The organism is Streptomyces echinoruber (genome assembly GCF_014651135.1).
Lineage (GTDB): Bacteria > Actinomycetota > Actinomycetes > Streptomycetales > Streptomycetaceae > Streptomyces > Streptomyces echinoruber.
This window is the reverse complement of record NZ_BMWH01000008.1, coordinates 55,822-111,543: the sequence shown is the minus strand read 5'-3', so window position 1 is coordinate 111,543 and position 55,722 is coordinate 55,822. Positions and strand designations below refer to the sequence as shown.

The following is a 55,722-nucleotide window of genomic DNA, read 5'->3' as shown; positions in this document are numbered from 1 at the left end:
GCGGGGCCGGCCGTACCCGTCCTCGTCGCGACGGCCGCCGAAGCGCGGGGCGCGGTCGTCGCCGGCAAAACGCCCGCCTTCGGTGTCCTGCTCGTCGCGCCGGTCGCCGTACCGCTCGTCCCGGCCCGTGCCGTACCGCCCGTCCCGGCCCGTGCCGTACCGCCCGTGGTCGTCGGCCGCCGAGTCGTCCCGGAGGCGGTCGTAGCCGTCCCCGGGCTCCCGGTAGGAGTCGTAGGACGAGATCGGCCCGGTGCCCCAGTCGTCGTCGTCCGGTGTCGTGTGCCGGGGTTCGGGGATGTCCGCGCGTGTCCGGGGCGGTGCCGACGTGCCGCCCCGCACATGGTCCAGCAGCGTGCGCAGGGTCGGCTGGACGGCCCGCTGGTCGCCGAACTCCTTGTCCAGGGCGGCCGGAAGGGTCTCCGCCCAGAACTCCCACAGCGGAGCCACCCATCCCTCGACCCGCTCGCCGCCCCGCTCCCGGCGATCGGCGAGCAGCTCCAGCTGGCGCGGGGCGATCTTCTCGACCAGGTCGGCGAAGAGCTGGTGCGGTTCGCTGCCGGTCCGGGCCAGGCCCAGCGGCTGAGCGGCCATCAGTTCACGGCAGTAGTCCTCGACGGTCCGCTCGTCGTCCAGGACCGTCCAGCGCTCGTACGACCGCAGCAGTTCCGCCCAGCTCGACACCCCGCCGGGGTAGTCGCCGAGGCGCAGCCGGACCCCGGGCACGTTCGGGCCGGTCTCGGGGAACAGCCGCAGCCGGATCCGGGCCGGGGAGGCCGGGTCGCCGTCGAGCACGTCCACCTGGCCGTTCCACATGCAGCACAGCAGCCGGTGCAGGATGGTGCGCCGGTCCTCCTCGCTGCTCACCATCCAGCTGTCCCGCCAGCCCAGCCGCTGACGCCAGCGCAGCACGTCCTGGGCCTGCTCGTTGTCCTTGGCGCGGGCCCACTGGCGCAGCACCTTGCGGGCCTCGGGAACCTGGGTGAGGCTCATCTCGCTGCGGAAGAGGACCACGGTGACGGAGTCGCTCTCCACTCCCCGGAACTCGACGGAGTTCTTCGCGTCCGAGGGCAGCCGCAGCGTCTTGCCGAGGTATTCCTGCACCTCCTCCACGGCCTGCACCCGGGGGTGGGTGACCAGGACCCGCAGCGGTCCGGTGCCCTCCGGGGTGAAGCCCACCGGCAACAGTCCCGTCAGCTTGCGGCCGAACAGGTCGAGGGCCTCCTTGCTGACCTGCTCGGTGGCCTCCGGGTCGCCCGCCGCGGCGGCCAGCAGCGTGCCCATGGACGGAAGCAGCGGCCGCTCCTCGAGATGGGTGCCGCTCTCCGCGAACAGCCGCGTGATCCGGGCCTCCAGCCGGCCCTTGACCTGGGCGACGGCGCCCTCGGGGTCGCGGCGGCTGCGCGCGTGCGCCTGGCGCCAGATGTCACCGTCGACCAGCTTCAGCAGCAGCGCGCCCTCGTAGTCGGTCTCGCGCAGTCCCTCGCGGCGGATCAGCCGGGCGACCACGTCCTCGTAGAAGTGGTTGAGGGTGCGCTGCGGCGGCAGCAGATACGAGACGCCGGTGCGGTCCTCGTACAGCTCGCGGCCCTTCTGCGCGGAGGCTTTGCGCTCCTGGTCGCAGTGTCTGCGGAAGGCCCGCACCAGGCGCTCCAGGTCGGCCCCGGCCGCGTCCGCGTGAGGCTGCCAGCGCTGCTGCTGCTCCCGCCAGGCCTCGTGCCACACGGACCGGCAGCGCCACTGGTACCAGGTGTCCTGTTCCTGGATGGCGGCCTGTACGGCGGGGTCCCCCCAGCGGGCCGGTGCCACGCCTCCCATCAGGCCCTTGATCCGTGGGATTCTGGGCGGCTGTTCGGTGATCCCGGGAGGGCGCTGCGGGGCGCGGGCGCGGCTGTCCAGCATGCCCAGGAAGCCGAGCCGGGCGATCGTCTCGTCGCTGTCCGGTATGCCGCGCACGACGCGTTCGGCGAGGAACGGGTCGACGGTCTGGAGCAGTTTGTCGATGGCGGGGCGCGGGGCGAACCGCTCGGCCATCACGGCCGCCTGGGTGTCGGCCTGCACCCGCAGGTCGGCCAGCAGCCGTTGCATGTCGGTGATCCGCTCGCCGAGCGCCTGCTCGATGTTCTTGCTGCCGCGCGGCAGCGGATCGGGCTCGGGTACCGGCAACTGCCTGCGTTCCCACAGTTGTTCGAGGTGGGAGTCGGCGAACAGCTGCCGGATCAGCGGAACCGCCCGCTCGCGCAGCACGGCCCGGGGCCGTTCCACGAGTTCCGTGACCGCCTCCCGCAGCACCCGTCCGGCCACCAGGTCGGCCAGCTGGTCCATCGGGGCGGTCATGGAGGCCACGAGGCTGGTGGAGACGCCCTGCCGGCCGATTCCGGTGGGGGACAGGGAACTGCGGGCCACGCCCCGGTTGATGAAGCTCGCGGCGAAGGTCTGGTAGTCGTCGTCGGCGGCCAGCTTCCGGCCCCGGGAGCGGCCGTCGCCGAGTTCGGTGCCGATCAGCGACATGACGAGGGAGACGATGGAACGGCGCAGGTCGTCCGCCCGGATGCCGGCGGTCGGGCTGAACAGGAACGCCGTGGGCAGGATGCCGGTGCGCAGCCGGATGGGGACGGTGCCCGGGTAGCGGATGGCGAAGGCGGCGTCGTGGTCGAGGTCGCCGATCTCGGCGCCCTCGGTCGGCGCGTTCTGCCGGTCCACGAGCCGGAACAGGTCGACCAGTGCCCGGGCCGCGTTGAGCTCCGCCTCGCGGCCGCCGCCGGTGGCGGCGGAGAACGACGAGGGCATCACGACCAGCGGATAGATCTTCACCCCGTCGAACCGCCGCAATTGGAAGGCGTGGCTGATGAGGTGCAGGTAGTCCAGGAAGATCCCGGCACCGGTACCGCCGGCCACGGAGAAGGCGACGAACACGTCGCAGCCGCTGACCTTGCCGCCGCCCAGCTCGCTCAGGTCACCCGCCGACTTGGCGATCGCGTCGATCGCCTGGAGCAGCGGCTCCAGGACCGGGGCAAGGCTGTGGCGGAGGGTGGCGAACAGGGCGGCGCGTCCGACGGTGGGCAACTGGCCCGCGCCGTTGTGCAGCGGGGTGACCTCCGGTTCGCCGATGACCGGCGGCAGCCAGTCGGCCACCTCCTCGCGCAGGCTCGCCCGGAGCATCTTGGTCACTTCCGGTGAACTGTCGAAATTCGGCAGCAGGTTGTGCGTGGCGCGGGACGTCCGGGCGTACGCGGCCCGCAGCGACGGGTCCACATTGAACTGCGGCAGCCGCCGCAGGTCGCTCTCGCTGTAGTCCGCGTAGACGAACTGGAGGCAGTCGGGCAGCTGGAAGGGCGGGTGACCGGTCCGCCGGCTGAGCGCCATGCCGTCGGGGCCGCACAGTTCGGCGCGCAGCCGGCGCTCCAGTTCGGCGCCGACCAGTCCCCCCGTGCCCCCCAGGCCGACGAAGAGCATCGGCTGGAAGATCTTCATGGTTTCCTCCCCGTTCGCGGCCGGTGCGGCCGCGGGTGTGTGCTGAGTCGAGTCCGCGGGTGCGCGGCGCGGTGGCCGCGGGTGCCGGGTACGGAGCCGGGTGGGGCGGTGCGGTGCCCGCCCGGCGGCGCGTCACACGGCGTCGGGTGGTGTCTGACAGGTCCGGCCGCGCCTCACAGGTACTCGTCGTAGCGCCCGCCGACGCGGTCGCCGGCGGGCATGGAGCCGGAGGCGGGCGCATGGGGGCGGGGATCCTCGCCCAGGGCCAGGGACAGCGTGTCGGTGAGGGCGACCTGGCCCCTGGCGGGCAGCGGGGTCCGGCCGTCCCGCTTGCGCAGCACCGCTCCGCCCTTGGGGCTGCGCTGCACGGCGTACGGCCCGTGGGGGCGCCGTTCGATACGGGGGCTGCGGTGGGGTTCGGCGATGGTGAACTCGTACCAGCCCTTGTGCCCGCGTCCCGCCCGGTGTTCGCCGAGGACGGTGCCGTCGGCCGCGAGCAGCCGCAGCATCAGACCGTTCGGGTCCGTGCGCTTGCCGCGCTGCCACACCCATGCGGCGGCCAGCGCGGCGAGCAGCGCCACCAGGGCGGCACCGCCCAGGAACCATCCCCAGTACTTCTCCCAGATGCCCGGCTCGGGTGTCACGCGCACCGAGAGCGGAAAGCGGGCGAGGATCCGGTTGTGGTCGGTGCTGTCGACGACGGCGACGGTGCCGGCGAGCCGGAGCCCGTCGTCACCGAGGCGGTCGCCGAAGACGTCCGCCGGGGCGACCTGGACGGTGATCTTCCGTGGGTCCGACTCACCGGGCTTGACGGTGATCGTGGCAGGGTCGAGCGACAGCAGTCCGGAGCGCAGGTCGGTCACGGAGAGCCGCAGGGTGTGCGGAGTCCGGCCGGTGTTGTGCACGGCCAGGGTACCGGCGATGCCCGCGCCGGGGTGGACGCTCGCCGGAGGCAGGTCGAACGCGGCGGTGACGGGCAGCTGGCCGGGGGCGACCTGGCCGCTCTGGCTGCGGGTGTCGGCGCTGAGCCCGGAGGCGGTCAGCGTGGCGCTCACCTTCAGGGCCCCGCCGGCGCTCCGCGGGACCCGCACGGTGCCGGTGAAGGAGCCGTCGCCCGCGGTGGGGTCGGGCGCCTTGCCGTCGTCGGTGAGGCTCAATTCCTGGGGGGCGAAGCCGTCACCGGTCAGTTCGCTGCGCACCCGCAGGCCGGCGTAGTCGCGCGGGTCCTTGATCTCGTAGCCCTCGCGGGTCTGGAGCCGCATGGTCACCGTGACCTTGTCGCCGGCCTGCGGCGACGGCGGGTCCATGGTGATCGCGCCGCGCAGCTCGCCCCGCCACAGCACACTGACGGCGACGGGCAGCGAGCGGTGTCCCTCGGGGGCCTCCGCCCTCACCTTCCAGGTTCCGGGCAGCGGGTCGACGACCCTGAGCGCCTCCACGGCGTCGCTGCCGCCGGCCAGTTCGAAGCGGGAGCCGTGGCGGGCGCCGTGGGTGGGGACCTTGTCGCCGTTCGGGTCGTAGTAGGTGATCCGCACCTTCGGGTCGCCCTTGTCGACCACGATGCTGCCCACGGTCGCGAGCGGCGAGATGCCGATCTCCAGGGTGGTGGGCGGGCGCTTGGGCGCGGGCCCCTGTTCGTGGCGCAGGCAGTGGGCGGCGGCGAAGATCTCCTCCAGGGCGCTGCCGATGTCCTCCGGTTTCACCTTCTTGGGTTCCGGGCGGGCGGAGGGCAGGTCGACACAGCCCTTCCGGTAGCCGCCGGCGGCCATCTTCTTCAGCTCGTCCCAGCGCGGTTCGGAGCCGAAGCCGAGCGGCCAGATCTGCACTTTCTGCTGGGCGGCCTCCTTGAGCGCCTGGTCCAGCTGCCGCTTCCCCTCGGCCTCGCGGTGCGCGGGGTCGCCGTAGCTGGGGCTGTCGGTGACGTCCATCTTCCCGTCGGTGAGCAGGAACAGCACGCGCGGCCGGGCGGGGTCGGTGCCGTCGGCGAGGTCGTGCACGCCCTGCCGTATCGCGCTCGGGAAGTCGGTGCCGGTGCCCTTGTCCCTCGGGCGGCTGCGCAGCTTGCCGACGCACTCGCCGATGTTCTCGCGGCCCGCCGCGTCCAACGCGGTCCGCGGGCACACCGGGTCCACCGCCCGCTGGTCCGCCGACTCCGCGGCGGCGAACCCGAAGACGGTGACATGGGAGTCCGAGGAGACGTCACCCAGCGCGATCCGTGCGGCAGCGGCCTTCTCGGCTTTCATGTCGGCGGGCGTGAGGCTCGCGGACTCGTCGACGGCCACCGCGTAGTCGACCGCCGGGAACGCGGACGCGGAGTCCGCCGCCGGCGCCGGATCCGGGCCGGCCGGTGCCGGCGGGGAAAGGAACAACGCGGTGCCCGCCAGAAGCAAGGCCCCGGCGCGGCGCGCTCGGCCGCGGCCCGTTGCCGTCTGCGGTCTTCCCGTGACTCTTCTCACGGCCGCCCCCTAGTTTCCTGGTTCGTGTGTGCGTGACGTGCTCGGGTTGCGGGCCGGGCCACGCGTCAGCGCGGCGTCAGGCCCCAGATCAGTGCCAGGGCGGCCGACAGGGCGAGGGCGCCCATGCCCCAGCGGATGGCCCGGTATTTGGCGGACAGGATGGCGCTGACGTCCACGGCCTGGACGAGCAGCCACTCGGCGGGGTCCCGCCCGGCCTGGGCGACCCGGGCGGCGAGCCGCTCGAGGTCGCAGGCCACGAGGTCGCCGAAGTACGTCACCCCGTCCCGGTCGCGGAGCGTGCCGGTGCGCGGCATCAGCGCACCGATCAGCGCCGCCACCGCGCCGGCCCAGAGCAGGCCGGCGAGGAGCAGGGTCACGTCGGCGGTCCCGTAGTGGGCCGGCGCGCCGTGCCACCCGATCAGGAACGCGGGCAGGGCGAGCGTCCCCGACAGCAGCACGGCGGCCTTCGAGTCGGCCCGGCCGAGGTCCTCGCGGACCGTGGCCAGCAGCCGCTCGGCGATGTGCTCCCCCGCCCGGTCGTGGCGGTGCCGACCCCCGTCCGGCACGGGCCCGACCGGGTCGGAGGAGGTCCTTCGGGCCTCGTCCTCGGCGGTCATCACTCCTCCTCCGCCCAGGACCAGCCCTCGTCCCGCGGGCGCCTGCGCCCACGCGGCGGCGCGAGACCGGACTCGTCGGCCGGGTACGGCTCCGCCGGGTACGCCGGCCCGCGCGACGGGCCGTCCCAGTCCGGGTCGTCCCGGTCCGGGCCGTCCCGGTCCGGGTCGTTCCAGTCCGGGTCGTTCCAGTCCGGGTCGTCCGCCGGGTAGGGGTCGGAGCGGTGGGGCTCCGTCCGGTACGGCCGGGCGTGGCGCGGCGGCTGTTCGCCGGCGTCGGGATCGTCCACCGGGTAGCCGTCCGGCCGGTACGTTCTGCCGCGTGCCGGCGGGGCGTCCCGGTCCGGGTCGTCCGCCGGGTAGGGGTCGGGGCGGTGGGATCCGTGGTGCGGGCGGGAGCCGGGAGCGCCGGCGCCGGCGGGGCGCCGCCGCTCCGCCGGGCCGAAGTCCCTTCGGTACGGTTCCCGCCGGGGCGGCTCGTCCGACACCCAGGCCGGGGTGAACGGCCCCTCGGCGGACGGCTCCAACTGCCGGGGTTCCTGGTGACGGTGAGGGGGCATGGTGCCGATGGGGCCCTGGAGGGGCCGGCGGCGGTCCTGGTTGAGGAGGTTCAGGAGCTGGGTCTCGACGTCGACGGAGTGGAGTTCGCCACGCAGCGCCATGTCGTAGAGCCGGTCGACCCGCTCCTTCTCGTCCTCCCTGCCCTCCTGGCGGATCTTCTCCAGGAAATCCTTGGCGCCCTCGGGGTCGGCGGCCAGCATGAAGCTGAGCTGTTCCAGTTCCCCGCCGAGCAGCATGCGCCGGAACTCCTCCTGCCGCACCCGGGTGATCTCGGCATCGGCCCGCACCTCGCGTTCCCTCTTCGCATAACCGATGGCTTCGTCGTCCACCCCCAGGCGGACGTACAACCGCACCCGCAGGCCGAGTTCGGCACCGAGGTCGTTCCACCGGCCGCCGGCGCACTCCCGGGTGATGGCGCGATTGGCCCGTTCGGCGTCGGTGACCGGGTAGGTCAGTGTGACCTCGCGCAGCCGTTCCAGCACCGGGGAGGTGAGCCGTGCCGCGACGTCGGTCACGACCTGGACGGCGGCCAGGCGGGGGTCGGTCACCTCCCACTCGATGTCCACCTCGGCCTTGAAGAAGCTGGTGCCGCCGGCGGCCGGCAACTCCAGCCGGAGTGCCGACACATGGGTTCCCTGGGCGATCTCGCAGACCGAGTACGGTCGTGACAGCCCCCGCTTGCCGACGTGCCGCGTGCCGGAGACGGTGATCACGCTGTGGCCGCCGTTGCGGTAGAACACGACCAGGGCCCGCCGGGGGCTCGGCGAGGGGAGCCCGCCGGTGGGCGGGTAGTCCCGCAGGAACGGCCCGGCGGGCATCGCGCCCGAGCCCGCCGCCTCGTCCTGTTCCTGGTTCTCAGCCATGCCTGTCCTCCTCGCGGTTCCTCTCCCGGCGCGTCCTTTGCGGGCGCGGCCCGTTCCGGCGCATGTCGTCCCGGTGCGGTCCGTCAGGGCGTTGCCGGTCCGGTGGTGTGACGGCCAGCCACCACAGGTCGCGGGCCTGGGGGTCGGGAAGGGGGTTGTCGGGGTCGTGCATCATGCGGCGCAGCAACCAGTCCAGGCGCCACCGGTCGTGTTCCTCGGTCACCAGCGCGGGCAGCAGGACGGCGAGCCCCGGCCGGGTCCACTCGGTGCCGTCCTCGCGCACCGCGGACCGCAGCAGCCGCTCCAGCGCGTCCGTCGCCACTTCCCTCGCACGTGCGGTGTTCAACGTGGTCCACATCAAGTCGGCCATCGGACGGACGAGTTCGGGCCGGGTGTCGGCGAGGGCGAGCGGCAGCGGCCAGTCCCCGCGTTCCCCCAGGGGCGATGCCGGGTGGTCCGTGAGCACCTCGTCCACCGTGGTCAGCGAGAGCCGCACGGTGGTCACCAGCCCGAGGTCCTGGTAAGCCTCGCGCTTGTGGTGGGTCCACTCGGACATCCGCTCCAGCACCCGTTCCGCGTCCGGCAGCGCCAGCAGCCGGACGACGTTGAAAGAGGCGACCGCGGTCTGGTCCCCGTCGTCGTGCACCCCGATCCGTGCCAGGGCGTCCAGGGCGTCGTCGGTGCTGGGCGCGGCGTTGCCGTAGCCGAGCGTCATCGCCGCGGTCCAGCGCAGCGTCTTGGTGCCGTTCCGGCTCCAGTCGTCCACCAGCCGGTGCACCGCGCGGCGGTGCGAGTCGTGCCCGGCAGCCTGGTCCAGCGTGGTGGCCGCGAAGATCCTCCGGCGGGGTGTCGTCGCTTCGGCGAGCGGCCGGACCAGCTCGGCGTAGCCGTGGTCGAAGTCCCGTACGCACAGCTCTCCGGCGGCCACCGCGGCGCGCATCCACACCTGGGTGCGCGGGTCGTCCGCCAACTGCCGCAGCCAGCGCACCACGGGTGCCCGGACCGGGAAGTGACGGTCCCACAGTTCGGTGAGCACCGCCGTCGGCAGCGCGGACCCCTGGTACCAGATGAGCCGGGCCGGCACCTCGGCTCCGGCCACCTCGACGGTGCCGTCGGCCAGTTCGGCGCGGGAGAGCGCCAGGTCGGCCTCCGGGTCGTCGCAGAACAGCGGACGGGCGGGGGTGTGGTCCGGGTCGCTCTGGACGGACAGCTCCCAGGTGAGCAGGTGGGCGGCGGCGGCCACCGCGCTGTATGAGGCTCCGCCCAGCACGGCGAGGGCGATCCGGAACGCCACGGGATGGAACAGGGTCGCCGTGCCCGGCCGCCCCGTGGTGCCGTCCGGCTGGGCCGGGGGCACGGTGAGCGCCCGGTCCACTCCGGCGAACCACTCCTGCGCCTGGCGCGCGGCGAGGCTCCGGCACCCGGACAGCAGTTCCTCGTAGGGCAGGTCGCCCCGCACGTGCCCGGCCAGCAGCGAGGCGAGCAGCTCGGCCTCGGCGGGGCGCAGGTGCTTCAGCCCGATGGCGTCCTTGACCTCCGCCCGGCCCATCAGCTCGACGGCGCGCCGGAACAGCTCGTCGGCCGAAGCGGTCGCGTCCGGTGCCGTGGCGGCGTGCCGCTCCAGCAGTTCACGCAGCCGGGTGTGGACCAGTTCCCGGGTGGGCGCGGGCGGGCAGAGCATGCCGTAACGGCCGGCGAGCAGGGAGTTGGTCGCGGATCCGACCGTGACGACGATCACCGCGTAGGCCTCGCAGCGCTCCAGGGCGGCGGCGAGCTCGTCGAGGTCCATCTCGTCGGGGGGCTGGACGCCCGGCCTGGTGAAGGACAGCTCCAGCAGATACCCGGTGGCGCGCCGCGGCCGCTCGCCCTCCTCGTCCTCGCCGCCCCGCGGCTCGTCCAGGGAGGTCGCCAGCTGCCGTACCCCGTCCGCCGGGTCGACCCGGCGGATCCGGGAGCCGGAGGGGGGACCCGGGTTCGCGCCGTCCGCCCCCGGCGTCGTGACCTCGTCCAGCAGCGACAGCGCCGTGCTCGCGCGTCCGGTGCCCGGAGCGGCGCCGAGCACCAGCAGCCGCTGGGCGCGGAGCGCGTTGCGCAACAGGACGTAACCCTCCGGTTCCACATGGATCCGGCGGAGCCTGCGCAGTTCCTCGTCCGGTACGGGTCCGCCACGCAACCCGGCACCGGCGGTGCGGGTGTCCAGCCGCAGATTGAATGTGTCCCCGATGTGGGCGCTGCGGAAGTAGGAGCGGTCGAAGCCGGTGTAGTCCCGGCCGATGTCGAACAGCAGCCGGGTGGCACGGCGCGTGCGGGCGGCGGAGGCGAGGTCGGTGGGCCCGTCCTCACCGTCCTCCCCGGCGAGCGGGTCGCGGGTGTGCTCCTTGAACCGCCCGGCGGCACGCTCTCGTTCCCGCTGCCGTTCCTTCTCCTGGTCCTTCTCCTGTTCGGTGGTCTCGTCCCCGGTGGCCGCGTCGTCGCCGCCGGCCTTGCCGTCCGCCTTGGCATCGGCCTTGCGGTCCGCCTTGGCACCGGCCTTGCGGTCCGCCTTGGCACCGGCCTTGTGGTCGCCGTCGCCGGGCCGCTCGTCCCGGTCCCGCGTCTCCTCGGTCCGGGAGCCGGCGGTGTCCGGCCTCCCGGGGGCCTGCTGGGCCGTGCCACCCGCCTGCTGGTCGTCACTCACTCGGCCCGCCCCTTCCGCTGCCCGCCGTCCCGGTTGACGACAGGGCCGATGTGCACGGGCTGGTGGTAGACGTTGTCCCGGTGCTCGTAGAAGTCGCGGCCGACGTTGATGTGCGTGCTGCTGCCGGCCGGCCCGGTAGGCGCGCCGGCCGCGGGCGGACCGGCATCCGACGGACGGCGTCCGGCGGCGGGCGCGGAGTCCGTGGCGTCGGGCGCGCCGCCCACCTCGCCGGGCGCGGGAGTCCCGGTCTCGGGCGCGGGGGCTTCGGCGGCAGGCGCGGGGGCTTCGGCGGCAGGCGTGGGGGCTTCGGCGTCGGGCGTGGGGGCTTCGGCGTCGGGCGCCGCCTCGGTCCGGATCGTGGGGGCGGGCCGCCCGGGAAGGTGGCACCAGGCGGTGACCTCGCCCTCCTTCAGACGCAGCCGGACCGGAGAGTATCGGGCGGGATCGATGAACTTTCCGCCGCTGCTGACCACGTCCTCGTACAGCGACTGGGAGGTCATCAGCACCAGGTCGGCGTCCTCGGCGTCGAGCAGCCGCCGGGCGACGGCGGAGTCGGCCAGCCGGCAGGCGAGGTCGACCGCGCGCCCGCTGATGCCCCGCTCGTCGTGCCGGACCGGACCGACGTGCATGCCGATCCGCAACCCCAGAGGCCGGCGCAGGCCGCGGTTCTCGTCCCGCAGCTTCTCGTGCACCTCGACCAGCCACAGGCCGAGCAGCCGGCTCACCGAGACCCGGCCCGCCACCGACACCAGCACGCCGTCCCCGCGGTCCTCCATGTGCAGGGCGTCGCCCGGCACGGCAGCGTGCTCGAACGCCGTCTGCAGCACCCGGTAGATGCGGGCGCGCAGGTGCGTCTTGTCGATGTCGTCGTACTCGCCGGAGCGTCTGGCATCGACGCTGATCACCGACTCGTAGTGTGCTTCGGCGAGTTCCGGTGCGCCGTGGTTCACCCATGCCCCCCTGCTGCGTTGTCGCTTCCCGAAGAGGTGGTCGTCCCGTTCAGCGTCGGGCCCGGGACGCGGGCCGTCTGTAGCCGTTTACACACGGCGGGGAAGAGGTTCTATTCGTGATGGCCGGCCGCGAGGAGCGCGAGCAGGTCCGAATCGACGATCTGCACCGACCGGTTGCCGGTGCGCACGATGTTCTGTCCGCGCAGCAGGCGCAGGGCCTTGGCGACGGCCTCCCGGGTGGCTCCGATCGTGGCGGCGAGCTCGTCCTGGGCCAGCCGCACGACCGGCCCGGCGGACGGGAGGCCCGGGGGTGGATGGCCCGCGGACGGTGTGTAGGGCCCGGAGGGTTCGACCTCGGAGAATTCGATCAGGCGGCTGGCGAGGCGCTGCAGCACGGTGAGCGAGGCGAGCGCGGACCGTTCCTGGTCGGCGCTGCGGAGGCGGAAGGCGAGCTGGCGTATCACCAGACCGCTGACCCGGGGGTGCAGGGCGAGATAGCGGCGGAACGCGTCCCCGGAGATGACCTGGGCCTCTGTCGGGCCCAGCGCGCGGACGGTGGCGCTGCGCGGATGCCGGTCCAGTGCGGCCATCTCGCCCAGCAGTTCACCGGGGCCACGCAGCCCGAGTATCAACCGGGTGGCCCCCCGGTCCATCGCCACGGAAACGGTCACCCACCCCCGAAGTATGATCACGACGTGACTCGACCGGTCACCTTCTGTCATGAGATGGGCATCTGCCGGATACCGCTTCCGGGTGCCGAGTTCCATCACACTCTCGCGCTCTTGGGCCGTCAGAGCGTCCGCGAACGCCAGCTCATTGCCGAGCAGCCCCATGGCCATGCCCCCCGCCGCCGTTCGGATGGCCGTTTTTCGATGGCGATGATGGTGACAGAACGCCGTTTTTCAACGAGTGAATCACGCCATATCACGGATACGGACCAGTAACCCGTTAACGGCCAGGTGGATCGCGGGACCGTGCCACACCTGCGGCCCGCTCCGCCGCCCGGGCGGCGCCGAGCCCCTCGCTCCGCTTCCCGTAGCTCAGGACGACCATGAGGTCAGGCCACCGTCGCGGCGGTGAACCGCGCATATGCGAAATTCGGACCGAGAAGTGGATTTGGCGAGAACTCTGATTTCCGTCGCCGAAGCCTGTAACGCGGCGGCGGTGGTGCCCCGCAGAGAGGCAAAGGGGCGGTGGGTACCGGCGCGGAAACCATGGGGAGGCCAACTCGTCGCGCTCGACGCCCCGTTGAGAGTGAAGCCGGGCGGTGCGTGATCCCGGTCCGGCAGGACGCCGAGGAAGCCTGAGGTCACGGAGGCGTGTGTGACGACGGTCGTGTCGCACTCGGCGGCGAAGGCGGTGGCGCGGGCTCCGTTCCGCTGGACGGCGGCGTCCCACGCTCGACCCGCTCGACCGACCTGCTGCTCATGCGGAGGGCGCGGGCGGCCCGCCGAGCTCGGCGGGCGGTACGAGTGCCGGCGCGACGGGTGCCCCCGAGCGGCCGTCGCGCCGGCACGTCCACGGGCGCCGTGGGCCGGTGCGTTCACGCGCCGCGGCCCACGCGCCCCTGTGCTACGACGTCACGCAAGCGATGGAACCGACGGGCAGGTTGTTGCCCGTCGAGGTCGCCGTGAAGCCGAACGTGACACTGCCGCCGGCGGGCACGACCCGGTTGTAGTCGACGTTCTTGACCGTCACCGTGCCGTCCGCGGCCGTGGACAGGGTGCCGTTCCACACGCTGCCGATCTTCGTGCCGTCGCCGGGCTTCCAGGACACCGACCAGCCGCTCAGCGGCGCGGTGCCGTGGTTCATCACCTCGACGGAGCCCTGGAAGCCGCCACCCCAGGAGCTGGTCACGCTGTACGAGGCCATGCACGAATCCGCCGGCGTGGGCGTGGGCGTGGGGGTCGGGGTGGGCGTGGGGGTCGGCGTCGGGGTGGCCGAGCCACGGATGCCGGTCACCTCGCCGTGGCCGCCGTCGAAGACGACGTCCGAGCAGGAGAAGAAGTTCTCCTGGCTGTCGGAGCGCACCCACTGGATGAAGACCAGCGCGTCACCGGAACGCCCGGAGGGCAGCTTCAGGTCCCAGTAGTAGTGGCCGCCGTCCGTGCCCGGCGAGCCCTGCTGGGGCGGGTTGGTGACCGTCTGGATCAGGTCCAGGTCCGCCCAGCGCAGTTGCGAGGTGGGCGACCAGCCGGGCTTGGTGAGGTAGACGCGGAAGTCGCCCGGGTGCGCGGCCCAGTTGCTGTACTGCACCTGGATCGTGCCGCCCGAGGTCAGGTGGGTCCTCGGCCAGTCGGCGCGGGCGGCGTTGTACGCGGCGAAGTCGTACGGCGACCGGTTGCCGGCGCTGCACAGGGTGCCGTCCGGCACATAACCGGCCCCGCGGCCGCCCGCGTTGGAGTCGAGCACCGCGAACCAGTTGTACAGCGCCGTCGCCCCGCTCTTGGCCAGCGCGTCCTTGCACGCCGGGTTGGTCGGGTCGAGGCTGCCGGTGGCGGTGCGGGCGTCCAGGTAGCACAGGTAGGTGCGCGATCCGGGGAGCATCGCCACCCCGTGCGCCTGGGCGCGGCCCTGGCCGAGAAGGGCCAGGCCGAGCGCCGCGAGCAGGGTGGCGAAAGCCGCCGCCACCGAGAGGAGTCTGCTGCGTCGAGCCACGTTCACTCCTTCCGTCGTTCGTTCTTCCGTGCTCTTCGTCGCCTTTGTCGTCGCCTTTGTCGTCGCCTTTGTCGTCGCCTTTGTCGTCGTCTTCGCCGTTGCCGTTGTCGTCGTCTTCGCCGTTCTTCCGGCTGCTCGTCCGACGTCGCCGCCGTCCGCCGTCGCCCTCGTCACCGGTGCCGTCGCCGCTCCCGGTGACGGGCCGCGGGCTGGAGCCTCCGCCCGCCCGGGGAGGGCGCCGGCCGGGCGGGCGGAGGAGTGCGGAGGGGCGCGGAGGGAGACGGGGTCCGCCCCGTCGGTGCGGGGAAGGGGAGCGGACTCCGGCGGGCCCGTCACAGCGCCACCGCCTCACGGCGTCACGGCGTCACGGCTCGCAGCGCCACCGCGTCACGCGCCGCTGCAGGCCGTCCCGTTGAGGCTGAAGGCGTCCGGCTTGGCGAACGTGCCGCTGTAGGTGCCCTGGAAGCCGAACGTCTGACTGGCACCGGGCGCGATCTGGGAGTTGTGCGCCAGGCCGGTCGCCGTCACGGCTCCCGAGGACGGGGAGACGGTGGCGTTCCAGGCGTTGGTGATCCGCTGCCCCGAGGGCAGGGTGAAGGCGAGCTTCCAGCCGTCCACGGCGGAGGTACCGGTGTTGCTGACCGTGACGTCGGCGGTGAAGCCGCCCTGCCAGGTGCCGGCGGTGTACGCCACCTTGCACGCCAGGGTGCCGCCGGGTCCGCCCGGTGTGCCGCCGCCGGTGTTGACGGTCGAGGAGAAGGAGGTCACCGCGAGACCGGTGCCGTTCTGCCAGGGCTCGAAGCCCGCCTGAACACTCGTCAGATACCAGCTGCTCTGGGCGAGTCCGCGCGAGATCGCCTGGCGGACGAAGTCCATCACGTCGAAGCTCCAGCTGCCGATCGCCGAGGGGGCGACGAAGGACAGCACGTCGTTGGAGCCGTTGCTGCCGGACCAGACCTGCCAGCTGCGGCCGGCGACGGTGGCCGTGCCGACCTGGGAGCCCACCGGCTGGATCGGCCCGACCTTGTTGAACCAGACCATGATCTCCGTCTTGTTCACGCCGTCGGTCCGGGGCGTCGGGTCGAGCCAGATGTCGTACGCGGCGTCGTAGACGGCGTCACTGACGTAGGTGTAGGAGATGCTGGTCGGCGCGCTGGAGATGCCGCTGAGCCGGGCCGGGAGGCTGGTGCCCGGGGAGCAGTTGGTGTAGTGGCAGCCGTTGTAGACCGACGGGTACGACTTGGGGGCTCCGTTGGTGGGCACCGATCCGTCGGCCTGGCTGATGCGGAAACCGGAGTCGGTGACCGTGATGCACTGGGTGGCGCTGGTGCCCCAGCGGTTGTTCTGGACGACGTAGCGGCCCTGGATCGTCGTCGTCCCGTACTGCTCGCAGATCGTGGTGTCCGCTCTCGCCTTCGGGGCGGTGACTCCGAGCGCCGCCACGGCGGCGAGGGCGACGAGCAGTGCGCCGAGCACGCGGTGCACGGCTGTGGGGTGATGCGGTAACGGTCGCATGTGGGGGTCCTCTCGGAGGGAGGCCGGTACGGCGCCTGGACAGTGGGAGCGCTCCCATCCATCGGTTGCCACGGACTGTAGGGAGCACTCCGTGTCCCTGACAAGACGGGAGACGAGAAAGGATCGAAGATTCTTCGAAACCCTAGTTCGCAGCGGGTGCTGATGGGCTGTTACATTGGGCCGAAAGGCTGGGAGCGCTCCCGAAAACGTTCGACAGGAGGCGTCCGGGGGCGTCCCAGGCACGAGAGGGCTCCGGCGGCGTCCACGGTGCGAGAAGCCCGGCAGGGGCTACGGCGCCGAGTCGCGCAGCACGAGTTCCGTGCGGAGGATCACGTGCCGCCAGGCGACGGCCGGCTGCTCCATCTCCTCCAGCAGCAGCCGTACCAGGGCCCGGCCGATCTCCTCCAGCGGCTGGCGGACGGTGGTCAACCGCGGATCGGTGCGCTGCGCCAGCGGGAAGTCGTCGAAGCCGATCACCGCGACGTCGCCGGGCACCCGGCGGCCCGCCGCGCGCAGGGCGGCCAGCGCCCCGGCGGCCGTGGTGTCCGAGGCGGCGAACACGCCGTCGATGTCCGGGTGCCGCTCGAGCAGCTCGGCCATGGCGCGCCGCCCGCTCTCCTCGGTGAAGTCGCTCTCCGCCTCCCAGGAGGAGCGGCTCCGGATGCCGGCGCGGTCCAGGGCCTCCCGGTAGCCGCGCAGCCGGCACTGGGCGACGTACATGTCGAGCGGCCCGGTGATCGTGGCGATCCTGCTGCGGCCGCCGTCGAGCAGGTGGGCGACCGCGGCGCGGGCGCCGCCCACGTTGTCGGCGTCGACGTAGGTGACGCACTCGTCGCCGGAGCGGCGCCCGAGCAGGACGGTGGGCAGCCCGGCCTCGGCGAGCATGTCGGGCAGCGGGTCGTCGGCGCGCACGGACATCAGCAGGGCGCCGTCGACCCGGCCACCGCGCGCGTACTCCACGAACCGCTGCCGCTCGGCGGCCGTGCGGACGAGGGTGAGCAGCAGCTGCATCCCGGTGTCGGTCAGGGCGTCGCTGACCGCCCGTACCGTCTCGGCGAAGAACGGCTCGCCGAACAGCCGCCAGTCCTGCTCGGTCATGGCCAGGGCGACGGCGTCCGCGCGCCGCCCGGCCAGGGAGCGGGCGGCGAGGTTGGGCACGTACCCGAGTTCGGCGATGGCGCGCTGCACGGCGCGGCGTGTCGAGTCCTTCACCCCCGCCGCGTTGTTGATCACCCGGGACACGGTGCCCCGCCCCACCCCGGCGCGGGCGGCCACCTCCTCCAGCGTCGGTGTACCGGGACGCTGCCTGCCCATGACCACCTCCCCCATGAGATCACCGATACTACGGGCACCGGGTCCGCGGGGCCGGGGCGACCGGGCGCCCGTGTCCGGTCATATGGGCGGCGTCCGCGGGGAGTTGGCGGGAAAGAGGGAAAGAGCGGTGACCGCGCGGGTGGCGGCCGGTCGCCGCCCGCGGCCCGGTCCGGCCGAGGGGGCCGCCGCCGCGTTCCCCGCGCCTTCCCGCCCGGCCCTGCGGTGTTCCGCACGGCCGGGCGGGCGCAGCCGGAGACGGCCGGATCCGGTGCCTTCGCTGGGCGGAGTCCGGCCGCCTCGCGCGCCTGCGACGCACGCGGTGCGCCGAACCGGCGCGGGGGCCCGACGACCGGCCGCGTCACGCGTGCGCGACGCACGGGGCCGGGGGCGCGATCCCCGCGTTCTCGAGCGCGGCCGCTTCCCGTGTGCGCGACGCACGGGTCACGGGTCAGCCGCCGTCGTCCCCCGGATGCCCGGCCGTGACGAGGGCCTGCATGAGGTCGACCGCGCTGCCGTCGTGGTCGCTGCCGGCGGTGCCGCTGCCGGTCTGGACGTTGGCCGTGCGGTCGATCTCGAGGATCGAGTCGGCGTGGGAGTTGTCGACGACGGTGATCACACCGTCGGCCGCCGCTGCCGGGGCGCCGGCGGCGAGCAGTGCCGCGGCCAGGGCTCCCGCCGTCCGCAGCCGTGGTGCGGCGGGGCTCACGCGGGCACCTCCTCGGCCTCCGGCCGGCGGCCCGCGATGTTGCGCTCCAGCAGCCGGGTGGCCGCCTGGACGCCGACGCCGTGGCCCGGTTCCACCTCCGGCAGGCGGCCGTCGGCGTGTTTGAGGTCGGTGAGCGCGCGGTCCATCGCCTCGTGGGCGGCGAAGAGGCACGGGGTGCTGTAGATGGCGACGTCCACGCCGAGGGCGGTGAGTTCGCCGAGCGAGAGGCGGGGGGACTTGCCGCCGGCGATCTGGTTGAACAGCAGCGGCTTGCCGCCCACCACCTCGCGCACCCGGCGGATCCACTCCACGCTGCGGATGCCGTCGACGAGGACGACGTCGGCGTCGGTGGCGGCCAGGGCCTCGGCCCGGCGCAGGATGTCGTGCTCGTCCGTGGCGTCCGTGCGGGCCACCACGACCAGCTCCTGACGGGTCGCCAGCACCTTCTCCAGCTTGTGCAGGTACTCGTCGAGCGGCAGCACCTGCTTGCCGTCGGCGTGCCCGCAGCGGCGCGGGCGCTTCTGGTCCTCCAGGATCACGCCGGAGGCGCCGATCCGCTCCAGCCCCTCCACGACGTGGCAGGCGACCTCGGGGTCGACGTACCCGTCGTCGATGTCCACCAGCAGGTGGTGGTGGGGGAAGGCGCCCCGCAGCCGCTGGACGAACGCCACCATGTCCGGCCAGGCGATAAAGCCGATGTCCGGCAGCCCGTAGTACGAGGCGGCGAAGCCGAAGCCGGAGACGAACATCCCGTCGTAGTGCTGAGCCGCGATCGACGCGGAGTACATGTCGAACACGCCGATCAGCGGCGTGGTGCCCGGCCGGCCGATCTGCTCCCGCAGCTTGTTTCCGTGACTCAAGGTCTGGCTCCTCCCATGGGCGAACGCGCGGCATGTGCGGACCGCCTCGACACGGCGGCCCTTTGCCAAGACAAGAGGATCTCTTGGTCCGCGCCGGGACTTCTTCTTGTACGTGCTTTACTCACCTGTTCGGAGCAGCCGGTTCACCGCAGAAACGTCACGGGCCGACCGGTGTGCAACCTGTTCGCAACCTCCCGGATGCTTGCCTGGCCGTCATGTACGAGGAGATCCCGCGCGTCGCGCTCACGCCCGCGGCCGCCGAGCTGGTGCGGCGGCTGCGCGAGGTCCACGGGCCGCTGATGTTCCACCAGTCGGGCGGCTGCTGCGACGGCAGCGCCCCGATGTGCTACCCGGCGGGCGAGTTCCGCACCGGCGGTTCGGACGTGCTGCTGGCGGAGCTGGAGGTCGAGGGGGTGGCCGAGCCGGTGCCGTTCTGGATGTCGCGCAGTCAGTTCGCGGCGTGGTGCCACACCCGGCTCGTCGTCGACGTGGTGCCCGGACGGGGCAGCGGTTTCTCGCTGGAGGCACCCGAGGGGGTGCGTTTCCTGATCCGTTCGCGCGTCGTCGGCGCCTAGACATCCCGCTGCTCCGCGCCGTCTGGTGCACTTCCCCCGATTCCTGCCACAGTTGACGTGACATCAGGGGGTCGTGTGACGCTGCGTCGGAAGCGGTGCGGAAGAACGACGAGCAGGCCGGCGGCCCTCCTGGCCGCCTGTGTCGCGCTGGCCGGTGCGGCCCTGACGGGGGCGGCACCGGCCGGCGCCGTCACGGGCGGCGGCACCGGCATCGCCCCCGGAGTGGTGTACGAGGAGGTCGACGTGCCGGCGGCCGGGGGTGTCGCGCACGCCCATGTGCTCCGGATCGACCTGCGCGATCCGCACGTGCACCTGGGTCTGCTCACCGCGGGCGCGGTGGCCGCGCGGGCGCCGGTGTCGCGGATGGCCGACGCGCAGGGCGCCGTGGCCGGTGTCAACGGGGATTTCTTCAACATCACCGAGAGCCGGCATCCGGGCGTCGAGGCCACGGGCGCGGCGGTGGGACCGGCGATCGCCGCCGGGCGGGTGCTGAAGGGCGCGGTGCCGGCCGGGCAGCGGTTCGGGCCGGCGCTGCCGCCCGGCACCACCACCGAGGAGGTCTTCGGCGTGGGCACCGACCGGCGCGCCCGCCTGGACCGCCTGGCCCTGAAGGGGTCGGTGCGCACGCCCGAGGGGCGGCTGCGGCTCGGCGGGCTGAACCAGTACGCCCTGCCGGTGGGCTCCGTCGGCGCGTTCACCGCGGACTGGGGCGGCGTGTCGCGCGTCCGCGCCACCTGCGGCACCGACACCGACCGGGCGGCGCCGTGCAGCACGGACACCTACGAGGTGACCGTGCGCCACGGCCGGGTCGTCGCGTCCGCCGGCACCCCGGGCAGCGGCGCCGTCGCGCCCGGCACCACGGTGCTGGTGGGCCGGGAGGCGGGGGCCCAGTGGCTGCGCAAACTCGCCGTCGGCGAGCGGGTCTTCGTCCGCTACGGCCTGGTGACCGCGGCCTCCCGCGTCCCGTACCGCTTCGCCCTGGGCGGCTACCCGCTGCTGACCGGCGGGCGGCCGCTGCCGGGTCTGGACGACACCGTGCCGGCCGTGCGCACCGCCGTCGGCATCGCCGAGCAGGGGCGACGCGTGCTGCTGCTCGCGCTGGACGGCGCGCCGCAGTACCGCGGCGGGCTGACCGTGGCCGAGGTGGCGGCCGCCCTGCGGTCGCTGGGTTCCGTCGACGCCTTCAGCCTGGACGGCGGCGGGTCGACGACGCTGGTCGCCCGGGAGCCGGGCGCGAGCGCCGTCACCGTGCTCAATCATCCCACCGGCGGTGCCGAACGCCCGGTGCCGAACGGTGTCGGGGTCTTCTCCGGCCCGTGAGGGCCCCGGCTCAGGGCTGCAGGCTGCTGACGATGCCCGCGGTCGCGGTGAGTCCCTGGTGGATGGTCGGCGCCATGCTCGATCCGGCCAGCAGGAAGCCGAGCAGGACGCAGACCAGGGCGTGGGAGAACTTCAGCCCGCCGCTGCGGACGAAGACCACCACCAGGATCGTCAGCAGCACCAGCGCCGAGATGGAAATCGCCACGTCACCCTCCTCCGCCACGCCGTGACGTCCGATTCACGGCGTTCGGCCGCAAGTGTGGCGTAGCGAAGGGTTCGTCCGGGCGGCTGACTTGTCCTCCGAACGTGTGGTCTTGACGCGGGCAGGGGCGCTACGGCCGTTCGTGTGCGCCGAGGAAGGCCGCCAGGCCGGCCAGGTCGTCGGTGTTGAGGCAGTCCACGCCGGCGGCGAGCAGTTCGGCCCACAGCGCGTCGCGGGCGGGGCCGGGGGTGTCCGGGGTGGCCCAGAAGCGCACCTTCTGCCCGCGGGCGTGCGCCTGCGCCACGATGCCGCGCAGCTTCTGCCGCTCGGCCCCGGGGAAGGCGCCCGCGCCGGGCCAGGTGAAGTTCTGCGTCCAGTTGTCGCTGATCAGGGGGATGAAGGAGGCCGGTGCCGAGGTGCCGAGGTCGGTGAGCCGGCCGTCGTAGAAGGCGCGCCGCACGGCCTGCGCCTCCATCGGCGCGCGGGCGGCGCGGTCGCCGGAGACCACGGCGGTGACCGAGCCCGGGTGGATGCGGCCGTGGGCGAAGGTCGTGAACAGGTGCCGGTAGCGCCGCAGATGGCGGTCGAGTTCCAGGTAGGTCGAGGAGCCCTCGGTCTTGATGTCGATCAGCAAGTGCAGCGGTCGACGCCAACCCCGGTACACCTGGCCGTGGTTGGCGCGGACCAGGGCGGCGAGCGGGTCGAGGTAGAGGGACTCCAGGGTGCGGGCGGGGTCGAGTTCGGCGGGCTCGTGGGCGACGAGGAGCTGGTCGCCGACGAGGTAAATGTCGGCCTCCACGCTGCCGAAGCGGTGGCCGAGGGTGTCGTACAGGGGGTGCGGGTGCTCGTAGTCGTTGTGGGCGTGGGCGCGCCACAGCGGGCGCGGGCCGCGGTGGCCGGTGGCCGCGGACGCGTCGTGGCCGGTGGTCGCGGACGCGTCGGGGCCGGTGGTCGCGGACGTGTCGGGGCCGGTGGCTGCTGAGGCGCCGTGGCCGGTGGTCGCGGAGGCGCCCGTGGCGGGCAGTGCGACGGCGCCGACGAGGGCGGCGCCGAGGGTGGTGAGGGCTCTGCGGCGGGTGGTGAGGGCCATGCTCTGCCTCCCTGGGATGCGGGACGGAACCGGCGGGACTCCCCCGGTCGGGCGCGTTCGGGGAGAGTATGCGGTTCGTTTCGCGCCAAGGGGCCGGTACGCGGGGGAAGTTGGCCGGTCCGCCGACCCGCGTTCACCTGACGGGGCGTACGGCTACGCGAAAGGGCCCGCCCTGCACGGTGCGCGGAACGGGCCCCGGGGGTACGGCGGTTACGCCGGCGGCCGCAGGTCCACCAGCGCGGCCAGCGCCTCCCGGTGGGCGCCGGCGGTGCCGTAGGCGATCGAGTCGGCCTTGGCGCGCTTGAGGTACAGGTGGACGGGGTGCTCCCAGGTCATGCCGATGCCGCCGTGGAGTTGCAGCGCCTCCTCCACGGCGTGGACGGCGGCGGGTGCCGCGTAGGCCTGCGCCACGGCCGTGGTCACGTCGGTGTCCTCGCCGGTGGCCAGCGCGTCGGCGGCGGCGCGGGCGGCGGCCCGCAGGTGGACGACCTCCAGCCACACCTGGGCGAGCCGGTGCTTGAGCGCCTGGAAGCCGCCGACGGGCCGGTTGAACTGCTTGCGCTCCTTGAGGTAGGCGACGGTCTCGGTCAACGCCCAGTCCGCGATGCCGAGTTGCTCGGAGGCGAGCAGTCCGGCGGCCGCGCGCAGAGCGCGCCGGACGGCGGACTCGGCACGGCCCAGACGGCTCGCCCGGGCGCCGTCGAGGGCGACCGCGGCGAGCGGGCGGGTGAGGTCCAGGGACACCTGCGGGGTGACCGTCGCGTCGCCGGCGTCGACCGCGTACAGCGCGCCGTCCTGCGCGGGCACCAGCAGAACGTCGGCGACGGCCGCGTCCGCGACGCCGGTCACCTCGCCGTGCAGCGCGCCGTTCTCCACGCGTACGGCGGGGTGCGCGGCGTCGGCCCCCAGGTGCAGGGGCACGGCGAGGACGCCGATGGTCCGCCCGGACGCCAGCCGCGCCAGCAGACCGACGGCCGCCTCAATCTCTCCGGCCTCCCCGGTTCCCCCGGTCCCCTCGCCGGCGCAGGCCAGCAGCGCCTCGGTGGCGACGACGGCGCTCGTCAGGTAGGGCACGGGCGCGACGAAGCGGCCCAGTTCCTCCAGTACGACCGCCGCCTCGCGGTGCGTGGCGCCCTGGCCGCCCCACTCCTCGGGCACCAGCAGCCCGGCCAGGCCCATGCCGTCGGCGAGGGACTTCCACAGGGCCGGGTCGTACGGGGTGTCCGTCTCGGCGCGGGCCAGCACGCCGGCCGCGTCGCAGTGGTCGGTGAGCAGGTCCCGGACGGCGGCGCGCAGCGCCTCTTCCTCCTCCGAGTACAGCAGGTCGGGGTCGGTGCTCATCGGGCGAGGTCCTTCCAGGCGACGTCCTTGTCGGTGCGCGGCTCGGGCGGCAGGCCCAGGACGCGCTCGGCGACGATGTTCAGCAGGACCTCGCTGGTCCCGCCCTCGATGCTGTTGCCCTTGGCGCGCAGGTAGCGGTAGCCGGCGTCACGGCCGGTGAAGTCCACCAGCTCGGGGCGCCGCATGGTCCAGTCGTCGTACAACAGGCCCTCGGCGCCGCGCAGTTCGACCTCCAGGCCGCTGATCTCCTGGTTGAGGCGGGCGAAGGTGAGCTTGGCCGTGGAGCCTTCGGGGCCGGGCTGGCCCGCGGCGAGCTGCTGGCGCAGCCGTTCGCCGGTGAACCGGGCCACCTCGGCCTCCACCCACAGTTTCAGCAGCCGCTGGTGCAGATCGTGGGTGCGCAGCTCCGGCCGCTCGCGCCAGGTCCGCGCGACGGGGCCGATCATGCCGCCCTCGCGGGGCAGCCGCATGCCGCCGATGGAGACGCGCTCGTTCATCAGGGTGGTCTGCGCGACGCGCCAGCCGTCGCCGACCTCGCCGAGGCGGCGCGCGTCGGGGATGCGCACGTCGGTGAGGAACACCTCGTTGAACTCGGCCTCGCCGGTGATCTGCCGCAGCGGCCGCACCTCGACGCCCGGGTCGGTCATGTCGCAGATGAAGTAGGTGATGCCCTGGTGCTTGGGCACGTCGGGGTCGGTGCGGGCGATGAGGATCGCCCAGCGGGCGAGGTGGGCGCTGGAGGTCCACACCTTCTGCCCGTTGACCACCCAGTCGTCGCCGTCGCGCACGGCCCGGGTGCCGAGCGCGGCCAGGTCGGAGCCGGCGCCGGGCTCGCTGAACAGCTGGCACCACACCTCCTCGCCGGTCCACAGGGGCTTCAGGTAGCGCCGCTTCTGCTCGTCGGTGCCGAAGCGCAGGATCGTCGGCGCGGCCATGCCGAGGCCGATGCCGATGCGCCGCGGGTCGTTGTCGGGGGCGCCGGCGGCCTCCAGTTCGGCGTCCACGACCGCCTGCAGGGAGCGCGGGGCGCCGAGTCCGCCGAGTCCCTCCGGGTAGTGGACCCAGGCGAGGCCGGCGTCGAAGCGGGCGCGCAGGAAGTCCAGGCGGCTGGTTTCGGCGGGCGGGTGTGCGGCCAGCAACTCGGCGGTGCGGCGCCGGAGTCCGGCTGCGTCGAGGGGGCGGTCCGTCATGCTGCGGCTCCCTTGTGAAGGACCACGGCGATCCGGCCGGTGGTCACGCCGTCGGCGACCCGCTGCACGGCCTGCGCCGCGTCGGCGAGCGGCACCCGCTCGCTGACCAGCGGCCTGATCGCGCCGCGGGCGGCCAGCTCGGTGAGCTGTTCGTGGCAGTGCCGGACCAGCTCGGGGTTCTTGGTGGTGTACAGGCCCCAGTGCAGGCCGAGGATCGAGTAGTTCTTGACCAGGGCGTGGTTGAGCGCCGGGCTGGGGATGGACCCGCTGGCGAAGCCGACGACCACGATCCGGCCCTCGAAGGCGACGGCCTTGGCGGACTGGGCGTAGGCCTCGCCGCCCACCGGGTCGTAGACCACGTCGGCGCCGCGGCCGCCGGTGGCCTCCTTCACCGCGGCGATCACGTCCTCGCCGCGCCGGTCGATCACCACGTCGCAGCCCAGCTTCCGCGCGACGTCGGCCTTCTCGGGACCGCCGACGACGCCGATGACGGTGGCGCCGGCCGCCTTGCCGAGCTGCACGGCGGCGCTGCCGACCCCGCCCGCGGCGGCGTGCACCAGCAGCGTCTCGCCGGCTTCCAGGCGGGCCCGGCGGTGCAAGCCGAACCAGCCCGTCTGGTAGCCGATGTGCAGGGCGGCGGCCTCGGCGTCGTCGAGGGCGTCGGGCGCGGGCAGCACGGTGGCGGCGTCCGCGACGGTGTACTCGGCGAAGCCGCCGTGGGGCAGCGCCGGGGTGGCGATCACCCGCCGCCCGTCCTCGGTCTCGGCGCACACCTCCACGCCCGGTGTGAACGGCAGCGGCGGCCGCACCTGGTAGTGGCCGCGGCAGAGCAGGGCGTCGGGGAAGTTGACGTTGGCGGCGCGTACCCGCAGCAGCACCTGTCCCTCGCCGGGCACGGGCCGCTCGGTCTCGCCGAGGCGCATCACCTCGCTCGGCTCGCCGTTCTCGTGCACCTGCCATGCCTGCATACGGGGCCTCCACGGGACGCGTCGTCGGACCGGGCTCCGCTGCATACTAAGCGGTCGCTTGCCGTCCCGGCCAGCGTCGCGTACGTCACTTCCGCCGGGGCCGCGCCCGCACGTGCGTCCGCTCCCCCTGCGGCCCGAACAGACTGCCGTACGGGGCCGTCCCCGCGCGCCCCCGCTGAGCGCGCGGGGCGGCCGTACCGAACGCGCAGGTGTGGGGGGCGGCCCCGCGGTGCACTCTGACTGCATGCTGCTGTCCCGGCTGGCCCAGGTGTCCCGGGAGATCGCCGCCACCTCGGCGCGGTCCCGGAAAATCGCCCTGCTCGCGGAGCTGTTCCGGGAGGCGGACGCGGCGGACGTGCCGGTGGTCATCCCCTACCTCGCCGGGCGGCTGCCGCAGGGGCGGCTCGGGATCGGCTGGAAGGTGCTGGGCCGCCGGGTCGCCCCGGCCGCCGGGCCCCGCCTGACGGTGCGTGAGGTGGACGCCCGGCTCACCGAGCTGGGCGGGGTGTCCGGCCCCGGCGCGCAGGCCGAGCGCGCCCGGCTGGTCGGGGAGCTGATGGGCGCGGCCACCGAGGAGGAGCAGCGGTTCCTGATCGGCCTGCTCACCGGGGAGGTGCGGCAGGGCGCCCTGGACGCGGTCGCCGTCGAGGGGCTGGCGCAGGCCACGGGCGCACCGGCGGACGCGGTGCGGCGGGCGGTGATGCTGGCCGGTTCGCTGCCGGCGGTGGCCGAGGCGCTGCTCGGCGAGGGCCCCGGCGCCCTGGACCGCTTCCGGCTCACCGTGGGCCGGCCCGTGCTGCCGATGCTGGCGCACAGCGCGTCCTCCGTCGCCGAGGCGGTGACCAGGCTGGGCGCGTGCTCGGTGGAGGAGAAGCTGGACGGCATCCGCGTGCAGGTGCACCGGGACGGCGACACCGTGCGCGTCCACACCCGCACTCTCGACGACATCACCGACCGGCTGCCGGAGGTCACCGCCGCGGCGCGGGAGCTGCCCGGCGAGCGGTTCGTCCTGGACGGCGAGGTGATCTCCTTCGCCCCCGACGGCCGGCCGCGCTCCTTCCAGGAGACCGCCGGGCGCGTCGGCTCCCGGGTGGACGTGGCGAAGGCGGCGCGCGAGGTGCCCGTCTCCCCCGTCTTCTTCGACGTCCTCGGCGTCGACGGCCGCGACCTGCTCGACCTGCCCTTCACCGAACGGCACGCGGAGCTGGCGCGGCTGGTGCCGGAGCCGAGGCGGGTCAGGCGCACGGTCGTCTCCGGCCCGCAGGACGTGGCGCGGGCCGAGCGCTTCCTCGCCGAGACGCTGCGGCGCGGCCACGAGGGCGTCGTCGTCAAGGCCCTCGGCGCCCCCTACAGCGCGGGCCGGCGCGGCGCCTCCTGGCTGAAGGTCAAGCCCGTGCACACCCTCGACCTGGTGGTCCTGGCCGCCGAGTGGGGGCACGGCCGCCGCACCGGCCGGCTGTCCAACCTCCACCTCGGCGCCCGTACCGCCGACGGCGGCCACGCCATGCTCGGCAAGACCTTCAAGGGCATGACCGACGCGATGCTGGCCTGGCAGACCGAGCGCCTGAGGGAGCTGGCCGTCGACGACGACGGGCACGTGGTCACCGTACGTCCCGAACTCGTCGTCGAGGTCGCCTACGACGGCCTGCAGCGCTCCCCGCGCTACCCGGCCGGCGTCACCCTGCGCTTCGCCCGCGTGGTCCGCTACCGCGAGGACAAGCGTCCGGAGGAGGCCGACACGGTGGAGTCGCTGCTGGCCGCCCACCCGGACGTCGCGCCGTGAGGGAGACCGGGGAGGAGGGCCCGGGAGCGGCCTGGGAGGCGCCCGAGTGGAGAAGACCGCGAGGGAGCCCGGACGGAGGAGACCGTGAAGGAGCCCGGGCGGAGAAGACCGCGAGGGAGCCCGGGTGGAGAGGACCGTGGAGGAGGCCGGGTGAAGGAGATCCGCAGCGCGGGCCTGCTGCTGTTCCGCCGTACCGGGGACGGCCTGGAGGTGCTGCTCGGCCACCTGGGCGGCCCCTACTTCGCCCGGCGCGACGCGGGCGCCTGGACCGTGCCGAAGGGCGAGTACGACGCCGACGAGCCCGCCTGGGACGCGGCGCGCCGCGAGTTCCGGGAGGAGCTGGGGCTGGAGCCGCCCGAGGGGGAGGCCGTGCCGCTGGGCGAGGTGCGGCAGGCCAACGGCAAGATCGTCACGGCGTGGGCGGTGGAGGCCGACCTCGACCCGGCGGCGGTCGTTCCCGGCACCTTCCGCATGGAGTGGCCGCCCAGGTCCGGGCGCGTCCAGGAGTTCCCCGAGCTGGACCGGGTGGCCTGGTTCGGCCTGGAGCGGGCCCGTGAGGTGATCGTCAAGGGGCAGAGCGCGTTTCTCGACCGGCTGGCGGAGCACTCGGCCTAGGCGGAGGTGCGGTACGGCGTACCGCGCCGGAAGCCCGAGGGACAGCCCGCTGCCAGGGAGGTCAGCCATGCCCATCGCGACGGTCAACCCGGCGACCGGCGAGACGCTCAAGACGTACCAGGCCATGGACGAGCAGGAGATCGAGCGCCGGCTGGAGCTCGCCGAGGCCACCTTCCGCACCTACCGCACGACGGGCTTCGCCGAGCGCGCCCGCCTGCTGAACCGGGCCGCCGACCTGCTGGAGGAGGACCAGGAGGAGATCGGCCGCGTCGTCACCACCGAGATGGGCAAACCGATCCGGCAGGCCCGCGCGGAGGCGGTGAAGTGCGCCAAGGCGATGCGCTGGTACGCCGGGCACGCCGAGGAGCTGCTCGCCGACGAGACGCCCGCCGACGCCGACGTGCGCGACTCCGGCGCCTCGCGCGTGGTGGTGCGCTACCGGCCGCTCGGCCCGGTGCTCGCGGTGATGCCGTGGAACTTCCCGCTGTGGCAGGTGGTGCGGTTCGCCGCCCCCGCGCTGATGGCGGGCAACGTCGGGCTGCTCAAGCACGCCTCGAACGTGCCGCAGACCGCCCTGTACCTCGAGGACCTCTTCCACCGGGCGGGCTTCCCCGAGGGCTGCTTCCAGACCCTGCTGATCGGCTCGGCCGCGGTCGACGACGTCCTGCGCGACGAGCGCGTCAAGGCGGCCACCCTCACCGGCAGCGAGCCCGCGGGCCGGGCGGTGGCCTCCACCGCCGGGGAGATGATCAAGAAGACGGTGCTGGAGCTGGGCGGCAGCGATCCCTTCGTCGTCATGCCCTCCGCCGACCTGGACCGGGCCGCGCGGGTCGCGGTGACCGCCCGCTGCCAGAACACCGGGCAGTCCTGCATCGCCGCCAAGCGGTTCATCGTGCACGACGACGTCCACGACGCCTTCGCCGAGCGTTTCGTGGCGGGCATGAAGGCGCTGCGGGTCGGCGACCCGATGGACGAGGAGACCGAGGTGGGGCCGCTGTCCAGCGAGCGGGGCCGCGCCGACCTGGAGGAGCTGGTGGACGACGCGGTGCGCGGCGGCGCCACCGTGCTGTGCGGCGGCGAGCGGCCCGACGGGCCCGGCTGGTACTACCCGCCGACCGTGCTGTCCGGCATCACCCGTGAGATGCGCATCCACCGGGAGGAGGCGTTCGGGCCGGTCGCGACGCTGTACCGGGCGGCCGACCTGGACGAGGCGGTGCTGATTGCGAACGACTCGCCGTTCGGCCTGAGTTCGAACGTGTGGACCGGCGACGAGGCCGAGGCCGACCGGTTCATCCGGGACCTGGAGGCGGGCGGCGTGTTCTTCAACGGGATGACGGCCTCGCACCCGGCGTTCCCCTTCGGCGGGGTGAAACGGTCGGGCTACGGGCGTGAGCTGTCCGGGCACGGAATCCGCGAGTTCTGCAACATCACCACGGTTTGGCACGGAGCGTGACCCTTCCGCGGTTACGATCCCCTTCGTGAACCGCGAAGTGACTCTCCCTCTGATCGTCGACGACCGCGGCACGTTGCAGGTCGCCGCGGCCGACGTGAGCAAGCTGCTGCGCACGCTGGGCGGCCGGTGGGTGCGCCTGGTGGAGGCCGGGCAGGACGGACTGGACGAGGACACCGTCGCGGCCCTCACCATCGAGCTCGCCAAGCTGGCCGACCGGATCGACGTGGCCTGCATCGCCCACAGCAGCGGGGCCGTCTCCGGCTAGGGACGCCACTCCCCTGGCACCGTTCGCCGGGCCGGTCCCGGGGTCGGCGCCCGGCGGGCGCCGGCCGTGCGGCCCGGGACCACGCGCGGCCCGGGACCACCGGGCCGCGCCGGGACCACTCGTCTAACGGATCTGCATGCCCGAGATCGTCCGGGAGATGACCAGGCGCTGGATCTCGCTGGTGCCCTCGAAGATGGTGTAGATGGCGGCGTCGCGGTGCATGCGCTCGACCGGGTACTCGCGGGTGTAGCCGTTGCCGCCGAGGATCTGGATGGCCTGGGCGGTGACCTGCTTGGCGGTCTCGCTGGCGAACAGCTTGGACATGGAGCCCTCGGCGGCGGTGAAGGGCTTGCCGTTGACGGCCATCCAGGAGGCGCGCCAGACCAGCAGGCGGGCGGCGTCGATCCGGGTGCGCATGTCGGCGAGCTGGAAGGCGACGCCCTGGTTGTCGATGATGGGGCGGCCGAACTGCTCGCGGGTCTTGGCGTAGTCGAGGGCGACCTCGTAGGCGGCCCGGGCGGTGCCCACGGCCATCGCGCCGACGGCCGGACGCGAGGCCTCGAACGTGGCCATCGCGGCGTTCTTCACGCGCTCGCCGCCCTGCTTGACCCGCTCGCGGGCGCGGGCCAGGCGCTCGTCCAGCTTCTCCTTGCCGCCGAGCAGACAGGAGCCGGGCACGCGGACGTTGTCGAGGATGACCTCGGCGGTGTGCGAGGCGCGGATGCCGTGCTTCTTGAACTTCTGGCCCTGCGACAGGCCGGGGGTGCCCGGCGGAATGATGAAGGAGGCGTGGCCCTTGGCGCCCAGCTCGGGGTCGACGACGGCGACCACGACGTGGACGTTGGCGATACCGCCGTTGGTGGCCCAGGTCTTGGTGCCGTTGATCACCCACTCGTCCTTGGCCTCGTCGTACACCGCGCGGGTGCGCATCGCGCGCACGTCGGAGCCGGCGTCGGGCTCGGAGGAGCAGAAGGCGCCGAGCTTGACGTCGTTGGCGTCGCCGTACATCTGGGGGATCCAGGTGCCGATCTGCTCGTCGGTGCCGTTGGCGAGGACGCCCACCGCGGCCAGGCCCGTGCCGACGATGGAGAGCGCGATGCCGGCGTCGCCCCAGAACAGTTCCTCCATCGTCATGGGGATGCCGAGGCCGGTGGGGTCGAAGTACTGCTGGGCGTAGAAGTCCAGGGAGTAGATGCCCACCTTGGCGGCCTCCTGGATGACCGGCCAGGGCGTCTCCTCGCGCTCGTCCCACTCGGCGGCCGCGGGCCGGATCACGTCGGCGGCGAAGCCATGGAGCCAGTCGCGGACCTCCTTCTGCTCGTCGTTGAGCTCCATGGTGAACTCGGCCATGTCCCCTCCAGCGGCGCGGGTGCTGCGTCCGTACGGCGTCTGCGTCCCGTACGGTGTTACTTAAGGTAACACCGAGTCTGTTACCGGCCGGTAGGGAAAGTCAACTCCCGACGGCGCCCCCGACAGCCCGCCGCCTGCCCGGCGCCCCGGGCGCCGTCAGTGTTAGTTTGCGCAGGCGTCACCGGATCAGCACGGTTGGGGAGAGCACATGAACACCACGCAGCGGACCGACCAGCAGACGTCTGCCGAGCGCCGGCGGCGTGAGCTGCTGGAGGCCGCCGACCGGGTGGTGCTGCGCGACGGGCCGCAGGCCTCGATGAACGCGATCGCCGCGGAGGCGGGGATCACCAAGCCGATCCTCTACCGGCACTTCGGCGACAAGGGCGGCCTGTACGCGGCCCTGGCCAAGCGGCACACCGACGCCCTCCTCGACTCGCTGCGCGCGGCCCTGGACGCCCCGGCGGACCGCAGGGAACGCGTGGAGTCCACCCTGGACACCTACCTGGCGGCCATCGAGGCGCGCCCGCAGGTGTACCGGTTCCTCATGCATCCGGCGGAGGGCAGCGCCGCCCAGGGCGACCAGGGCTTCGACGTCGGCAAGCACTCCGCGCCGCTGCTGCGCCGCATGGGCGAGGAGCTGGCCCAGGTCATCGAGGAGCGCCTGGACCTGGGGCCGGACACCCGCCGGCTGGCGCGGGTGTGGGGGCACGGGATCGTCGGCATGATGCACGCGGCCGGTGACTGGTGGCTGGGCGAACGGCCCTGCTCCCGGCAGGAGCTGGTGCGGAGCCTGGCGGACCTGCTGTGGGGGCGGCTGGCCGCGGCCGGCGACAGGATGGGCGGGCCGGGTTTCTGAGTCCGGGCCGGACGGGGCTTGCGGCGCGGACGGGTGAGGTTTCCGGCGCGGACGGCCGGAACTCCCGGCGCGGGCGGCCGGAACTCCCGGCGCGGGCGGCCGGAACTCCCGGCGCGGGCGGCCGGAACTCCCGGCGCGGGCGGCCGGGGCTTCCGGTGCGGGACCGGGCTTGCGCGTCACCGGCGCCACGGCGCCCGCGCCGCCTGTCGCATGAGCCGGCGCCGCCGCCATCCGTCCAGGTGGTCGGCGTACACCCGGCCCTCCAGGTGGTCGCACTCGTGCTGCAGGCACCGGGCGAAGAACCCCGTGCCCCGCACGGTCACCGGCTCCCCGGTGACCGTCACGCCCGTCACGACCGCCTCGTCGTGGCGCTCCACCCCCGCCTCCAGCCCCGGCAGCGACAGGCAGCCCTCGGGTCCGCGCAGCACCACGCCGCCGGTCGCCTCCAGGCGCGGGTTGACGACGTGTCCGAGGTGGCGGACCTCGTCGTCGTCGGGGCAGTCGTAGACGAACACCCGCAGCGGCTCGCCGATCTGGTTGGCGGCCAGGCCCACGCCGCGGGCGGCGTACATGGTCGCGAACAGGTCTTCGACCAGCCGGGTCAGCCGGGGCCCGAAGTCGGTGACCTCCTTGGCGGGGGCGTGCAGGAGCGGGTCGCCGAGCAGGGTGAGGCGGCGGACGCGCCCCCGGGTGCCCGGGATGGAGCGGTGCGGCATGGCGGCAAGGGTACGGTCCTTCCATACCGGTGCCGCGATTCGGGCGCGTGAGCGGATCTCGATAGGCTTCGGGCGGCACCACGATCCGGAAGATGGGTCCGGACGATGGATCCGGAAGATGCCGGAGGCGTCAGGCGCGGTGCGTACGCAAGGAGGTAGCGAGAACTGATGGCAGGCAACTCGGACCCGCTCACCCCGCGGGCCAAGCTGGCCGTGACGGCGGGCAAGGCCGCCGCCGCGGTCTCGCGCGCCGCGGGTCGCGGCAGCGGTTCGGTGATCGGCGGCCGGGTGGCCCTCAAGCTGGACCCCGACCTCCTCGGCCGGCTCGCCCAGAACCTGGACTGCGTCCTGGTCTCGGCGACCAACGGCAAGACCACGACCACCCGTCTGATCGCGGAGGCGCTGCGGGCGGCCGGCCCGGTCGTCTCCAACGCGCTCGGCGCCAACATGCCCGCCGGCATCACCGCGGCCCTGGCGGGCGCTTCCGACGCGCGCTACGGCGTGATCGAGGTCGACGAGAAGTACCTGGCGAGGGTGGCCCGGGACACCGACCCGAAGTGCATCGCCCTGCTCAACCTCTCCCGCGACCAGCTCGACCGCGCCGCGGAGACCCGCATGCTGGCGGAGAACTGGCGTGAGGGCCTGGCCGGCTCGAAGGCCGTGATCGTCGCCAACTGCGACGACCCGCTGGTGGTGTGGGCCGCGTCCTCCTCCCCCAACGTCGTCTGGGTCGCCGCCGGGCAGATGTGGAAGGACGACGCGTGGTCCTGCCCGTCCTGCGGCGGTGTGCTGCAGCGCCCGGGCGACGACTGGTACTGCAACGAGTGCGGCTTCCGCCGCCCCACCCCCAGCTGGGCCCTGTCCGGCGACCACGTCCTGGACCCGCACGGCTCCGCCTGGCCGATCCACCTGCAGCTGCCGGGCCGCGCCAACAAGGCCAACGCCGCCACCTCGGCGGCCGTCGCGGCCGTCTTCGGCGTGCCGCCGCAGGTCGCGCTGGAGCGCATGTACCAGGTGCAGGCGGTCGCCGGCCGCTACGACGTCGTCCAGTTCCAGGGCCGTGACCTGCGTCTGCTGCTGGCGAAGAACCCGGCCGGCTGGCTGGAGACGTTCTCCCTGATCGACCCGCCGCCCGCGCCGGTGATCCTCTCCGTGAACGCGCGCGCCGCCGACGGCACCGACACCTCCTGGCTGTGGGACGTCGACTACACGCGCCTGAGCGGCCACCCGATCTGCGTGATCGGCGACCGCCGGCTGGACCTCGCCGTGCGCCTGGAGGTCGCGAACCAGCAGTTCCAGGTGTGCGAGACCCTCGACCAGGCGGTGCAGCTGTGCCCGCCGGGCCGCATCGAGGTGATCGCGAACTACACCGCCTTCCAGGACCTGCGCCGCCGCGTCGGCAACTGACGTACCCGTCACGCACTCACAGACAGCGACTTCAGGACAGTGACCTCATGAGCGACAACAGCCTGCGGCTGGTGTGGATCTACCCGGACCTGCTGAGCACCTACGGCGACCAGGGCAACGTCCTGGTCGTGGAGCGGCGGGCCCGGCAGCGCGGCCTGGACGTGGCGCGGATCGACGTGCGCAGCGACCAGCCGGTGCCCACCTCGGGCGACATCTACCTGATCGGCGGCGGCGAGGACCGGCCGCAGCGGCTGGCCGCGGAGCGGCTGCGGCGCGACGGGCACCTGTACCGGGCGGTGGAGAACGGCGCGATCGTCTTCGCGGTGTGCGCCGGCTACCAGATCCTCGGCCACGAGTTCGTCAACGACCTCGGGCAGCGGCAGCCCGGCATGGGCCTGCTGGACGTGACCACCGTGCGCGGCGAGGGCGAGCGGTGCGTCGGCGACGTCCTCGCCGACATCGACCCGCGCCTGGGCCTGCCGCCGCTCACCGGGTTCGAGAACCACCAGGGCGTCACCCACCTGGGCCCGACGGCCCGCCCCTTCGCCCGGGTGAAGATCGGCAAGGGCAACGGCACCGGGGACGGCACCGAGGGCGCGTACAACGACACGGTCTTCGGCACCTACATGCACGGCCCGGTCCTGGCCCGCAACCCGCAGATCGCCGACCTGCTGCTGAAGCTGGCCCTCGACGTCAACGCGCTGCCGCCGGTGGACGACCGCTGGTACGAGGCGCTGCGCAACGAGCGCATCGCGGCTGCGCAGCAGCCTGCGTAAGCACCGTTGCGCAGCAGCCTGCGTAAGCACCGTTGCGCAGCAGCCTGCGTAAGCACCGTTGCGCAGCAGCCCGCCCACGCCGGCCGTTGCGCGGCGGCCCGTGTGGGCGGGCGCGTGAAAAGGGCCCGTCTGACAGGGCGTCCGCACAGGTGAGCGGGCTCGTCCAGCAGGCGGACGCGTGGTTCGGCCCCGCCCCCTCCTGCCGCTAGGGTGGCGGGGATCGAGCCGGACAGCGTGGTCCGGTCCCGGCCCACGTTGAGAAGGTATTTCGGGCTATGCGCATTGGTGTCCTCACGTCCGGTGGCGACTGCCCCGGTCTGAACGCCGTCATCCGGTCCGTCGTGCACCGTGCCGTCGTCGACCACGGCGACGAGGTCATCGGCTTCCGGGACGGCTGGAAGGGTCTCCTGGAGTGCGACTACCTCAAGCTCGACCTCGACGCGGTGAGCGGCATCCTGGCTCGCGGCGGCACCATCCTCGGCTCCTCCCGGGTGCGTCCCGAGCACCTGCGGGACGGGGTGGAGCGGGCCCGTGGCCACGTCGAGGAGCTCGGTCTGGACGCGATCATCCCGATCGGCGGTGAGGGCACGCTGAAGGCGGCCCGCCTGCTGTCGGACAACGGACTGCCCCTCGTGGGCGTACCCAAGACCATCGACAACGACATCGCCGTCACCGACGTCACCTTCGGTTTCGACACCGCCGTGACCGTCGCCACGGAGGCGCTGGACCGGCTGAAGACCACCGCCGAGTCCCACCAGCGGGTGCTGATCGTGGAGGTCATGGGCCGGCACACCGGCTGGATAGCGCTGCACTCGGGCATGGCGGCCGGCGCGCACGCGATCGTCGTGCCGGAGCGCCCCTTCGACATCGAGGAGCTGACCGCGAGGGTCGGCGAGCGGTTCGCGGCCGGCAAGCGGTTCGCGATCGTCGTCGCCGCGGAGGGCGCCAAGCCGAAGCCGGGCACCATGGACTTCGACGAGGGCGGCCGGGACATCTACGGCCACGAGCGGTTCGCCGGGGTCGCCCGTCAGCTCGCCGTCGAGCTGGAGCAGCGGCTGGGCAAGGAGGCGCGGCCGGTGATCCTCGGGCATGTGCAGCGCGGCGGCACGCCGACCGCGTACGACCGGGTGCTGGCCACGCGGTTCGGGTGGCACGCGGTGGAGGCGGTGCACCGCGGGGAGTTCGGGCGGATGACCGCGCTGCGCGGCACCGACATCGTGATGGTGTCGCTGGCGGAGGCGGTGGAGACGCTGAAGACGGTGCCGCAGGACCGGTACACCGAGGCGGAGTGCGTCCTGTAGCGGGCAGGTGGCATCGCCCCCGGTGACGGCCGTCGCCGGGGGCGGTTCTACGCTGGGGGCGGACAGACAGCGCGCAACCCCCACGAAACGGAGCCGGCGGATGGATCACATGGATCACGGCGGACACGGCATGACCATGGATCTGCCGCCGTTCACGCTGGGGCGCGGGCTGGAGTGGTCGGCGGATCCGTTCTTCCTGGTCGCCTGCCTGGTGGGGCTGGCGCTGTACGGGTGGGGCGTGGCACGGCTGGTGCGGCGCGGTGACCGGTGGCCGGTGGCCCGGACGGTGGCGTACGGCATCGGGGTGCTGACCGTCGGGCTGACGATGTGCACGCGGCTGAACGACTACGGCATGGTCATGTTCAGCGTGCACATGGTGCAGCACATGATCCTCAGCATGCTCTCGCCCATCCTGATCCTGCTGGGCGCCCCGGTCACGCTCGCGCTGCGCGCGCTGCCGGTCGCGGGGCACGGGCGCAAGGGGCCGCGGGAACTGCTGCTGGTCCTGCTGCACAGCCGGTACCTGCGGGTCGTCACGCACCCGGCGTTCACGATCCCGATGTTCGTGGCGAGCCTGTACGGGCTGTACTTCACGCCGCTCTTCGACTTCCTGATGGGCTCCAGAACGGGGCACGTGGCGATGATGGTGCACTTCTTCGCCGTGGGCCTGGTGTTCTTCTGGCCGATCATCGGCGTGGACCCGGGGCCGCACCGGCCGGGCCACCTGATGCGGATGCTGGAGCTGTTCGCGGGCATGCCGTTCCACGCGTTCTTCGGCATCGCGCTGATGATGGCGTCGTCGCCGATGGTGGACACCTTCACGCATCCGCCGGCCTCGCTGGGCATCGACGCGCTCGGCGACCAGACCTCGGCCGGCGGCATCGCCTGGGCGTTCAGCGAGATCCCGTCGGTGCTGGTGCTGATCGCGCTGCTGTTCCAGTGGTACGGCTCGGAGCAGCGGCAGGCCCGGCGCACGGACCGCGCCGCCGACCGCGACGGCGACAAGGAGCTGGAGGCGTACAACGCCTACCTGGCCTCGCTGCACGCGCGCGGCGGGAACTGACAGCGCCTTTCGGGCTCCCGGGCCGGAAAGCGGCCGGCGTTCCCGACCGGTTGCGGCCGACCGGTTGCAGCCCATCGGCTCCGGCCGACCGGTTCCGGCCGGTCTTCGCCGGTCCGGCACGCGGGCGCCCGCACCGGGGGCACCATGGAGGGGGACCGGCCCCTGAGGGAGGCCCTGAGGGAGGGTGGTGCGATGCCCGGCTCGGCGAAGGCGATGGGGGTGCTCACCGTCGGCGGACTCGTCCTGGTGACGGCCTACACGGTGGCGCTCGGCAGCAACGGCTGGCTGTGGTTCGGCTGGGTCGTCCTGGGGCTGCTCACCCTGGGCACGGTGCTCTCCCGCGGCAACTGAGCGGCCTCACTCCGGGCCGAGGCGGCCGGCCGGGTGCACGCCCGGCTGGTACTTCGGCAGCCGGGCGGTGATCTTCATGCCCGCCCCGGGAGCGGTCTCGATGACGAGGCCGTGGTCGTCGCCGTAGACCTGGCGCAGCCGGTCGTCGACGTTGGACAGGCCGATGCCGCCCGAGTGGCCGGCCTCGCCGGCGAGGATGCGGCGCAGCAGGCCGGGATCCATGCCGTCGCCGTCGTCCTCGATCACGACGAGGGCCTCGGCGCCCGCGTCCTGGGCGGTGATGCGGATGTGGCGCCGGCCGGCCTTGCCCTCCAGGCCGTGCTTGACGGCGTTCTCGACGAGCGGCTGCAGGCACAGGAAGGGCAGGGTGACCGGCAGCACCTCGGGGGCGATCTGCAGGGTGACCGCGAGGCGGTCGCCGAAGCGGGCGCGGACCAGGGCCAGGTAGTGCTCGATGGCGTGCAGTTCGTCGGCGAGGGTGGTGAAGTCGCCGTGCCGGCGGAACGAGTAGCGGGTGAAGTCGGCGAACTCCAGCAGCAGTTCGCGGGCGCGCTCGGGGTCGGTGCGCACGAACGAGGCGATCACGGCCAGCGAGTTGTAGATGAAGTGCGGGGAGATCTGCGCCCGCAGCGCCTTGATCTCGGCCTCGATGAGGCGGGTGCGGGAGCGGTCGAGGTCGGCGAGTTCCAGTTGGACGGAGACCCAGCGGGCCACCTCCCCGGCGGCGCGGGCGAGGACCGCGGACTCGCGGGGCGCGCAGGCCACCAGGGCGCCGTGCACGCGGTCGTCGACGGTGAGCGGGGCGACGACCGCCCAGCGCACCGGGCAGTCGGGCAGGTCGCAGGCGAGGCGGAAGGCCTCGCCGCGGCCGGTGTCGAGGGCGTTGGCGAGGCGGTCCTTGATGCCGTCGCGGTGGTGGGCGCCGGCGCCGTCCCACACCAGGACCCGGGTGTCGTCCGTCAGGCACAGGGCGTCGGTGCCGAGCAGGGAGCGCAGCCGGCGGGCGGCCTTGCGGGCGGTCTCCTCGGTCAGGCCGGCGCGCAGCGGGGGCGCGGCGAGGGAGGCGGTGTGCAGGGTCTGGAAGGTGGCGTGCTCGACGGGCGTGCCGAGTCCGCCGAGGCTCTGCGGGCGGGCGGTGCGCCGGCCCAGCCAGAAACCGGCCGCGAGCAGCGGCAGCACGGCCACGCAGAGCCCGGCGAGGAAGCCGCTCACCTCGCCGCTCCCCGCCCGGCCGCCGTCCGCTCGGCCGCTCCCCGCCCGGCCGTTTCGCATCCGGCCCCTGTCCGCCCGGCCGTTCCGCGTTCCGTCATGCCGTGACCTCCGCGCGCAGTTCCTCCGGCAGGTGGAAGCGGGCCAGGATCGCCGCGGTGCCCGGCGGCACCCGGCCCGGGGTGGCCAGGGACACCAGGATCATGGTGAGGAAGCCCAGCGGTACCGACCACACCGCGGGCCAGGCGAGCAGGGCGTGCACCGGGCCCGCGCCGGGGTAGCCCGCCATGGTGGCGGTGACGGCGGCCAGCGCCGCTCCCCCGCCGGCGAGCATGCCGGCGGCCGCGCCGGGCGGGGTGAGCCGGCGCCACCAGATGCCGAGCACCAGCAGCGGGCAGAAGGAGGAGGCCGACACCGCGAAGGCGAGGCCGACGGCGTCGGCGACCGGCAGCGAGCCGACCAGGACGCTCGCGGCCAGCGGTACGGCCATGGCGAGCACCGTGCCGTGCCGGAAGTGCCGCACGCCGCGCGAGGGCAGCACGTCCTGGGTGAGCACCCCGGCGACCGCCATGGTCAGGCCCGAGGCGGTGGACAGGAACGCCGCGAAGGCGCCGCCGGCCACGAGGGCGCCGAGCAGGTCGCCGCCCAGCCCGCCGATCATGCGGTCGGGCAGCACCAGCACGGCGGCGTCGGCGTTCCCGGTGAGGGCGAGGTCGGGGGCGTAGAGGCGGCCCAGGGCGCCGTAGACGGGCGGGAGCAGGTAGAAGGCGCCGACCAGGGCGAGCACGGCGACGGTGGCGCGGCGGGCGGCGACGCCGTGCGGGCTGGTGTAGTAGCGCACGACGACGTGCGGCAGGCCCATGGTGCCGAGGAAGGTGGCGACGATCAGGCCGTAGGTGGCGTACAGCGGGCGTTCCTCGCGGGCCCGGTCGGAGGCGGCGGAGCCCTCGGGCACGGGGACGGGGGCGCCGTCGGCGAAGGTGAGGCGGGTGCCGGCGTGGATGCGGTGCGGGCCGGGCGCGAGGGTGAGCGGCGCCTTGCGGTGGGGGCGGCCGTCGACGGTGCCGGTGACGGTGACGGTCAGGGGCCTGTCCAGGCGCAGGGTGAGGGTGTCGGCGACCCGGACGGCACGCTGCTCGCGCAGGCCGGCCGGTTCGGTGAAGGCGTGCCGGGGGCCGCCGTCGGACTGCCAGGCCAGGACGAGGAAGAGGGCGGGGACGAGCAGCGCGGTCAGTTTCAGCCAGTACTGGAAGGCCTGCACGAAGGTGACGCTGCGCATGCCGCCCGCCGCGACGGTCGCGGTCACCACGACGGCGACGATCACCGCGCCGAGCCAGTCCCGCGCCCCGGTGAGCACCGCCAGGGTCAGTCCGGCGCCCTGGAGCTGGGGCAGCAGGTAGAGCCAGCCGACGCCGACGACGAAGGCGCCCGCGAGGCGGCGCACGGCGCGGGAGGCGAGGCGGGCCTCGGCAAAGTCGGGCAGCGTGTAGGCGCCGGAGCGGCGCAGCGGGGCGGCGACGAACAGCAGCAGCACCAGGTAGCCGGCGGTGTAGCCGACGGGGTACCACAGCGTGTCCGGGCCCTGGGTGAGGACCAGCCCGGCGATGCCCAGGAAGGAGGCGGCGGACAGGTACTCGCCGCTGATGGCGGCCGCGTTCAGGCGCGGGCCGACGGTGCGCGAGGCGACGTAGAAGTCGGAGGTGGTGCGGGAGATGCGCAGGCCGAAGGCGCCCACGAGAACGGTCGTCACCACGACGAGGGCGATGGCGGGGACGGTGTACCCGGAGTTCACGGCGGTCCTCGCGGCTCAGCGGTCCTCGACGAGGCGGACGAAGTCGCGTTCGTGGCGTTCGGCGCGCCGTACGTACCAGCGGGCCAGCAGCACCAGCGGCGCGTAGAGGGCGAAGCCGAGGACGGCCCAGGTCAGGGCGGGGGCGCCCGGGGCCGCGGCGAAGGCCAGCGGGAGCGGGCCGACGAGCAGCACCAGGACCGCCAGCACCGTAAGGCCGGTGCGCAGCTGGGTGCGCATCAGGGAGCGGACGTAGGTGTCGCCGAGGGTGGTCAGCTCGTCGATCTCGGTGCGGGGGTGGTGGGGCCGTGCGGTGCGGCGGGCGCGGCGGGGCGGGCCGGTGACGACGACACGGCGCTCGGTCGGGTCCTGGGGCATGGGCTCTCCGCTGGCTCGTGGCACTAGCTCGTGGGCCGGCGCAGCAGCAGGTCGCGCAGTTCACGCGCGTGGCGCCGGCTGACCTGGAGTTCCTCGGAGCCGACCAGCACGCTCACCGACCCGGCGTCCAGGCGGAGCTCGCCGATGTGCCGCAGGGCGACCAGGTGGCGGCGGTGGATGCGGACGAAGCCGCGGGCCCGCCAGCGCTCCTCCAGGGTGGACAGCGGGATGCGCACCAGGTGGCTGCCGGCGCCGGTGTGCAGGCGGGCGTAGTCGCCCTGCGCCTCGACGTGGGTGATGTCGTCGACGGCGACGAAGCGGGTCACGCCGCCGCGTTCGACGGGGATGTGGTCGGGGTCGGGCTCGTGCACGGGGATGCGCGGGGTGGTGTCGCGCAGCTCGGCGCAGCGGCGGACGGCCTCGGCGAGGCGCTCGCCGCGCACCGGTTTGAGGACGTAGTCGACGGCCTTGAGGTCGAAGGCCTGGACGGCGAAGTCCTCGTGGGCGGTGACGAACACGACCAGCGGCGGGCTGGCGAACCCGGTCAGCAGCCGGGCCAGGTCGAGCCCGTCCAGGCCGGGCATCTGGATGTCGAGGAAGACCACGTCGATGGCCTCGGGTCCGCCGGGGCCGGACTGCAGGGCGCGGTTGATGCGGCGCAGCGCCTCGGTGGCGTCGCCGGCGCCCTCGGCGCTGCCGATGCGGGGGTCCGCGCGCAGCAGGTAGAGCAGCTCCTCCAGGGAGGGGCGTTCGTCGTCGACGGCGAGGGCGCGCAGCATGAACGTGGAGTGTAGGAGGAATCCGGCTTGTGGGGCAGGGCGGTGCCGTGCCGGAGATGTCCGGGGAATGCCTGGGTGATGCCTGGATGACGCCCGGACGATGCCTGGAGGCGGTGCGGATACAGTGCGGGCATGAACAGCAGGCCGGCGCCGTTCGACGAACTCGACCGGAAGATCATCACCGCTCTCATGGCGAACGCCCGCACCAGTTTCGCGGAGATCGGCGCGGCCGTCGGGCTGTCGTCGACGGCGGTCAAGCGCCGGGTGGACCGGCTGCGCGACACCGGGGTCATCACCGGGTTCACGGCCACGGTGAAGCCGTCGGCGCTGGGCTGGCGCACGGAGGCGTACGTCGAGGTGTACTGCGAGGGCGCGGCCCCGCCCCGGCGGCTGGCGGAGGTGGTGCGCAACCATCCGGAGATCACCGCGGCGATGACGGTGACCGGCGGCGCCGACGCGCTGCTGCACGTGCGGGCGCGGGACGTGGAGCACTTCGAGGAGGTGCTGGAGCGCATCCGCGCGGAGCCGTTCATCCGGAAGACGATCAGCGTGATGGTGCTGTCCCACCTGATCCCGGACAGTCCGGAGGCCGGGGCCAGCCAGCCCGCCCCGGAGGGCGCATGAATCGTGCGCGAGAGCGGGGAAGAACGCAGCGTTCCTGCGCGGACACGCAGCCTTCATTTCTTGGCGCGCGTCCTGGTCGCTTTCTACCGTGGTGTCAACCCCAGGTAGACATCTCCCAGGAAGCGGAGGACCCCCTCTGTGCCCGAATCCCGTGTGCCGCGGCGGCGGCGCTTCCTCGTCTGCGAACCCAGACACTTCGCCGTGCAGTACGCGATCAACCCCTGGATGCGGCCCGACACGCCCGTGGACACCGAGCTGGCCCGCACGCAGTGGCAGACCCTGATCGACACCTACCTCGCCCACGGCCACACCGTGGAGCAGGTGTCGCCCGTCCCCGGCCTGCCGGACATGGTCTTCGCCGCCAACGCGGCGTTCACCCTCGACGGCCGCGTCTTCGGCTCCCTCTTCCGCGCCGCCGAGCGCCGTCCCGAGTCCGCCGCCTACGAGGCGTGGTTCAAGGCGGCCGACTTCGCCGTCCAGCACCCCGAGTCGGTGTGCGAGGGCGAGGGCGACCTGGCGTGGACCGGCCGGTACGTGCTGGCCGGCACCGGTTTCCGCACCACGCCCGAGGCCCACCGGGAGGTGCAGGAGTTCTTCGGCAGGCCCGTGATCGGGCTGCGGCTGGTGGACCCGTACTTCTACCACCTGGACACGGCGCTGTTCGTGCTGGAGGAGGACGGCGACGGCGGGAACATCGCCTACTACCCGGACGCCTTCTCCCCCGGCAGCCGCGAGGTGCTCGCCCGGCTGTACCCCGACGCCGTGCTCGCCACCCGCGAGGACGCGCTGGCCTTCGGCCTGAACTGCGTCTCCGACGGCCGTCACGTGTTCATCTCGCCCGGGGCCACCGCCCTCGCCGATCAGCTCGCCGACCGCGGCTACGTCCCCGTCCCCGTCGACCTGTCCGAATTCCACAAGGCCGGCGGCGGCATCAAGTGCTGCACCCAGGAGATCCGCTCATGACCGCTCCCGTCCGCGCCGCCCGCGGCTCCGCCGACCTGATCGCCGCCGAGGACGCCGTCCTCGCGCACAACTACCACCCGCTGCCCGTGGTCGTCTCCCGCGCCGAGGGCGTCTGGGTGGAGGACGTCGAGGGCCGCCGCTACCTGGACATGCTGGCCGGTTACTCGGCCCTCAACTTCGGCCACCGCCACCCCGCGCTGATCGACGCCGCGCACCGCCAGCTCGACCGGCTCACCCTCACCTCCCGCGCCTTCCACAACGACCGCCTCGCGGAGTTCGCCGAGCGGCTGGCCGCGCTGACGGGGCAGGACATGGTGCTGCCGATGAACACCGGCGCCGAGGCCGTGGAGAGCGGCATCAAGGTGGCCCGCAAGTGGGCCTACGAGGTCAAGGGCGTCCCCGCCGACCGGGCCACGATCGTCGTCGCGGCGGACAACTTCCACGGCCGCACCACCACGATCGTCAGCTTCTCCACCGACGAGACGGCCCGGTCCGGCTTCGGCCCGTTCACGCCGGGCTTCCGCATCGTGCCCTACAACGACCTGGCCGCGCTGGAGGAGGCCGTCGACGACACCACGGCCGCGGTGCTGCTGGAGCCGATCCAGGGCGAGGCGGGCGTCAACATCCCGGACGACGGCTACCTGGCGGGCGTACGGGAGCTGACCCGGCGCAAGGGCTGCCTGTTCGTCGCCGACGAGATCCAGTCGGGTCTGGGCCGCACCGGCCGCACCCTCGCCGTCGAGCACGAGGGCGTGGTGCCCGACGTGGTGCTGCTCGGCAAGGCGCTGGGCGGCGGGATCGTGCCGGTGTCGGCGGTGGTCGGGCGCCGGGAGGTGCTCGGCGTGCTGCGGCCCGGCGAGCACGGCTCGACGTTCGGCGGCAACCCGCTGGCGGCCGCGGTGGGCACCGAGGTGGTCGGGCTGCTGGAGACGGGCGAGTTCCAGCAGCGCGCGGCCGACCTGGGCGCCGTACTGCGCGAGGGCCTGACCGAGCTGGTCGGCCGCGGTGTCGTCGGCTTCCGCTCGCGCGGGCTGTGGGCCGGCGTCGACATCGACCCCGCCCTCGGCACCGGCCGGGACGTCGGCGAGCGCCTGCTGCGCGAAGGCGTCCTGGTCAAGGACACCCACGGCTCCACCATCCGCCTGGCGCCGCCGCTGGTGATCACCGAGGAGGAGCTCCGCTCGGCGCTGGAGGCGCTGGAGAAGGTGCTCGCCCAGGCCGCCTGACGGCGGTCCGCCCGCCCGGACCGGCCGGAATCCACCCGGTGCCGCCGGGGTCCCGGCCGGCGTCCGCGGCGGGTTCTCCGGGGCCCGGACGGGTGACGCGCCGGCCGGGCCCCGGGCCGGCCGGAACCGGGACGCCGACCGCCGGGACCGGGGCGCCGACCGCCGGAAGAACCGGGGCGCCGGCCGCGGCCGGCGCCCCGTGGCGCGTCACCGGTTGGGCCGGGCGGCGCTGATGCCGCCGAGCGCGGAGTCCGGGTCGCGTTCCATGGCCAGGTCGCCGAGGGAGACGATGCCCACGGGGCGGCCGTGGTCGACGACGGGGACGCGGCGCACCGCGTGCTCACGCATCAGCCGCACGGCCTGGTCGAGGTCCTCGTCCGGCGTGACGGTGTACAGGTCGCCGCTGCACACGCCGGCCACGGTGGTCTCGTCGGGGTCGTCGCCCTCGGCGAGGGCGCGGACCACCAGGTCGCGGTCGCTGACCAGGCCGCGCAGGTCGTCGCCCTCCGCCACCAGGACGGCGCCGATGTCCTCGTCACGCATCAGCCGGGCCACCTGGGTGACCGAGGTCTGCGGTCCCACCGTCACCGGCGCGCTGGTCATGATGTCGCGTACGTGCTGGGCCATGACGGCGCTCCTTTCGTCGGTCGTGTGCGCTTCGACGGCCGGGTACCCGGGCGGGCCCCGGCCGTACCCCGTCTTCCGCGGGCCCCGGGCCGTCTGGGCTGCGCGGGCACGGGTACTTGAGGAGGAGACAGGATTTCTCCGGGGCTCCCGCCGGGAGCTTTCGGGACCGCTTTCCGAGGAGATGACCCCCATGCTGCTCGTCGGACTGCTCCTCCTCGCGGCCACCGGCGCCTTCACCGGCCTGGTCATCGCCGACAACCTGTCCGGCGGCCCCGAGTACACGGTGACCGTGTTCGGCCACACCATCGCCACCATGGACGTGCTGCAGATCTTCTGCGCCGGCCTGGCGCTGGCCCTGATCTTCTGCCTGGGTGTGGCCCTGGCGGTGAACGGCGGGGCACACCGGCGGCACCTCCACGGCCGCCACGCCCCGCGCGGCGGCGACACGCACCAGCCGGTGGTGTGAGGCGCGGCCCCGGTGCGGCGGGTCCGCGGGCCGTCGCACCGGGGCCGGACGTCCGCCCCGGTCCTTCCCGCACTGGCAGCCCGCCACCGGCCGGCCCGCGCGCACCCGCCGGCCGCGGCGACCGCAGCGATGACCGCAGCGGTGACCGCACAGATGAGGAGCGCCCTTGTTCTACTACCTGCTCAAGTACGTGCTGCTCGGCCCCCTGCTCAGGCTGCTCTTCCGCCCCCGCATCGAGGGCCTGGAGCACGTGCCGGAGACCGGACCGGCGATCATCGCGGGCAACCACCTGTCGTTCTCCGACCACTTCCTGATGCCGGCGGTGCTCAAGCGGCGCATCACCTTCCTGGCGAAGGCGGAGTACTTCACCGGCCCCGGCCTGAAGGGCCGGCTGACGGCGTTCTTCTTCCGCAGCGCCGGGCAGATCCCGGTCGACCGCTCCGGCAAGGAGGCCGGGCGGGCCGCGATCCGCGAGGGGCTGCGGGTGCTGGGCCGGGGCGAGTTGCTCGGCATCTACCCGGAGGGCACGCGCTCGCACGACGGCCGCCTGTACAAGGGGAAGGTGGGGGTGGCGGTGATGGCGCTGACGGCGGGGGTGCCGGTGGTCCCCTGCGCGATGATCGGCACGTTCGAGGCGCAGCCGCCCGGCCAGGTCGTCCCCCGTATCCGCCCGGTGACCATCCGCTTCGGTGAGCCGCTGGACTTCTCCCGCTACGCGGGCCTGGAGAACGAGAGGGCGGTCCTGCGCGCGGTGACCGACGAGATCATGTACGCGATCCTGTCGCTGTCGGAGCAGGAGTACGTCGACCGGTACGCGGCCGAGGCCAAGGCCGAACAGGCCGCCGCGCAGGGGCTCAAGGAACGCAAGTTCCCCCGGATGCCGTTGAGTTGACGGTACGTCAAAAGGGGCGGCCGGAGTGTGGTCCGGCCGCCCCGTGCCGTCGGGTACGACTGTCGCGGCCGCCCGCTGCCTACGGCTTGGGCGTGGCGTGCGGACCGCAGGTCACGTCCGCCGCGTCCAGCCTGCCGGTGAGCAGGTAGGCGTCCACCCGGTCGTTGATGCAGGGGTTGACCAGGCCGGTCACACCGTGCGAGCCGGCGTCCTTCTCGGTGATCAGGCGGGAGCCCCGGAAACGGCGGTGCAGTTCGACGGCGCCGTCGTAGGGAGTGGCGGCGTCCCGCGTGGACTGCACGATCAGCACGGGCGGCAGGCCCCTGCCGGTGCGGACGTCCACCGGCGTCCGCTGCTTGACCGGCCAGGTCGCGCACGGCAGGTTCATCCACGCGTTGGCCCAGGTCATGAACGGGTAGTCCTTGTTGAGCCGCGTGTTGTCCCGGTCCCACTTCGTCCAGCTGGTGGGCCACTTGGCGTCGGTGCACTCGACGGCCGTGTAGACGGCGTTGCCGTTCTCCGAGGAGATGTTGCCCGCGGTGTCGGACAGGTCGGGGGCGGCGGCGTCGACCAGCGCCTGGGTGTCACCGGCGTAGTACTTGCTGAAGACGGTGGCGACCGGCACCCACGAGGAGTCGTAGTACGGGGCGCTCTGGAAGAAGGAGATCAGCTCGGCCGGGCCGACGACCCCGCCGATGGGGTTCTTCTTGGCGGTGGCGCGCAGCCGCAGCCACTTGGCCTGGACGGCCTCGCGCGTGGTGCCGAGGTGGAAGGCGGCGTCGTTGGCGGCGACCCAGTCCTCCCAGTCCTTCCAGCGGCCCTCGAAGGCGACGTCCTGGTCCAGGTTGGCCTGGTACCAGATCTTCTCGCGCGAGGGGTTGACGACGCTGTCCACGACCATGCGGCGCAGGTGGCCGGGGAACAGCGTGCCGTAGACGGCGCCGAGGTAGGTGCCGTAGGAGACGCCCAGGTAGTTGAGCTTCTTCTCGCCGAGCGCGGCCCGGATGACGTCCAGGTCGCGTGCGGTGTTCGGCGTGGTCATCTGCTGCAGCATCGCGCGGCCGGTGCGCTCGTAGCAGCCCTCGGCGTACTCGCGGGCGAGCTTGCGCTGGGCGAGCTTGTCGGCCTCGCTGTCCGGCACCGGGTCCATCTTGGGCGCCTTGACGAACTCCTGCGGGTCCGCGCACGAGATGGGCGCCGAGTGGCCCACGCCGCGCGGGTCGAAGCCGACGAAGTCGTAGGCCTTGGCCACGTTGGCCCACACCGGGTTCTTGGTGGTGACCCGGCGCGGGAAGCGCAGACCGGAGCCGCCGGGGCCGCCCGGGTTGTAGACGAGGGCGCCCTGCCGCTCCTGCGGCGTGCCGGTGTTGCCGATGCGGTCGACGGCGAGCTTGATCTGCTTGCCGTTCGGGTGGGCGTAGTCGAGCGGCACCGTCACCCAGCCGCACTGGATGGGCTTCTCCAGCCCCCAGTCGGCGGGGCAGTCCTGCCAGTCGATCCCGGCCTTGGCGGCGCGGGCGGCGGCGATCGCGGCGCCGCGCGCCTCGCGGTCCTGGGCCGGCCGGGTGCCGGCGCTCGCGGTGGGCGCCGCGACGGCGCCGGCTATGAGGGTCGCGGCGGCGAGCGCCCCGGCCGAACTGAGCGCCAGGGCCCGGCCTTTGGGTCTGTTGTCCCTCAAGTGGGACCTCCCCGTACATGGTTGCGAATGGATACGCGCGATCCTCGCCTCTGTGCGTCCTGCGAGAACAGGGTTTGTTGACCTTCTTTGCCAATCCGATAACCGGAGAGTGACTGTCCGTTCAGCGGGGCGACGGCCGGGGTCCGCCTGCGCCTCGTCCAGTACCCGGCGCGGTCGCAGCGCGTCGGGGGCGGCGGATCCGGCCGGCACGGCGGGCCCGTCCAGCCGCCCGGTCCACCTCTCCCGCCGACCGCGCCGGCACCGCCGTGGCGTCGCCGGGCCGGCGTCGGCGGCGGCGTCCAGTTCCCGGGGGTCGTGTCCGAGGGCGGCCGTCGGCCGGGACGAGGAGTGCGGCGCGACCGGTGGGCTCGCATGGTGAGGTGTCGCGTATTCGGCGTGGGGTTCAACGGTTGATTACTGACCGTCGCCGGTAACGGTGCTCAAGCGCGGGTCGATGCGGCTCAGCCATGCGTCTTGGCCGTCGGCCAGTGGTCGCCTCAGGGGAAGGGGGAGGAACAGGCAGGCGAAGGTGAGACCGGCGTCGTCGCTGTCGCCGTGGACGCGGTGCTGCCGGGCATCAGGAGTGTCCGCAGGTGCCTGGAGGGGGAAGAAGCCGGTTCATCGGGGCCGACCCGTGGCGGGGTGAGGCTTGTGCTCCACGCCGGTGCCGGAGGCGGCGTTCCGCCGTTTGCCCCGCACGGCGGCGCGACCGGGCCGTGGCCCCGCCACCCGACGGATGACGGGTGCCGGGTGGCCGTAAGGCGGTGGGACGCCCGCTACCGCACCTCCGGCCCCCGGTGCTCGGCCGCGATGCCGAACCGCTGCTGCCGCCCTCCCCGGGGGGCGGAGGGGGCCTCGCGGACGCTGGAGAGGGTGCCGATCACCTGCTCGTCGGCGGACGCGGACCCGGCGGCCTCGGCCTCCTCGAGCCGTTCGAGGTCGGCGGCGGAGACCAGGGCGACGAGGGGTCTGCCGTGCCGCGTGACCACCACGCGCTCGCCGCCGTAGACCACCCGGTTGATGAGGTCGGCGAGCTCAGCCCTGGCTTGCGTCACCGGAATCTCGTAGGCCATACGTCCAGCTTACGGGCGGCGGCCGCCGGAGCCCGGGCCCGTGTACGCGGCTCGGGGCCCGGGGCTCGGCGGGAGCGGCCGGAGCCCCGGTGGGAACGCCCGGGACCCCGGTGGGAGCGGTCGGGACCCCGGTGGGAGCGGTCGGGTCCCGGTCGAGGTGCTCCGGGGCCGCGGACGGGGCGAGCGGAGCCGCGGACCGGTCGCCCGGTGCCGCGGACCGGGTGGTCAGGGCCGCAGGAAGAGCAGCCGGACGTTGCCGATCAGCACCTCGTCGCCGTCGGAGAGGACGGCCGCGTCCACCCGCTCCTGGTTGACGTACGTGCCGTTGCGGCTGCCCACGTCGACGACGCTGATCTCGCCGCCGTCCCGGCGGGCGCGGCGGAACTCGGCGTGCCGGCGGGAGACGGTCGGGTCGTCGAGGCGGATGTCGCTGCTCAAGCCCCGGCCGACGGAGAGGACGTCCCGGTCCAGGCCGAACCGGGTGCCGGCGTGCGGTCCCCGCTCCACCACGACGAACGCCGTCCCGGCGGGCGGGCGGTCCGCGGGGCGCGCCGGGGGCTCGAGCGTCAGAAAGCCGACTCGGAAGCTCACGGTTTCCTCTCGGGTCGGGCCGGCTGTCCGCCGAACACGGAATCAGCCGGTCGTTTCATCCGTATTTGTCACAGTGCAGCCGCCCCTCCCCCCCGATCAAGGCGCCGCGCCGGTGACAGATCCACGGAAGCCGAGTACCGTACGTCCTGTACATTTTTTACAGAAGTCGAGCCGCCGTAGCGCGAGCCGTCGGAAGGGGTGCGCCTTGACCGGACCGTCCGCCCGTCACGTCCTGCCCGAGTTCACCGAACGCACGGCCTACGGGCACCGCACGCTGGATCCGTACGCCAAGCTGCTCGAGGGGCGGATCGTCTTCCTCGGCACGCAGGTCGACGACGCCTCGGCCAACGACGTGATCGCCCAGTTCATGCATCTGGAGCACCAGGCACCGGACCAGGACATCGCGCTGTACATCAACGCGCCGGGCGGCTCCTTCACCGCGATGTCGGCGATCCACGACACGATGCAGTACGTCAGCTGCGACGTGGCGACCTTCTGCCTGGGCCAGGCCGGCTCCTGCGCCGCCGTCCTGCTCGCCGCGGGCACGCCGGGCAAGCGCCACGCCCTGCCGGGCGCACGGGTGACCCTCCGCCAGCCGTCGCTGCCGGAACCGGTGGAGGGGCAGGCGAGCGACCTGGCCATCCAGGCCGGCGAACTGTCCCGGATCCGCACCCGTCTGGAGGAGATGCTCGCCCACCACACCGGCCGCAGCCCCGAGCAGGTGCACGCGGACATCGAGCGGGACCGCATCCTGGACGCCGCGGGCGCCCTGGAGTACGGCCTGGTGGACCGCGTCCTGTCGCGCCGCGACGCCGCCGACGACGCCACCGACGCCGTCTTCGGCGCGAGGTGACCCCGCCGATGCTGCCGCCCGACCTCCCGCCGCTGCCCGCCCTGACCCGCGCCGAGGCCGAGCTGATCGACCGTTACCTCGACGCGGTCGACCTGCTCGGCCGCATCAACCCGGCGCGGCCCGGCGGCACCTACCGCGGCCTCAGGGCCGCCCAGGCGCTGGTGCGCACGGCCGCCGGCCTGCGCGACGCGCTCGCGCTGATGCACCAGCGGGGTGAAACCGAGCTGCACGCCGCAACCCTGGCCCGGGCGTTGCGCGTCCTGGACGGTGAGCGGCGCGTCGCCCGCCTCACCGTGCCGCCGGAGCACACCGGTTGACGCCGTTCGGCGGACACCGATGGACCAGAAGGGATACCCCCCATCGGTGGAGAAGCCGCTGCGCCCACGAGACCGTCCGGCTTGCGCCTCGGGCGTGGACACCGACCGGAACGCGGCGTTCCGACGCTGGTCCGGGGCCCGTCAACGATCTGGACACGCCGCCGGTCGAGCAGATGTCCACCCGAACGGGTGAGTGGTGAGTAACACCACATATCCCCGTTTCCGTTGGGCTTTTCGGACATCCATGCGCCAAGATCCCTGTCGACGACAAGCCCCCGCCACAAGAGGCGGGGCGGTCCGGGCGGACGCCGAGTCCTGCCGCCGCCCGGATGACGGGTCGACAGGAGTGGACCGGCAGGAGTGGAGGACCCAAGCACGACGGGTCGCCGGAGCGGATGCGCACGCTGGTGCGCCGAAGCTCCGAGCGGTCCTTGGGGTGAAGCCGCGGCAACGTGGCCGGGCTACTTCGCCAGCCCGAATCCGACAGGTCATCCTTCACAGGCGGCTGACGAAGGGTGGCGCATGACTGCGCTCAATCGAGTCCCGTCGCTGATGGCCCGGGCCGGTACGGCCTCGGCCCTGACCATCGCCGCCGTGGGCGGCTCCCTCGTGGTGCCCGGCGCCGCCCCCGAGGCGTCCGCCGCGACACCGGCGACGAAGGCACTCCAGGTGGCGGCGTCCAAGAAGGGCGCCCCCTACAAGTGGGGGGCCACCGGACCGCACCGGTTCGACTGCTCCGGGCTCACGCTGTACTCGTTCAAGAAGGCCGGCAAGAAGCTGCCGCGCACGGCGGCCCAGCAGTACAACAAGACGCGGCACATCTCCGCCAGGAACCGCAGGGCCGGAGACCTGGTGTTCTTCCACTCGGGGTCGAACGTGTACCACGTCGGCATCTACGCCGGGAAGAACAAGATCTGGCACGCGCCGAAGACCGGCGACGTCGTCAGACTGCAGAAGATCTGGACCAGGAGCGTCTGGTACGGCCGGGTCGGCTGACCTCGCGGGGCGGCGGCGCCCCGCGGTGCCGCCGCCCCGGCGCGCCCGCCCCCGGTCCGGGCGGGCTTGACCCGGACCGGAACGGTTACCCGTAGGGCATGGAACACCTGGACTCCGGCACCGAGCGCCGGCCCTGCACGGCCCGCAACGAGACGCCGCTGGAGCGCGCCGACCGCAACTTCGGCGAGCTGCTGCAGGAGCTGCGCGTGACGCAGACCGGGGTGCAGATCCTCTTCGCGTTCCTGCTGTCCCTGGCGTTCACGCAGCGCTTCCCGTCGCTGGACACCGTCCAGCGCGCCACGTACGTCGCCACGCTCCTGCTCACCGTGCTCGCCGCCGCGCTGTTCACGGCGCCCGCGGCCCTGCACCGCTCGCTCTTCCAGCGCGGCGCCAAGCCGCGCATCGTGCAGGTCTCCTCGCGGCTGGCCACGGCCGGCATGAGGGTGCTGGTGCTGGCGTTCACCGGATCGGTGATGCTCGTCGTCGACGTCACCACCGACCGGGCCGGCGGAATCGCGGCCAGCGCGGCCACCTTCCTGGTGTGCCTGGGGCTGTGGTGGCTGCTGCCCCGCCTGGTGCTCCGGGCGGGCCTGACCGGGGAGCGGCAGCCGGCGGGCGGCTCACCGGAGCCGGCACGGCCGGCGGCGCGCGTCAGCGCCCAGCGGACGCCCGCAACGGTTCGAGGAGCAGCGTCGCACCGAGAGCCGCCGGTGCACCGCCGGTGACCGCCTGCAGGACGTGGGCCGGCCGGGGCACGTCCTGGCCGAGGGATCGGGTCGGCTGCCGCCGGCGGAGCCGGCTGGCCGGCCGCTGATCAGCATGGCCCCGCGGCACCCGGCCCGGCGGGGGTGGAGGAGGCGCTGGCGCGGGCGGGGGCCGCACCGTCGGTACTGGTCGCCACGCCCGGGCACGCCCTGGTGTGCGTTCTGGTCAGCGCGAGGCCCGGGGCCGCGGTCGTGCCGCGCAGCAGGGCCGGCAGTGAGGACGTGTGGCGGCTTCTTCGCCGGGTCCGGCCCACGAACCGACCGGAACGGCGGAACCGGCGGCGACGAGGGGAAGGGGCGGGGAACCGGGCGGACGGACGGAGCTACGCCTCCTGCTGTCCGGCCGCCGGGACTGCTCGTGCCCGGACCGTCCACGGCAGTTCGACGCAGATGGTCTTGCCGCCCTCGCGGGTGGGCGTGACGCTCATCCGGCCGCCGCTCTCCGCGGTGAGCCAGCGGATGATGACCATGCCGCGGCCGTTGTCCTGCTGGACGGCGGCGGGCAGGCGTCTGGGAAAGCGGGGGTGGCTGTCGGTGACGCCGATGCGCAGGTGTTCGTCGCGTTCCAGGGCGAGGTCGACGGTGAAGGTGGGGGACTGCCCGAAGGTGTGCTGCACGGCGTTGGTGACCAGTTCGGAGACGATGAGCCGGATCGTGTCGGCGGTCTCGGATTGCGGCGGCAGGCCCCACTCCGCCAGGGTGCCGACGACGTGGGAGCGGGCCGCGGAGACCGAGGCGGGATCGCTCGGCAGAGTGATGGAGGCTTCCAGATGGTCTGCCATGGCGATGTCGTCCCTTTCCCGCGGGACCGACGGGTCCCCCGCGAAGCGGTCGGTTTCGAGTACGGTCCCGGACTGGTGGTTCGCCCGTCAGACTGCCACTGCGGCGCCCCGTACGGATGGCGATCCACCAAGATATGCATATATCTGTCGCCCGATGCGGTGAACTCTGCAACGGCAGAGCGTATGCGGGCGGCTCATACGGAGTAGGGAGCGGCCCATGCAGCACGGCCCCGCGGTGCGCCGCCGGAAACTGGGCGCCGAACTGCGCGCACTGCGCGCCCGTGCGGGTCTCACGAGCGGTGAGGCGGCCCGGCTGGTGGGCTGGCACCAGTCGAAGGTGAGCCGGATCGAGACCGGCGCGAGCGGGGTGAAACCCTCCGACGTACGGCTGCTCCTGGACGCCTACGGCGTCGGCGATCCCCAACTGCGCGAGTTGCTGGTGGTGTTGGCGGGCTCGGACGACGGCGACGGCCGGCACCACTGGTGGCACGCCTACCGCGGGGTGCTGCCGCCCACCTACCGGGACTTCATCAGCCTGGAGTCGCAGGCGAGCGCGATGCGCACGCTGGAGACCACGGTCGTGCCGGGGCTGCTGCAGACGCCGGAGTACGCCCGGGCGGTGACCCGGGCGGCGGTGGAGGGCGCCACCGAGGAGCGTCTGGACGCGCTGGTGCGGGTGCGGCTGGCGCGGCAGGACGTGCTGCGGGCGGATCCGCCGCTCAGGCTGAGCGCGGTGCTGGACGAGGCCGTGCTGCGGCGGGAGGTGGGCGGTCCGGAGGTGATGGCGCGTCAACTGGAGCGGCTCGTCGAGGCGGCCCGGCTGCCGCACGTGCGCCTGCAGGTGCTGCCGTTCTCCGCGGGAGCGCACATAGGCGTCACCGGCCCTTTCGTCATCTTCTCGTTTCCGCGCACTTCCGATCTGGATGTGGTCGTTCTCGACCACTTGACGAGTAGCCTCTACCTCGAGCGGAAAGAAGACCTCCGGGCCTATGCCGAGGCCTTCAACGCCCTTCGGCGACACGCTCTTTCACCCGAGGAATCGCTGGATTTCATCGCCGCCGTCGCCGGAGCCGGGTGACGCGCAAAGGAGGCGCCATGTCCGCACCGCCCCGGACTCTTGCATCCAGTACCCGTCTGCTCGGAGTGCGGTGGCTGCGCAGCAGCTACAGCACCGGAGCCAACAACTGCGTCGAGACGGCCCGCCCCGCCTCCGGCCCGTGGGCCGGGCTGCTTGCCGTGCGCGACTCCAAGGCCCCGGCCGGGCCCGCGCTGCTGTTCACCCCGGCCAGTTGGAGGGAGTTCCTCACCGCCGTGCGGTGATCCCGGCCGCGTCCGGCCCGAGTGGTCCCCGACTGCGGCGCACGGCCGTGCCACGCCGACTCACGGTCGCACGCCGACGATCACCCGGACCGCCCGGTCGAGCTGCTCCCGCGTCAGATCGGCGCGGGCGGTCAGCCTGAGCCGGGAGACGCCGTCGGGCACGGAGGGCGGCCGGAAGCAGCCCACGGCCACTCCGGCCGCCCGGCACGCGGCCGCCCAGCCGACGGCCGCCTCCGGCGACGGGGCCCGCACCGACACCACGGCGGCGTCCGGCCGTACCGCCTCCAGGCCCGCGGCCGTGAGGCGGGCGTGCAGCCCGGCCGCGGCCTCGCGCACCCGCGCCGCCCGGTGCGGTTCGCGGCGCAGCAGCCGCAGGGCCGCCAGGGCCGCCCCGGCCGCGGCGGGGGCGAGCCCGGTGTCGAAGATGAACGTCCGCGCCGTGTTGACCAGATGGTCCACCACCCGCGCGGGGCCGAGGACCGCGCCGCCCTGGCTGCCCAGCGACTTCGACAGCGTCACCGTCGCCACCACGTCGGCCGCGCCCGCGAGCCCCGCCGCGTACGGCGCGCCGCGCCCGCCGTCGCCCAGGACGCCCAGCCCGTGCGCGTCGTCGACCACCAGCCCCGCGCCGTGTTCCCGGCACGCCCGCGCCAGTTCGGCCAGCGGGGCGGCGTCGCCGTCGACGGAGAACACCGTGTCGGAGACGACGACGGCGGGCCCGTCGTGCGCGCCCAGGGCCTTGCGCACGGCGTCGGCGTCGGCGTGCGGCACGACCTGCGTGGTGCCGCGGGCCAGCCGGCAGCCGTCGATCAGCGAGGCGTGGTTGCCCGCGTCGGAGACGATCAGGGAGCCGTGCGGGGCGAGCGCGGTGACGGCGGCGAGGTTGGCGGCGTAGCCGGAGGAGAAGACCAGGGCCGCCTCGAAGCCGCAGAAGGCGGCCAGTTCGCGTTCGAGTTCGGTGTGCAGGTCGGTGGTGCCGGTGACGAGCCGGGAGCCGGTCGATCCGCCGCCCCAGGTGCGGGCCGCCGCCGCGGCGGCCTCGGTGACCTCGGGGTGGCGGGCGAGGCCGAGGTAGTCGTTGCCCGCCAGGTCGAGCAGCGGCGAGTCGGCCGGGCGGGGGCGCAGGGT

52 protein-coding genes (2 of these 52 cut by a window edge) are annotated in these 55,722 nt (G+C 73.6%); 23 read left to right on the top strand and 29 right to left on the bottom strand.

The features are described 5' to 3' along the window. From IE225_RS13150 to IE225_RS13095, 12 genes are all read right to left on the bottom strand, one after another. On the bottom strand, positions 1 to 3,471 hold the 5' portion of the coding sequence (locus IE225_RS13150; RefSeq protein WP_190057647.1) for a tubulin-like doman-containing protein. It extends 270 nt beyond the left edge of the window; 3,471 of the gene's 3,741 nt are visible here — the first part of the coding sequence; it begins with the start codon at positions 3,469 to 3,471; its stop codon lies beyond the left edge, outside the window. A gap of 173 nt (positions 3,472 to 3,644) precedes the next feature. Further along, positions 3,645 to 5,714, bottom strand: a complete 2,070-nt coding sequence (locus IE225_RS13145) for a choice-of-anchor X domain-containing protein (protein ID WP_190057646.1) — start codon at positions 5,712 to 5,714, stop codon at positions 3,645 to 3,647. Between the two features lie 278 nt (positions 5,715 to 5,992). After that, a complete protein-coding gene (locus IE225_RS13140; RefSeq protein WP_190057645.1) occupies positions 5,993 to 6,544 on the bottom strand; it encodes a Pycsar system effector family protein in 552 nt (183 codons plus the stop codon). Next, positions 6,544 to 7,965 (bottom strand): hypothetical protein, encoded by a 1,422-nt coding sequence (locus IE225_RS33740; RefSeq protein ID WP_190057644.1) that lies wholly within the window; start codon positions 7,963 to 7,965, stop codon positions 6,544 to 6,546. Before IE225_RS33740 ends, IE225_RS13140 begins: the two co-directional genes overlap by 1 nt. Continuing rightward, positions 7,958 to 10,642 carry a hypothetical protein gene (locus IE225_RS13130; RefSeq protein ID WP_190057643.1) on the bottom strand — a complete coding sequence of 895 codons (2,685 nt, stop codon included), beginning with the start codon at positions 10,640 to 10,642 and terminating at the stop codon, positions 7,958 to 7,960. The genes IE225_RS33740 and IE225_RS13130 overlap by 8 nt, the downstream gene beginning before the upstream one ends. Then, the gene (locus IE225_RS13125) at positions 10,639 to 11,592 is read right to left on the bottom strand and encodes a nucleotidyl cyclase domain-containing protein (RefSeq protein ID WP_190057642.1); all 954 of its coding nucleotides are present in this window, start codon (positions 11,590 to 11,592) and stop codon (positions 10,639 to 10,641) included. The genes IE225_RS13130 and IE225_RS13125 overlap by 4 nt, the downstream gene beginning before the upstream one ends. A gap of 110 nt (positions 11,593 to 11,702) precedes the next feature. Continuing rightward, positions 11,703 to 12,425, bottom strand: coding sequence for a Crp/Fnr family transcriptional regulator (locus IE225_RS13120; RefSeq protein ID WP_190057702.1), 723 nt, complete (start codon positions 12,423 to 12,425; stop codon positions 11,703 to 11,705). Positions 12,426 to 13,164: 739 nt separating this feature from the next. After that, on the bottom strand, positions 13,165 to 14,250 hold the full coding sequence (locus IE225_RS13115; RefSeq protein WP_190057641.1) for a lytic polysaccharide monooxygenase auxiliary activity family 9 protein: 1,086 nt from the start codon (positions 14,248 to 14,250) through the stop codon (positions 13,165 to 13,167). A gap of 387 nt (positions 14,251 to 14,637) precedes the next feature. Continuing rightward, positions 14,638 to 15,765: a glycoside hydrolase family 12 protein gene (locus IE225_RS13110; RefSeq protein ID WP_190057640.1), complete on the bottom strand. Its 1,128-nt coding sequence runs from the start codon at positions 15,763 to 15,765 to the stop codon at positions 14,638 to 14,640. A 288-nt stretch (positions 15,766 to 16,053) separates the two neighbouring features. Further along, positions 16,054 to 17,079, bottom strand: coding sequence for a LacI family DNA-binding transcriptional regulator (locus IE225_RS13105; protein ID WP_190057639.1), 1,026 nt, complete (start codon positions 17,077 to 17,079; stop codon positions 16,054 to 16,056). A 448-nt stretch (positions 17,080 to 17,527) separates the two neighbouring features. Beyond that, on the bottom strand, positions 17,528 to 17,785 hold the full coding sequence (locus tag IE225_RS13100) for a hypothetical protein (protein ID WP_190057638.1): 258 nt from the start codon (positions 17,783 to 17,785) through the stop codon (positions 17,528 to 17,530). Further along, positions 17,782 to 18,645 (bottom strand): isocitrate lyase/PEP mutase family protein, encoded by an 864-nt coding sequence (locus IE225_RS13095; RefSeq protein ID WP_190057637.1) that lies wholly within the window; start codon positions 18,643 to 18,645, stop codon positions 17,782 to 17,784. The genes IE225_RS13100 and IE225_RS13095 overlap by 4 nt, the downstream gene beginning before the upstream one ends. A 215-nt stretch (positions 18,646 to 18,860) precedes the next feature. Here IE225_RS13095 and IE225_RS13090 point away from each other — a divergent pair, with 215 nt between their 5' ends. Both IE225_RS13090 and IE225_RS13085 read left to right on the top strand, forming a co-directional pair. Further along, on the top strand, positions 18,861 to 19,220 hold the full coding sequence (locus tag IE225_RS13090; RefSeq protein ID WP_190057636.1) for a DUF779 domain-containing protein: 360 nt from the start codon (positions 18,861 to 18,863) through the stop codon (positions 19,218 to 19,220). A 75-nt stretch (positions 19,221 to 19,295) separates the two neighbouring features. Further along, complete coding sequence (locus tag IE225_RS13085) at positions 19,296 to 20,540, top strand: phosphodiester glycosidase family protein (RefSeq protein WP_190057635.1); 1,245 nt, start codon at positions 19,296 to 19,298, stop codon at positions 20,538 to 20,540. Positions 20,541 to 20,550: 10 nt separating this feature from the next. Here the strand turns inward: IE225_RS13085 and IE225_RS13080 are convergent, their stop codons facing one another. The 5 genes from IE225_RS13080 to IE225_RS13060 all read right to left on the bottom strand — a co-directional run bounded on the left by IE225_RS13080 (position 20,551) and on the right by IE225_RS13060 (position 25,331). Next, positions 20,551 to 20,745, bottom strand: a complete 195-nt coding sequence (locus tag IE225_RS13080) for a hypothetical protein (protein ID WP_190057634.1) — start codon at positions 20,743 to 20,745, stop codon at positions 20,551 to 20,553. A 127-nt stretch (positions 20,746 to 20,872) separates the two neighbouring features. Next, a complete protein-coding gene (locus IE225_RS13075) occupies positions 20,873 to 21,832 on the bottom strand; it encodes a phosphatidylinositol-specific phospholipase C/glycerophosphodiester phosphodiesterase family protein (protein ID WP_190057633.1) in 960 nt (319 codons plus the stop codon). A 210-nt stretch (positions 21,833 to 22,042) separates the two neighbouring features. After that, a complete protein-coding gene (locus tag IE225_RS13070; protein WP_190057632.1) occupies positions 22,043 to 23,173 on the bottom strand; it encodes an acyl-CoA dehydrogenase family protein in 1,131 nt (376 codons plus the stop codon). Further along, a complete protein-coding gene (locus IE225_RS13065) occupies positions 23,170 to 24,363 on the bottom strand; it encodes an acyl-CoA dehydrogenase family protein (RefSeq protein ID WP_190057631.1) in 1,194 nt (397 codons plus the stop codon). Before IE225_RS13065 ends, IE225_RS13070 begins: the two co-directional genes overlap by 4 nt. After that, positions 24,360 to 25,331 (bottom strand): NADPH:quinone oxidoreductase family protein, encoded by a 972-nt coding sequence (locus IE225_RS13060; protein WP_190057630.1) that lies wholly within the window; start codon positions 25,329 to 25,331, stop codon positions 24,360 to 24,362. Before IE225_RS13060 ends, IE225_RS13065 begins: the two co-directional genes overlap by 4 nt. A gap of 244 nt (positions 25,332 to 25,575) precedes the next feature. Between IE225_RS13060 and IE225_RS13055 the strand changes: the two genes are divergently transcribed. The 4 genes from IE225_RS13055 (at position 25,576) to IE225_RS13040 (ending at position 29,447) form a co-directional block, all read left to right on the top strand. After that, positions 25,576 to 27,114, top strand: coding sequence for an ATP-dependent DNA ligase (locus IE225_RS13055; RefSeq protein ID WP_190057629.1), 1,539 nt, complete (start codon positions 25,576 to 25,578; stop codon positions 27,112 to 27,114). Positions 27,115 to 27,264: 150 nt separating this feature from the next. Next, positions 27,265 to 27,729 carry an NUDIX hydrolase gene (locus IE225_RS13050; protein ID WP_190057628.1) on the top strand — a complete coding sequence of 155 codons (465 nt, stop codon included), beginning with the start codon at positions 27,265 to 27,267 and terminating at the stop codon, positions 27,727 to 27,729. A gap of 67 nt (positions 27,730 to 27,796) precedes the next feature. Further along, complete coding sequence (locus tag IE225_RS13045) at positions 27,797 to 29,182, top strand: NADP-dependent succinic semialdehyde dehydrogenase (RefSeq protein ID WP_190057627.1); 1,386 nt, start codon at positions 27,797 to 27,799, stop codon at positions 29,180 to 29,182. A gap of 25 nt (positions 29,183 to 29,207) precedes the next feature. Beyond that, positions 29,208 to 29,447 (top strand): DUF6213 family protein, encoded by a 240-nt coding sequence (locus IE225_RS13040; protein WP_190057626.1) that lies wholly within the window; start codon positions 29,208 to 29,210, stop codon positions 29,445 to 29,447. Between the two features lie 123 nt (positions 29,448 to 29,570). On the opposite strand, the gene IE225_RS13035 is transcribed toward IE225_RS13040, so the two are convergent. Then, the gene (locus IE225_RS13035) at positions 29,571 to 30,797 is read right to left on the bottom strand and encodes an acyl-CoA dehydrogenase family protein (protein ID WP_190057625.1); all 1,227 of its coding nucleotides are present in this window, start codon (positions 30,795 to 30,797) and stop codon (positions 29,571 to 29,573) included. A gap of 208 nt (positions 30,798 to 31,005) precedes the next feature. Between IE225_RS13035 and IE225_RS13030 the strand changes: the two genes are divergently transcribed. Further along, positions 31,006 to 31,653, top strand: coding sequence for a TetR/AcrR family transcriptional regulator (locus IE225_RS13030; RefSeq protein ID WP_190057624.1), 648 nt, complete (start codon positions 31,006 to 31,008; stop codon positions 31,651 to 31,653). A 176-nt stretch (positions 31,654 to 31,829) separates the two neighbouring features. Here IE225_RS13030 and def read toward each other — a convergent pair whose 3' ends face one another. Beyond that, complete coding sequence (def, locus tag IE225_RS13025; RefSeq protein ID WP_190057623.1) at positions 31,830 to 32,369, bottom strand: peptide deformylase; 540 nt, start codon at positions 32,367 to 32,369, stop codon at positions 31,830 to 31,832. Positions 32,370 to 32,537: 168 nt separating this feature from the next. On the opposite strand from def, the gene IE225_RS13020 reads away from it, so the two are divergent. The 5 genes from IE225_RS13020 to IE225_RS13000 all read left to right on the top strand — a co-directional run bounded on the left by IE225_RS13020 (position 32,538) and on the right by IE225_RS13000 (position 37,267). Then, complete coding sequence (locus IE225_RS13020) at positions 32,538 to 33,776, top strand: MurT ligase domain-containing protein (RefSeq protein ID WP_190057622.1); 1,239 nt, start codon at positions 32,538 to 32,540, stop codon at positions 33,774 to 33,776. 47 nt (positions 33,777 to 33,823) lie between these two features. Next, positions 33,824 to 34,552 carry a type 1 glutamine amidotransferase gene (locus tag IE225_RS13015; protein ID WP_190057621.1) on the top strand — a complete coding sequence of 243 codons (729 nt, stop codon included), beginning with the start codon at positions 33,824 to 33,826 and terminating at the stop codon, positions 34,550 to 34,552. A 275-nt stretch (positions 34,553 to 34,827) separates the two neighbouring features. After that, on the top strand, positions 34,828 to 35,853 hold the full coding sequence (locus IE225_RS13010; protein WP_190057620.1) for a 6-phosphofructokinase: 1,026 nt from the start codon (positions 34,828 to 34,830) through the stop codon (positions 35,851 to 35,853). A 109-nt stretch (positions 35,854 to 35,962) separates the two neighbouring features. Next, a complete protein-coding gene (locus tag IE225_RS13005; protein ID WP_190057701.1) occupies positions 35,963 to 36,916 on the top strand; it encodes a cytochrome c oxidase assembly protein in 954 nt (317 codons plus the stop codon). A 192-nt stretch (positions 36,917 to 37,108) separates the two neighbouring features. Further along, positions 37,109 to 37,267 (top strand): hypothetical protein, encoded by a 159-nt coding sequence (locus IE225_RS13000; protein ID WP_190057619.1) that lies wholly within the window; start codon positions 37,109 to 37,111, stop codon positions 37,265 to 37,267. A gap of 6 nt (positions 37,268 to 37,273) precedes the next feature. On the opposite strand, the gene IE225_RS12995 is transcribed toward IE225_RS13000, so the two are convergent. The 4 genes from IE225_RS12995 to IE225_RS12980 form a co-directional block, all read right to left on the bottom strand. Then, positions 37,274 to 38,479: a histidine kinase gene (locus tag IE225_RS12995; protein WP_190057618.1), complete on the bottom strand. Its 1,206-nt coding sequence runs from the start codon at positions 38,477 to 38,479 to the stop codon at positions 37,274 to 37,276. Between the two features lie 94 nt (positions 38,480 to 38,573). Then, positions 38,574 to 40,268: a sodium/solute symporter gene (locus IE225_RS12990; protein ID WP_190057617.1), complete on the bottom strand. Its 1,695-nt coding sequence runs from the start codon at positions 40,266 to 40,268 to the stop codon at positions 38,574 to 38,576. A gap of 15 nt (positions 40,269 to 40,283) precedes the next feature. Then, positions 40,284 to 40,643, bottom strand: a complete 360-nt coding sequence (locus tag IE225_RS12985; RefSeq protein WP_190057616.1) for a hypothetical protein — start codon at positions 40,641 to 40,643, stop codon at positions 40,284 to 40,286. Between the two features lie 23 nt (positions 40,644 to 40,666). Beyond that, complete coding sequence (locus IE225_RS12980) at positions 40,667 to 41,422, bottom strand: LytR/AlgR family response regulator transcription factor (protein ID WP_190057615.1); 756 nt, start codon at positions 41,420 to 41,422, stop codon at positions 40,667 to 40,669. A gap of 132 nt (positions 41,423 to 41,554) precedes the next feature. Here IE225_RS12980 and IE225_RS12975 point away from each other — a divergent pair, with 132 nt between their 5' ends. The 3 genes from IE225_RS12975 to rocD all read left to right on the top strand — a co-directional run bounded on the left by IE225_RS12975 (position 41,555) and on the right by rocD (position 44,235). Continuing rightward, a complete protein-coding gene (locus IE225_RS12975; RefSeq protein WP_190057614.1) occupies positions 41,555 to 42,046 on the top strand; it encodes an Lrp/AsnC family transcriptional regulator in 492 nt (163 codons plus the stop codon). A 138-nt stretch (positions 42,047 to 42,184) separates the two neighbouring features. Beyond that, positions 42,185 to 43,009, top strand: coding sequence for a dimethylargininase (gene ddaH / locus IE225_RS12970; protein WP_190057613.1), 825 nt, complete (start codon positions 42,185 to 42,187; stop codon positions 43,007 to 43,009). After that, the gene (gene rocD, locus IE225_RS12965) at positions 43,006 to 44,235 is read left to right on the top strand and encodes an ornithine--oxo-acid transaminase (protein WP_190057612.1); all 1,230 of its coding nucleotides are present in this window, start codon (positions 43,006 to 43,008) and stop codon (positions 44,233 to 44,235) included. The genes ddaH and rocD overlap by 4 nt, the downstream gene beginning before the upstream one ends. A gap of 207 nt (positions 44,236 to 44,442) precedes the next feature. On the opposite strand, the gene IE225_RS12960 is transcribed toward rocD, so the two are convergent. Next, positions 44,443 to 44,862: a CBS domain-containing protein gene (locus IE225_RS12960; RefSeq protein WP_190057611.1), complete on the bottom strand. Its 420-nt coding sequence runs from the start codon at positions 44,860 to 44,862 to the stop codon at positions 44,443 to 44,445. A gap of 190 nt (positions 44,863 to 45,052) precedes the next feature. Between IE225_RS12960 and IE225_RS12955 the strand changes: the two genes are divergently transcribed. Together IE225_RS12955 and IE225_RS12950 are read left to right on the top strand one after the other, a co-directional pair. Then, positions 45,053 to 45,328 (top strand): hypothetical protein, encoded by a 276-nt coding sequence (locus IE225_RS12955; RefSeq protein WP_190057610.1) that lies wholly within the window; start codon positions 45,053 to 45,055, stop codon positions 45,326 to 45,328. A gap of 166 nt (positions 45,329 to 45,494) precedes the next feature. Then, complete coding sequence (locus IE225_RS12950; protein WP_190057609.1) at positions 45,495 to 46,220, top strand: lysophospholipid acyltransferase family protein; 726 nt, start codon at positions 45,495 to 45,497, stop codon at positions 46,218 to 46,220. 79 nt (positions 46,221 to 46,299) lie between these two features. On the opposite strand, the gene IE225_RS12945 is transcribed toward IE225_RS12950, so the two are convergent. The 3 genes from IE225_RS12945 to IE225_RS12935 all read right to left on the bottom strand — a co-directional run bounded on the left by IE225_RS12945 (position 46,300) and on the right by IE225_RS12935 (position 49,562). After that, entirely contained in the window at positions 46,300 to 47,898 is a 1,599-nt protein-coding gene (locus IE225_RS12945) for an alpha/beta hydrolase (RefSeq protein ID WP_190057608.1), read from the bottom strand. Between the two features lie 776 nt (positions 47,899 to 48,674). Then, complete coding sequence (locus tag IE225_RS12940; protein WP_190057607.1) at positions 48,675 to 48,971, bottom strand: type II toxin-antitoxin system Phd/YefM family antitoxin; 297 nt, start codon at positions 48,969 to 48,971, stop codon at positions 48,675 to 48,677. 225 nt (positions 48,972 to 49,196) lie between these two features. Beyond that, positions 49,197 to 49,562: an FHA domain-containing protein gene (locus IE225_RS12935; RefSeq protein ID WP_190057606.1), complete on the bottom strand. Its 366-nt coding sequence runs from the start codon at positions 49,560 to 49,562 to the stop codon at positions 49,197 to 49,199. A 205-nt stretch (positions 49,563 to 49,767) separates the two neighbouring features. Between IE225_RS12935 and IE225_RS12930 the strand changes: the two genes are divergently transcribed. The 4 genes from IE225_RS12930 to IE225_RS12915 all read left to right on the top strand — a co-directional run bounded on the left by IE225_RS12930 (position 49,768) and on the right by IE225_RS12915 (position 52,453). After that, entirely contained in the window at positions 49,768 to 50,415 is a 648-nt protein-coding gene (locus IE225_RS12930; RefSeq protein WP_190057605.1) for an ATP-dependent Clp protease proteolytic subunit, read from the top strand. 8 nt (positions 50,416 to 50,423) lie between these two features. Further along, complete coding sequence (locus tag IE225_RS12925; RefSeq protein ID WP_190057604.1) at positions 50,424 to 50,732, top strand: hypothetical protein; 309 nt, start codon at positions 50,424 to 50,426, stop codon at positions 50,730 to 50,732. 522 nt (positions 50,733 to 51,254) lie between these two features. Beyond that, positions 51,255 to 51,728, top strand: coding sequence for a C40 family peptidase (locus tag IE225_RS12920; protein WP_190057603.1), 474 nt, complete (start codon positions 51,255 to 51,257; stop codon positions 51,726 to 51,728). Between the two features lie 98 nt (positions 51,729 to 51,826). Continuing rightward, the gene (locus tag IE225_RS12915; protein ID WP_190057602.1) at positions 51,827 to 52,453 is read left to right on the top strand and encodes a DUF6328 family protein; all 627 of its coding nucleotides are present in this window, start codon (positions 51,827 to 51,829) and stop codon (positions 52,451 to 52,453) included. A gap of 362 nt (positions 52,454 to 52,815) precedes the next feature. On the opposite strand, the gene IE225_RS12910 is transcribed toward IE225_RS12915, so the two are convergent. Further along, positions 52,816 to 53,274, bottom strand: a complete 459-nt coding sequence (locus IE225_RS12910) for an ATP-binding protein (protein ID WP_190057601.1) — start codon at positions 53,272 to 53,274, stop codon at positions 52,816 to 52,818. Positions 53,275 to 53,491: 217 nt separating this feature from the next. Here IE225_RS12910 and IE225_RS12905 point away from each other — a divergent pair, with 217 nt between their 5' ends. Beyond that, positions 53,492 to 54,352, top strand: a complete 861-nt coding sequence (locus IE225_RS12905) for a helix-turn-helix domain-containing protein (RefSeq protein WP_190057600.1) — start codon at positions 53,492 to 53,494, stop codon at positions 54,350 to 54,352. A 17-nt stretch (positions 54,353 to 54,369) separates the two neighbouring features. Then, positions 54,370 to 54,594, top strand: a complete 225-nt coding sequence (locus IE225_RS12900; protein ID WP_190057599.1) for a DUF397 domain-containing protein — start codon at positions 54,370 to 54,372, stop codon at positions 54,592 to 54,594. Positions 54,595 to 54,654: 60 nt separating this feature from the next. On the opposite strand, the gene IE225_RS12895 is transcribed toward IE225_RS12900, so the two are convergent. Further along, positions 54,655 to 55,722, bottom strand: the 3' portion of a protein-coding gene (locus IE225_RS12895) for an 8-amino-7-oxononanoate synthase (protein WP_190057598.1). It continues 60 nt past the right edge of the window; 1,068 of the gene's 1,128 nt are visible here — the last part of the coding sequence; the start codon falls outside the window, past its right edge — the gene reads right to left on this strand; the stop codon is at positions 54,655 to 54,657.

Bases quoted from the DNA above. Each gene is read 5' to 3' on its own strand.
- IE225_RS13010 (WP_190057620.1), top strand. From the start codon at position 34,828: ATGCGCATTGGTGTCCTCACGTCCGGTGGCGACTGCCCCGGTCTGAAC.
- IE225_RS13065 (WP_190057631.1), bottom strand. From the start codon at position 24,363: ATGACGGACCGCCCCCTCGACGCAGCCGGACTCCGGCGCCGCACCGCC.
- IE225_RS12925 (WP_190057604.1), top strand. From the start codon at position 50,424: ATGCTGCCGCCCGACCTCCCGCCGCTGCCCGCCCTGACCCGCGCCGAG.
- IE225_RS12905 (WP_190057600.1), top strand. From the start codon at position 53,492: ATGCAGCACGGCCCCGCGGTGCGCCGCCGGAAACTGGGCGCCGAACTG.
- rocD (WP_190057612.1), top strand. From the start codon at position 43,006: ATGACCGCTCCCGTCCGCGCCGCCCGCGGCTCCGCCGACCTGATCGCC.
- IE225_RS13005 (WP_190057701.1), top strand. From the start codon at position 35,963: ATGGATCACGGCGGACACGGCATGACCATGGATCTGCCGCCGTTCACG.
- IE225_RS13140 (WP_190057645.1), bottom strand. From the start codon at position 6,544: ATGACCGCCGAGGACGAGGCCCGAAGGACCTCCTCCGACCCGGTCGGG.
- IE225_RS12920 (WP_190057603.1), top strand. From the start codon at position 51,255: ATGACTGCGCTCAATCGAGTCCCGTCGCTGATGGCCCGGGCCGGTACG.
- IE225_RS13035 (WP_190057625.1), bottom strand. From the start codon at position 30,797: ATGGCCGAGTTCACCATGGAGCTCAACGACGAGCAGAAGGAGGTCCGC.
- IE225_RS12975 (WP_190057614.1), top strand. From the start codon at position 41,555: ATGAACAGCAGGCCGGCGCCGTTCGACGAACTCGACCGGAAGATCATC.
- IE225_RS13110 (WP_190057640.1), bottom strand. From the start codon at position 15,765: ATGCGACCGTTACCGCATCACCCCACAGCCGTGCACCGCGTGCTCGGC.
- IE225_RS13030 (WP_190057624.1), top strand. From the start codon at position 31,006: ATGAACACCACGCAGCGGACCGACCAGCAGACGTCTGCCGAGCGCCGG.
- IE225_RS13120 (WP_190057702.1), bottom strand. From the start codon at position 12,425: ATGGGGCTGCTCGGCAATGAGCTGGCGTTCGCGGACGCTCTGACGGCC.
- IE225_RS12985 (WP_190057616.1), bottom strand. From the start codon at position 40,643: ATGCCCCAGGACCCGACCGAGCGCCGTGTCGTCGTCACCGGCCCGCCC.
- IE225_RS13020 (WP_190057622.1), top strand. From the start codon at position 32,538: ATGGCAGGCAACTCGGACCCGCTCACCCCGCGGGCCAAGCTGGCCGTG.
- IE225_RS12955 (WP_190057610.1), top strand. From the start codon at position 45,053: ATGCTGCTCGTCGGACTGCTCCTCCTCGCGGCCACCGGCGCCTTCACC.
- IE225_RS12915 (WP_190057602.1), top strand. From the start codon at position 51,827: ATGGAACACCTGGACTCCGGCACCGAGCGCCGGCCCTGCACGGCCCGC.
- IE225_RS12900 (WP_190057599.1), top strand. From the start codon at position 54,370: ATGTCCGCACCGCCCCGGACTCTTGCATCCAGTACCCGTCTGCTCGGA.
- IE225_RS13000 (WP_190057619.1), top strand. From the start codon at position 37,109: ATGCCCGGCTCGGCGAAGGCGATGGGGGTGCTCACCGTCGGCGGACTC.
- IE225_RS13070 (WP_190057632.1), bottom strand. From the start codon at position 23,173: ATGAGCACCGACCCCGACCTGCTGTACTCGGAGGAGGAAGAGGCGCTG.
- IE225_RS13045 (WP_190057627.1), top strand. From the start codon at position 27,797: ATGCCCATCGCGACGGTCAACCCGGCGACCGGCGAGACGCTCAAGACG.
- IE225_RS13060 (WP_190057630.1), bottom strand. From the start codon at position 25,331: ATGCAGGCATGGCAGGTGCACGAGAACGGCGAGCCGAGCGAGGTGATG.
- def (WP_190057623.1), bottom strand. From the start codon at position 32,369: ATGCCGCACCGCTCCATCCCGGGCACCCGGGGGCGCGTCCGCCGCCTC.
- IE225_RS12910 (WP_190057601.1), bottom strand. From the start codon at position 53,274: ATGGCAGACCATCTGGAAGCCTCCATCACTCTGCCGAGCGATCCCGCC.
- IE225_RS12940 (WP_190057607.1), bottom strand. From the start codon at position 48,971: ATGGCCTACGAGATTCCGGTGACGCAAGCCAGGGCTGAGCTCGCCGAC.
- IE225_RS12980 (WP_190057615.1), bottom strand. From the start codon at position 41,422: ATGCTGCGCGCCCTCGCCGTCGACGACGAACGCCCCTCCCTGGAGGAG.
- IE225_RS13055 (WP_190057629.1), top strand. From the start codon at position 25,576: ATGCTGCTGTCCCGGCTGGCCCAGGTGTCCCGGGAGATCGCCGCCACC.
- IE225_RS13090 (WP_190057636.1), top strand. From the start codon at position 18,861: ATGTACGAGGAGATCCCGCGCGTCGCGCTCACGCCCGCGGCCGCCGAG.
- IE225_RS12960 (WP_190057611.1), bottom strand. From the start codon at position 44,862: ATGGCCCAGCACGTACGCGACATCATGACCAGCGCGCCGGTGACGGTG.
- IE225_RS13145 (WP_190057646.1), bottom strand. From the start codon at position 5,714: ATGAAAGCCGAGAAGGCCGCTGCCGCACGGATCGCGCTGGGTGACGTC.
- IE225_RS13015 (WP_190057621.1), top strand. From the start codon at position 33,824: ATGAGCGACAACAGCCTGCGGCTGGTGTGGATCTACCCGGACCTGCTG.
- IE225_RS13105 (WP_190057639.1), bottom strand. From the start codon at position 17,079: ATGGGCAGGCAGCGTCCCGGTACACCGACGCTGGAGGAGGTGGCCGCC.
- IE225_RS13075 (WP_190057633.1), bottom strand. From the start codon at position 21,832: ATGGCCCTCACCACCCGCCGCAGAGCCCTCACCACCCTCGGCGCCGCC.
- IE225_RS33740 (WP_190057644.1), bottom strand. From the start codon at position 7,965: ATGGCTGAGAACCAGGAACAGGACGAGGCGGCGGGCTCGGGCGCGATG.